This is a genomic window from Devosia salina (assembly GCF_019504385.1).
GTDB classification, from domain to species: Bacteria; Pseudomonadota; Alphaproteobacteria; order Rhizobiales; family Devosiaceae; genus Devosia; species Devosia salina.
In genome coordinates this window covers 290,001-347,671 of record NZ_CP080590.1, presented here as the reverse complement: position 1 = coordinate 347,671, position 57,671 = coordinate 290,001, and the positions used below count along the sequence as shown (strand labels likewise).

At 60.4% G+C, this 57,671-nt stretch carries 49 protein-coding genes, 1 tRNA gene and 3 pseudogenes (1 of these 53 only partly in view); 32 read left to right on the top strand and 21 right to left on the bottom strand.

Features of this window, described 5'->3' with window-relative positions:
* Window positions 1-1,706, bottom strand: partial view of a heparinase II/III domain-containing protein gene (locus K1X15_RS01685; RefSeq protein ID WP_220305776.1) — the 5' portion only. Its footprint begins 121 nt before the window's first position; the window shows 1,706 of its 1,827 coding nt (coding positions 1-1,706); it begins with the start codon at window positions 1,704-1,706; the stop codon falls past the left edge of the window.
* A gap of 783 nt (window positions 1,707-2,489) precedes the next feature.
* Here K1X15_RS01685 and K1X15_RS01680 point away from each other — a divergent pair.
* Window positions 2,490-3,026 (top strand): EF-hand domain-containing protein, encoded by a 537-nt coding sequence (locus K1X15_RS01680; RefSeq protein ID WP_220305775.1) that lies wholly within the window; start codon window positions 2,490-2,492, stop codon window positions 3,024-3,026.
* A gap of 106 nt (window positions 3,027-3,132) precedes the next feature.
* Here K1X15_RS01680 and K1X15_RS01675 read toward each other — a convergent pair whose 3' ends face one another.
* The gene (locus tag K1X15_RS01675; protein WP_220305774.1) at window positions 3,133-3,903 is read right to left on the bottom strand and encodes a hypothetical protein; all 771 of its coding nucleotides are present in this window, start codon (window positions 3,901-3,903) and stop codon (window positions 3,133-3,135) included.
* Window positions 3,904-4,151: 248 nt separating this feature from the next.
* Window positions 4,152-5,159, bottom strand: a complete 1,008-nt coding sequence (locus K1X15_RS01670; RefSeq protein ID WP_220305773.1) for a LacI family DNA-binding transcriptional regulator — start codon at window positions 5,157-5,159, stop codon at window positions 4,152-4,154.
* 187 nt (window positions 5,160-5,346) lie between these two features.
* Between K1X15_RS01670 and K1X15_RS01665 the strand changes: the two genes are divergently transcribed.
* The 8 genes from K1X15_RS01665 to K1X15_RS01630 all read left to right on the top strand — a co-directional run bounded on the left by K1X15_RS01665 (window position 5,347) and on the right by K1X15_RS01630 (window position 12,448).
* Window positions 5,347-5,420, top strand: a tRNA-Gly gene (locus tag K1X15_RS01665).
* A gap of 137 nt (window positions 5,421-5,557) precedes the next feature.
* Window positions 5,558-6,928 carry a tyrosine-type recombinase/integrase gene (locus K1X15_RS01660; protein ID WP_240549624.1) on the top strand — a complete coding sequence of 457 codons (1,371 nt, stop codon included), beginning with the start codon at window positions 5,558-5,560 and terminating at the stop codon, window positions 6,926-6,928.
* Window positions 6,929-7,029: 101 nt separating this feature from the next.
* Window positions 7,030-7,311 (top strand): hypothetical protein, encoded by a 282-nt coding sequence (locus K1X15_RS01655; protein ID WP_220305772.1) that lies wholly within the window; start codon window positions 7,030-7,032, stop codon window positions 7,309-7,311.
* A 10-nt stretch (window positions 7,312-7,321) separates the two neighbouring features.
* Window positions 7,322-10,513, top strand: coding sequence for an Eco57I restriction-modification methylase domain-containing protein (locus K1X15_RS01650; RefSeq protein WP_220305771.1), 3,192 nt, complete (start codon window positions 7,322-7,324; stop codon window positions 10,511-10,513).
* Window positions 10,514-10,522: 9 nt separating this feature from the next.
* Window positions 10,523-10,876 (top strand): type II toxin-antitoxin system RelE/ParE family toxin, encoded by a 354-nt coding sequence (locus K1X15_RS01645; protein WP_309207458.1) that lies wholly within the window; start codon window positions 10,523-10,525, stop codon window positions 10,874-10,876.
* Window positions 10,873-11,160, top strand: coding sequence for a helix-turn-helix domain-containing protein (locus tag K1X15_RS01640; protein WP_220305770.1), 288 nt, complete (start codon window positions 10,873-10,875; stop codon window positions 11,158-11,160). Before K1X15_RS01645 ends, K1X15_RS01640 begins: the two co-directional genes overlap by 4 nt.
* On the top strand, window positions 11,157-11,912 hold the full coding sequence (locus K1X15_RS01635; protein WP_220305769.1) for a hypothetical protein: 756 nt from the start codon (window positions 11,157-11,159) through the stop codon (window positions 11,910-11,912). Before K1X15_RS01640 ends, K1X15_RS01635 begins: the two co-directional genes overlap by 4 nt.
* Entirely contained in the window at window positions 11,912-12,448 is a 537-nt protein-coding gene (locus K1X15_RS01630; protein ID WP_220305768.1) for a type II toxin-antitoxin system VapC family toxin, read from the top strand. The genes K1X15_RS01635 and K1X15_RS01630 overlap by 1 nt, the downstream gene beginning before the upstream one ends.
* Window positions 12,449-12,469: 21 nt before the next feature.
* Here K1X15_RS01630 and K1X15_RS01625 read toward each other — a convergent pair whose 3' ends face one another.
* Complete coding sequence (locus K1X15_RS01625) at window positions 12,470-12,928, bottom strand: winged helix-turn-helix domain-containing protein (RefSeq protein WP_240549718.1); 459 nt, start codon at window positions 12,926-12,928, stop codon at window positions 12,470-12,472.
* Between the two features lie 382 nt (window positions 12,929-13,310).
* Between K1X15_RS01625 and K1X15_RS01620 the strand changes: the two genes are divergently transcribed.
* Entirely contained in the window at window positions 13,311-14,003 is a 693-nt protein-coding gene (locus tag K1X15_RS01620; protein WP_220305766.1) for an ArdC family protein, read from the top strand.
* Window positions 14,004-14,190: 187 nt separating this feature from the next.
* Here K1X15_RS01620 and chrA read toward each other — a convergent pair whose 3' ends face one another.
* Complete coding sequence (chrA, locus tag K1X15_RS01615) at window positions 14,191-15,558, bottom strand: chromate efflux transporter (protein ID WP_036744230.1); 1,368 nt, start codon at window positions 15,556-15,558, stop codon at window positions 14,191-14,193.
* Window positions 15,558-16,379: a chromate resistance protein ChrB domain-containing protein gene (locus tag K1X15_RS01610; RefSeq protein ID WP_036744223.1), complete on the bottom strand. Its 822-nt coding sequence runs from the start codon at window positions 16,377-16,379 to the stop codon at window positions 15,558-15,560. Before K1X15_RS01610 ends, chrA begins: the two co-directional genes overlap by 1 nt.
* 252 nt (window positions 16,380-16,631) lie before the next feature.
* On the opposite strand from K1X15_RS01610, the gene K1X15_RS01605 reads away from it, so the two are divergent.
* The 4 genes and pseudogenes from K1X15_RS01605 to K1X15_RS01590 form a co-directional block, all read left to right on the top strand.
* Complete coding sequence (locus tag K1X15_RS01605) at window positions 16,632-17,849, top strand: tyrosine-type recombinase/integrase (protein WP_036744225.1); 1,218 nt, start codon at window positions 16,632-16,634, stop codon at window positions 17,847-17,849.
* Window positions 17,846-18,787, top strand: a complete 942-nt coding sequence (locus tag K1X15_RS01600) for a tyrosine-type recombinase/integrase (protein WP_036744226.1) — start codon at window positions 17,846-17,848, stop codon at window positions 18,785-18,787. The genes K1X15_RS01605 and K1X15_RS01600 overlap by 4 nt, the downstream gene beginning before the upstream one ends.
* Complete coding sequence (locus tag K1X15_RS01595; protein WP_036744228.1) at window positions 18,784-19,776, top strand: tyrosine-type recombinase/integrase; 993 nt, start codon at window positions 18,784-18,786, stop codon at window positions 19,774-19,776. Before K1X15_RS01600 ends, K1X15_RS01595 begins: the two co-directional genes overlap by 4 nt.
* Window positions 19,777-19,889: 113 nt before the next feature.
* Window positions 19,890-20,159: pseudogene (locus K1X15_RS01590) on the top strand (zincin-like metallopeptidase domain-containing protein); the annotation flags it as partial.
* A gap of 137 nt (window positions 20,160-20,296) precedes the next feature.
* On the opposite strand, the gene K1X15_RS01585 reads toward K1X15_RS01590, so the two are convergent.
* Together K1X15_RS01585 and K1X15_RS01580 are read right to left on the bottom strand one after the other, a co-directional pair.
* Window positions 20,297-21,034, bottom strand: a complete 738-nt coding sequence (locus K1X15_RS01585; protein WP_220305765.1) for a hypothetical protein — start codon at window positions 21,032-21,034, stop codon at window positions 20,297-20,299.
* Window positions 21,031-21,315, bottom strand: a complete 285-nt coding sequence (locus K1X15_RS01580; RefSeq protein ID WP_220305764.1) for a hypothetical protein — start codon at window positions 21,313-21,315, stop codon at window positions 21,031-21,033. Before K1X15_RS01580 ends, K1X15_RS01585 begins: the two co-directional genes overlap by 4 nt.
* 154 nt (window positions 21,316-21,469) lie before the next feature.
* Between K1X15_RS01580 and K1X15_RS01575 the strand changes: the two genes are divergently transcribed.
* The gene (locus K1X15_RS01575; protein ID WP_220305763.1) at window positions 21,470-22,129 is read left to right on the top strand and encodes a hypothetical protein; all 660 of its coding nucleotides are present in this window, start codon (window positions 21,470-21,472) and stop codon (window positions 22,127-22,129) included.
* On the opposite strand, the gene mobF is transcribed toward K1X15_RS01575, so the two are convergent.
* From mobF to K1X15_RS01555, 4 genes are all read right to left on the bottom strand, one after another.
* A complete protein-coding gene (gene mobF / locus K1X15_RS01570) occupies window positions 22,055-24,718 on the bottom strand; it encodes a MobF family relaxase (protein WP_220305762.1) in 2,664 nt (887 codons plus the stop codon). The genes K1X15_RS01575 and mobF overlap by 75 nt on opposite strands.
* 133 nt (window positions 24,719-24,851) lie before the next feature.
* Entirely contained in the window at window positions 24,852-26,609 is a 1,758-nt protein-coding gene (locus K1X15_RS01565; protein WP_220305761.1) for a type IV secretion system DNA-binding domain-containing protein, read from the bottom strand.
* Window positions 26,602-27,192 carry a hypothetical protein gene (locus K1X15_RS01560; protein WP_220305760.1) on the bottom strand — a complete coding sequence of 197 codons (591 nt, stop codon included), beginning with the start codon at window positions 27,190-27,192 and terminating at the stop codon, window positions 26,602-26,604. Before K1X15_RS01560 ends, K1X15_RS01565 begins: the two co-directional genes overlap by 8 nt.
* On the bottom strand, window positions 27,185-28,060 hold the full coding sequence (locus tag K1X15_RS01555) for a P-loop NTPase family protein (RefSeq protein WP_220305759.1): 876 nt from the start codon (window positions 28,058-28,060) through the stop codon (window positions 27,185-27,187). The genes K1X15_RS01560 and K1X15_RS01555 overlap by 8 nt, the downstream gene beginning before the upstream one ends.
* 859 nt (window positions 28,061-28,919) lie before the next feature.
* On the opposite strand from K1X15_RS01555, the gene K1X15_RS01550 reads away from it, so the two are divergent.
* A complete protein-coding gene (locus K1X15_RS01550; protein ID WP_220305758.1) occupies window positions 28,920-29,240 on the top strand; it encodes a DUF736 domain-containing protein in 321 nt (106 codons plus the stop codon).
* Window positions 29,241-29,302: 62 nt separating this feature from the next.
* Here the strand turns inward: K1X15_RS01550 and K1X15_RS01545 are convergent, their stop codons facing one another.
* Window positions 29,303-30,967: a hypothetical protein gene (locus K1X15_RS01545; RefSeq protein WP_220305757.1), complete on the bottom strand. Its 1,665-nt coding sequence runs from the start codon at window positions 30,965-30,967 to the stop codon at window positions 29,303-29,305.
* Between the two features lie 29 nt (window positions 30,968-30,996).
* Between K1X15_RS01545 and K1X15_RS01540 the strand changes: the two genes are divergently transcribed.
* Entirely contained in the window at window positions 30,997-31,209 is a 213-nt protein-coding gene (locus tag K1X15_RS01540) for a hypothetical protein (RefSeq protein WP_220305756.1), read from the top strand.
* A gap of 232 nt (window positions 31,210-31,441) precedes the next feature.
* Here K1X15_RS01540 and K1X15_RS01535 read toward each other — a convergent pair whose 3' ends face one another.
* A complete protein-coding gene (locus tag K1X15_RS01535) occupies window positions 31,442-33,067 on the bottom strand; it encodes a DUF3987 domain-containing protein (protein ID WP_220305755.1) in 1,626 nt (541 codons plus the stop codon).
* A gap of 848 nt (window positions 33,068-33,915) precedes the next feature.
* Here K1X15_RS01535 and K1X15_RS01530 point away from each other — a divergent pair.
* The 3 genes and pseudogenes from K1X15_RS01530 to K1X15_RS01520 all read left to right on the top strand — a co-directional run bounded on the left by K1X15_RS01530 (window position 33,916) and on the right by K1X15_RS01520 (window position 36,939).
* A pseudogene (locus K1X15_RS01530) lies at window positions 33,916-34,697 on the top strand (IS5 family transposase).
* A gap of 296 nt (window positions 34,698-34,993) precedes the next feature.
* On the top strand, window positions 34,994-36,034 hold the full coding sequence (locus K1X15_RS21685; protein WP_421952992.1) for an aldehyde dehydrogenase family protein: 1,041 nt from the start codon (window positions 34,994-34,996) through the stop codon (window positions 36,032-36,034).
* On the top strand, window positions 36,031-36,939 hold the full coding sequence (locus tag K1X15_RS01520; RefSeq protein WP_220305754.1) for an EamA family transporter: 909 nt from the start codon (window positions 36,031-36,033) through the stop codon (window positions 36,937-36,939). Before K1X15_RS21685 ends, K1X15_RS01520 begins: the two co-directional genes overlap by 4 nt.
* A 336-nt stretch (window positions 36,940-37,275) precedes the next feature.
* On the opposite strand, the gene K1X15_RS01515 is transcribed toward K1X15_RS01520, so the two are convergent.
* A complete protein-coding gene (locus K1X15_RS01515; RefSeq protein ID WP_220305753.1) occupies window positions 37,276-37,428 on the bottom strand; it encodes a hypothetical protein in 153 nt (50 codons plus the stop codon).
* Window positions 37,429-37,556: 128 nt separating this feature from the next.
* Window positions 37,557-37,661, bottom strand: a pseudogene (locus K1X15_RS21175) (ATP-binding protein); the annotation flags it as partial.
* On the opposite strand from K1X15_RS21175, the gene K1X15_RS01510 reads away from it, so the two are divergent.
* From K1X15_RS01510 to K1X15_RS01500, 3 genes are all read left to right on the top strand, one after another.
* Entirely contained in the window at window positions 37,638-38,231 is a 594-nt protein-coding gene (locus K1X15_RS01510; RefSeq protein ID WP_220305752.1) for an alpha/beta fold hydrolase, read from the top strand. The pseudogene K1X15_RS21175 and the gene K1X15_RS01510 overlap by 24 nt on opposite strands.
* Before the next feature lie 52 nt (window positions 38,232-38,283).
* Entirely contained in the window at window positions 38,284-39,825 is a 1,542-nt protein-coding gene (locus K1X15_RS01505; protein ID WP_220305751.1) for an MFS transporter, read from the top strand.
* A gap of 262 nt (window positions 39,826-40,087) precedes the next feature.
* Window positions 40,088-40,738, top strand: coding sequence for a fumarylacetoacetate hydrolase family protein (locus K1X15_RS01500; RefSeq protein ID WP_220307389.1), 651 nt, complete (start codon window positions 40,088-40,090; stop codon window positions 40,736-40,738).
* 88 nt (window positions 40,739-40,826) lie between these two features.
* Here K1X15_RS01500 and K1X15_RS01495 read toward each other — a convergent pair whose 3' ends face one another.
* From K1X15_RS01495 to K1X15_RS01480, 4 genes are all read right to left on the bottom strand, one after another.
* Window positions 40,827-42,245, bottom strand: a complete 1,419-nt coding sequence (locus K1X15_RS01495) for a hypothetical protein (protein WP_240549621.1) — start codon at window positions 42,243-42,245, stop codon at window positions 40,827-40,829.
* Window positions 42,246-42,743: 498 nt separating this feature from the next.
* Window positions 42,744-44,651: a TRAP transporter permease gene (locus tag K1X15_RS01490; RefSeq protein ID WP_220305750.1), complete on the bottom strand. Its 1,908-nt coding sequence runs from the start codon at window positions 44,649-44,651 to the stop codon at window positions 42,744-42,746.
* A 35-nt stretch (window positions 44,652-44,686) separates the two neighbouring features.
* Window positions 44,687-45,682, bottom strand: coding sequence for a TAXI family TRAP transporter solute-binding subunit (locus K1X15_RS01485; RefSeq protein WP_220305749.1), 996 nt, complete (start codon window positions 45,680-45,682; stop codon window positions 44,687-44,689).
* An 878-nt stretch (window positions 45,683-46,560) separates the two neighbouring features.
* On the bottom strand, window positions 46,561-47,841 hold the full coding sequence (locus K1X15_RS01480) for a Rieske 2Fe-2S domain-containing protein (protein WP_220305748.1): 1,281 nt from the start codon (window positions 47,839-47,841) through the stop codon (window positions 46,561-46,563).
* A 194-nt stretch (window positions 47,842-48,035) separates the two neighbouring features.
* Between K1X15_RS01480 and K1X15_RS01475 the strand changes: the two genes are divergently transcribed.
* From K1X15_RS01475 to K1X15_RS01460, 4 genes are read left to right on the top strand one after another with little or no spacing between them, the layout of a single operon-like run.
* Window positions 48,036-48,914, top strand: a complete 879-nt coding sequence (locus K1X15_RS01475) for a PDR/VanB family oxidoreductase (protein WP_240549620.1) — start codon at window positions 48,036-48,038, stop codon at window positions 48,912-48,914.
* Between the two features lie 34 nt (window positions 48,915-48,948).
* On the top strand, window positions 48,949-50,094 hold the full coding sequence (locus tag K1X15_RS01470) for a Gfo/Idh/MocA family protein (protein WP_276315319.1): 1,146 nt from the start codon (window positions 48,949-48,951) through the stop codon (window positions 50,092-50,094).
* A gap of 17 nt (window positions 50,095-50,111) precedes the next feature.
* Window positions 50,112-51,104, top strand: coding sequence for an ABC transporter substrate-binding protein (locus K1X15_RS01465; RefSeq protein ID WP_220305746.1), 993 nt, complete (start codon window positions 50,112-50,114; stop codon window positions 51,102-51,104).
* Window positions 51,105-51,119: 15 nt separating this feature from the next.
* The gene (locus K1X15_RS01460; RefSeq protein WP_220305745.1) at window positions 51,120-51,557 is read left to right on the top strand and encodes a hypothetical protein; all 438 of its coding nucleotides are present in this window, start codon (window positions 51,120-51,122) and stop codon (window positions 51,555-51,557) included.
* A 33-nt stretch (window positions 51,558-51,590) separates the two neighbouring features.
* On the opposite strand, the gene K1X15_RS01455 is transcribed toward K1X15_RS01460, so the two are convergent.
* Entirely contained in the window at window positions 51,591-52,070 is a 480-nt protein-coding gene (locus K1X15_RS01455; protein ID WP_220305744.1) for a MarR family winged helix-turn-helix transcriptional regulator, read from the bottom strand.
* A 268-nt stretch (window positions 52,071-52,338) separates the two neighbouring features.
* Between K1X15_RS01455 and K1X15_RS01450 the strand changes: the two genes are divergently transcribed.
* The 5 genes from K1X15_RS01450 (at window position 52,339) to K1X15_RS01430 (ending at window position 57,649) form a co-directional block, all read left to right on the top strand.
* Window positions 52,339-53,492 (top strand): IS3 family transposase gene (locus tag K1X15_RS01450; RefSeq protein ID WP_220303547.1). Its coding sequence is split into 2 segments (ribosomal slippage): window positions 52,339-52,611 and window positions 52,614-53,492, totalling 1,152 coding nucleotides; the frame shifts between segments, so codons are not numbered across the junction.
* Between the two features lie 557 nt (window positions 53,493-54,049).
* The gene (locus K1X15_RS01445; protein WP_220305743.1) at window positions 54,050-54,823 is read left to right on the top strand and encodes an ABC transporter permease; all 774 of its coding nucleotides are present in this window, start codon (window positions 54,050-54,052) and stop codon (window positions 54,821-54,823) included.
* Between the two features lie 26 nt (window positions 54,824-54,849).
* Window positions 54,850-55,878, top strand: coding sequence for an ABC transporter substrate-binding protein (locus K1X15_RS01440; protein WP_220305742.1), 1,029 nt, complete (start codon window positions 54,850-54,852; stop codon window positions 55,876-55,878).
* The gene (locus K1X15_RS01435; RefSeq protein WP_220305741.1) at window positions 55,875-56,738 is read left to right on the top strand and encodes an ABC transporter ATP-binding protein; all 864 of its coding nucleotides are present in this window, start codon (window positions 55,875-55,877) and stop codon (window positions 56,736-56,738) included. Before K1X15_RS01440 ends, K1X15_RS01435 begins: the two co-directional genes overlap by 4 nt.
* A 53-nt stretch (window positions 56,739-56,791) precedes the next feature.
* Window positions 56,792-57,649 carry an HNH endonuclease gene (locus K1X15_RS01430; protein ID WP_220305740.1) on the top strand — a complete coding sequence of 286 codons (858 nt, stop codon included), beginning with the start codon at window positions 56,792-56,794 and terminating at the stop codon, window positions 57,647-57,649.
* Window positions 57,650-57,671 lie beyond the last annotated feature (22 nt).

Below are 57,671 nucleotides of genomic sequence, written 5' to 3'. Positions count from 1 at the left end.
TCGAAGGCGACATCCAGGCTGGCCGCGTCGTAGCGAACCATGAGACCGGCCCCGTCCTCGCCGATGCGGACCGTGCCATTTCCGGCCTCTGCCGCCATGGGCGTCACCAGAACGGACTGGAACAGACCCTCACCGTTGGCGAATGCATAGCTGTCCTCAAGGAGGACGCGGCCGCCGGGCATGGTGCGATCGAGCGTCAAACTCCGGGTCAGGGATGCAATCCCCGCCGCGGCGGGATAGGCGGCGGCCATTTCCAGTTCGAGCCGGTCAGCGTCCTCGCCATGGTCGTGCGTCAGGACTTGGGCGCCATGCTCGCGCCCTTCGGCCTGCTCGAAGCCGTTGATCAGCGGCACCGAGTGGCCGCGCGAAGATGCAAACAGGTTCTGATAGCGCTCCGGCCCAAAGTAGCTCTTGGAATAGCGTCCGCGTCCGGGATCTGTCAGGACCACCTTGCCGCCTGCAACCACCATGAACGAGCCAATGTCGTTCTGGTTGTGCATTTCGTCATTGTGCCCGCCCTTGGCGGCAAGGCGCAGCGATTGCGGGTCCTGAGGATCGAGCCGGCTGATCATCCAGGCCATCTCCTCGTACCAGTCATGCGGACCGGATTGGATGGCCGGTGCCGTTTCGGGCAGTGGCCAGGCATATTGGCGCAAGGGCCAGCAGAACTGGTTGAAGCTTTCGACCGCAAAGTCATTGGCCATGCCCAGGCCCAGGAGGCCCGGTAAGTTCATGTGGCTTGCCAGATGCGTGAGCAGGCCCGGATGAAAGACTGGATTGGCATCGGAATCCGAAAAACTGACCCAGACACCGGGCGCCATCTGCGTCCGCAGCGGGAACTGGGCGATATCGCGCAGGAATGGACCATCCAGCAGGTCGATCGCCCCGCCGCTGCGCTGATGCAGCAGATGAGCGAGAGCGACATAATTGCCAAAGCCATAGGTCCAGTAGTCCGGCCCCTCGCTGGAGCCGCCCTGGCCATCGAAAGTCTCGAGATAGTCGGCAAGGCTATGCAGGCCGCGTGTCACGATGCGGGCCAGCCGGGCCAGATCGGTCTCGAGATAGAGCGCGGCTCCAACGACCCCGGCCACACAGACAGCGGTCCAGTTGTTGACTTGCTTCTGCGGCGTGGTGTGCAGCCACCAGTGGTCATCGCGGTTAAGAAAGGCCCCGATGGCCCTGCGTTCGACTTCCGCGCGAATGCGCAGGCGCAGGTTGGGCGAAAGGCGGTCGCCGATCAGATAATCCATTTCGGCCAGGTCCAGCGCGGTCATCGCCGCGGCCAGATCGAGCGTCGGATGGTCCGGGCGATCGAGGTTGCGCGCATGGGCCGGCCAGGCCCAGTTGATTTCCTCCAACCTTGCCCAGGCGACATCCTCGAGCGCCGAAAGGAAACGCCCCTCCCCTTCGAGCCATTCGGCCAGGGTCAGGCGATAGAGCATGTTGCGGCGGGCGCGCTGGGCATCTTCATAGCCCTCGCGGCGTCCGGTTTCCCGAAACTCATGGTAGAGCGAGGCCGGCAATTGCGGAATTGGCGCATCCACATCCCGGAGGGCGGCGTCCACCAGTTGGCGCAGCACCGCTTCTCCGAGGCCGCGCCGGAGCGCAGCCCATTCGGCGGTGCCGGTCTTGGGAAAGGGCGCGAATTCGGGCGCTGCGGCCAGCACCATGCCGACATGCCTGACATTCCAGCGCCGTAAGTCCACGCACTCGCTCCCTCGGTCGTTTCGGGGCCGACGGCCTGGTGAGCAGGTCTTTGGGTCGGCCGCAACGCACCGCAAAGCTACGCATGCTTTTGCGCAATTTCAAGTATTTTGCGCATATCACGCAAATAATGCAATATTGCGAGATTTGCATCGAAAAGTCAGCCGCCTAGGAAGCGCAGGGCCGCGGGAAAGGCCAGGTTTTCAACATGGCGGCCGAAAAAAATTGTTCCGGTGGACGGCTCACCTGTGAGCCGGAGCCGGAGCGAGACCCAAGGAACGCGCCACTTCTGACAGGTGTCCGAACCGGCAATATTCCCGCCGCGGGGCGACGGAAGCAGCGGCCACGTGTAGGGGCTCACGCGATCCTGCCCCCTCCCCTCGGGGCGGGGATGGGAGGGATGGGGATCGCGAGCTTGACGCTCAATAGCGGCAGTCGGCAGGACGCCTCGTTCCCCGCAATGGACAAGGAGACGCGTTCCTGACGGCCGGCGACACGCGCCGGTTCCTGGCGGTCGGCAAGACGCCTCGTTCCCAGCGATGGGCACGGAGATCCGTTCCTGGCGGCCGGTGAGACGCCGCGTTCCTGACAATCGGTAGGGCGCGACGTACCTGCCGTTCGGGCCGCAGTCGCGATTTCCGCCCGACTGAACCGCCTGGACAAGGCGTTTATCCCGCCGCGACGGCGCATAGCACCATGACTCCGGAAATTGACGGCCATCAACGCGATAGCCGCGGCGATCGCCCACAAGGCCAGGACAATCTGCAATCAGAAGGAAGTCTGAAATGAAACGCGTTCTTGCAATTGGCTCCGCCGTGCTGATGGTGTCTGCGCTGGGGGGCACGGTAGCCTTTGCCCAGGCCGGCTTTGGCTTCGGCCCCGGCTACGGCATGATGCCCGGCTATGGTCCAGCGATGATGGCTGGCCCCGGCTATGGCTATGGGCAGGGGATGATGGGACAGCCGGGCCGCGGGCGTTTCACGCTGATTGATATCAACGAGGACGGCATCGTCAGCGATGAGGAAGCCGCCTCTGCGGCCGATGAAGTCTTTACCGCCATGGACGCAGACGACGATGGTTTTGTGACCCTGGAGGAATACATGACGGTCCGGATGGGGCAGCAACTGGGCTACAATCCTGAACGCCAGGAAACGATGCAGCAGGCAAAGCAGGATCGCTTCGCCGGCATGGACGCGGATGGGGACGGCAAAGTGGCCAAGGCGGAATTCCTCAACGCCGCCCAGGCTCACCATCGCGCCGCAGACGCGGACGGTGATGGCAAGGTATCGCCCTGGGAACACCGGCGCCAGAACTGGAATTGAGTTCGAAAAGAGAGCTCTGCTCTGACACAGTCTCGCCGCTTATCGAGCGTGCTGCAAAAAAGTGGACCGGGGCATAGCCCCGGTCCGGAAGGCACCGCCTCCGCGATCAGCCGTGCGCGGTAGCGACGTCGATGCGGACCGCTTCCGCCGCGGCGGCAATGTATTGGATGTCAGCCTCGCTCAGGTTGACGGCCCCGACGATGACGGCCAGCGCCAGGACAGTGTCGTAGCTCACCGGGAGCGTCTTGTCCGAAGCGGTGCCGATCAGAATGGCGGCCAGTTCGAGATTTGATGCAGGATCCACGCCGGGCAAGCTGGTGTCGCCCTCCTGCCACAGCTCCTCAAGCAGAGCCAGGTTTTGCAGGGGTGAATCGATGATGGCAAATCCCTCGTCGCTCCAGTGCGCCAGAACATAGTCACCGAAATCGCCGGCAGTCATTTCATAGAGTGGGACGAGGTCCGGGCTGAAGGTGGCGACCACTTCGGCAAGGGCCTGATCCAGAACCTGATCCGGGCTGCGGATGACGCTGAGGCGACCCAGATCGACCGCGGGAATGCCTTCCTGGGCCCAGGCCGGCTTACCGCCCCGGTCCTCCCCGGACGGTTGGCCGGCGCGTGGACCCTGGGCATCGGAATCTTCGCTGGGGCCTCCTTGACCCTGGCCCTGGTCCGAGGCGCCCTGGCCCTGACCGGCATTGTCGCTGCCCCCCGGACCACCCTGGCCGGCGCTATCGTTCCCCCCGGGACCACCCTGACCCTGACCGGCGCCACCGCCGTCCTGGGCAAATGTCGGGGCGGACACCAGGGATGTCGTGCCGAGTAAGGCCAAGGATAGGGCGACGGCTCCAAACAGCCGACGCTGAGTGCTATTGAACATTGTCTCGCTCCATTCAGACTGTCCGACGGTCGGAAACCGTCTTCTGATGTTCTTCATCTAGCTGTCTGGAGGCGATGAGATTTGACGGCAGTCAAACCAGGTTCGTCTATGCGCGCAGGCGTTCAGCGAGCCGGCCCTCCCGGCCCCGGTGCGGACGGCGCGCGATCAGCAATGGCGCAAGCGGCGTGCAGCTTCGTCTGGCCGGTGGGCGCGACGGCCCGCCTTGGCATGGTGTCGCTGCGCGGCGGTCAACCGATCCGGTGCACCGTTTCGCCATGAACCAGGGTGAGGCCGATTTCGAGCTGCTGCACGGCCTCCTCGCCATCGAGCCGGGTGGCCAGCAGGCGCACCACGCCCCGGCCCAGCGCTTCGCGATTGACCCGCACCGTGGAGAGGCGCGGGCTGGCCATGCCAGCAATGGGCAGGTCATCAAACCCCATGATGGAAAAGCCCGGCTGCATGGGCGAGTCCTGACCCAGCAGCGCTTCCACCATGGTCACGGCGATGCCGTCGTTCCAGCAAAAGACCGCGCTTACATCATATTCGCCCGCCAGCAGGGCGGCGAGCAGATCCTTGCTGGAATGCTCATTGGAGATCACCACGGTCCCCTGCGTGCCCGGATTGGCCGCGATAGCCGCTTCGAAGCCGCGTCGCCGCTGCAGGATGGTGGGCCGGTGGCGGTAGGTATAGTGCAGGATCTTGCGGTGGCCGGCGTCAATCAGGTGCTGGGTTGCCTGATAGGCACCGTAGAAATTGGCCGGCGACACGGAGTTGAACCGCATCCGGGGATCGCTGCCATTGGCGAGCACCAGGGCCACCTGGTTTTCCTCGGCCCATTGGGCAATGGCCTCGTCCGGATCGATACCGGCCAGAATGACGCCATTTGCACCGGTCTTGGAGACCTGGCGGCGAATGAAATCGAGCGTCACCATGTCTTCATTGACCAGGCGCACGTCCAGCACCAGCCCGACCTGTTCGGCCTGCACCCGCATGCCCTCGACAATGTCGTAGTAAAAGCTGGCAAGGCTTCCCACGGCGCTGTTGAGCGGCACCAGGGCCAGGGCCCGCTTGTCCAACCTGCCCGCGGCCTGCGGATGCTTGCTCTTGTAGCCCAGCAGCCGCGCCATGCGCTGCACATCGGCCCGCACCGCATCGCTGATGCCTATCTCATTGGCCAGCGCCCGCGACACCGTGGACACGGAGACACCCAGTTTCTCGGCGATGTCGGCCTGGCTGGCGCGCTTGCCCGATGCCATTGCGGTTCCTCCGTACCCCTTCTACGCAATATTTGCGTTTCTTGAGCAAATCAAGGGCCTAAATCCGCCCTGCCCGACCTCCAGGACCCCTTTGATGAATGGAATGCGACAACCCACCCCCAACCTCGACAGGCGCCCATCAGGCGGCTTGACGCTCGCGGAGATTTCCAGCATCTAGGGGAGCGTTGCGGGTGTAGCTCAATGGTAGAGCAGAAGCTTCCCAAGCTTACGACGAGGGTTCGATTCCCTTCACCCGCTCCATTTTCCCAGCTTTGCAAAATTGCTATGTCGCTGTAACGGCCAAGGAATTCGGTGTACACAGCCAACTTTGGGTTGTCTTGCCCGGAAATTCGTGACACATTTTGATCCTATAACGTGATACATTGGAGAGGAATGGCGTGCCCAGGGGTTCTCAACTCGACCGTTTTTTGCAGCGCCGCGGGGACCGCTGGCAGTATGTTCGGCGCGTTCCCGCCATGGTGGCTGAGCAGGATGAGCGGGCTCCAGTTATCCGTAGTTCGCTCAAGACCCACGACTTGGCGGTCGCCCGCGTCATGCGCGATGCCTTGGAAAAGGCGGACAACGACCTGTGGGCATCGTTTCTGTGCGATGAGGAAGAGTCAGCGGCTCTGAAGCGCCACAAGGCCGCCGTGCGTCGGGCAGCGGCGCTCGGCTTTGCTTATCGTCCTGCAGGCGAGCTCGAAGCCAAGGCAAGCTGGCAGGAGTTGGCCGAGCGGATGGAGGCAATTCTTGATACGCGGACATCCCATGCAGTCGAAACGGCGGTGCTGGGTGGAGAGCCAACGCCCAGCGTGACGCTGACCCAAGCGCTTAAAGTCTATATCAACGATATTGCTGCATCTCAGCTGGTGACGAAGTCGCCGCAGCAAAGGCGGAAATGGCGGGTCATTCCCGAGCGGGCTGTGCGCAACTTTGTCGAGATCGTCGGGGACAAGCCGATTTCGCACATCACCCGCGACGACGCGCACAAATTCTATCGCTATTGGCTGGCGCGCATCGCTCCAGCCGACAAAGGCAAGAAGCCAACCCATACTGCATCATCGGGCAACCGGCAGATTGGTGAGCTGCGAAAGATCTATCGCGAGTATCATGCCTTCATGGGCGCGGAGAACAAGCTCAACCCATTCGCAGGACTAAGTTTTGAGGAGCGCAAGAAAGCCAAGCGGCCTCCTTTCCCGACCGCCTGGATCCGGGACAAGATTCTGAAAGCCGACGCTCTCAAAGGCTTGAACGAGGAGGCGCGGGCCATCCTTTTGGTCACCATCGAAACGGGGGCGCGGCCGAGCGAGACCTGTAATCTCGATGCCAGCAACATCCACCTTGATGGCCCAGTGCCCTACATTAGCTTTGTGGAGCGCGATGATCCGGAGGCGCCACGTGAATTGAAGACCGCAGCCTCCATTCGCGAGATTCCGCTGGTCGGCGCTGCTTTGTTGGCATTTCAAATGTATCCAAGCGGTTTTCCCCGCTATCGGGAGAAGGAAGAAGCTGCCTGCGCTGCAATCAATAAGTATCTGCGCGAGAACGGCCTCGTCCCAACGTCAAAACACACCCTCTACAGCATCCGTCACTCGTTTGAAGACCGGATGAAAGAAGCCGGTATTGACGGGGAAATGCGCGAAATCTTTTTTGGCCATCGTCGTTCACGCCAGGAATATGGGTCAGGGGGCGCTCTGGAGTGGCGTCGGTCACTTCTCGAGCGGATGGTTTTACCGTTCGAACCCTCGATTTTGTCGCGCTCGATCTAGGCGCCGACTCCCTGGAACACGCCGTTGCTGACATGGGCTATGTTGTCAGCTTCCCCAAAGCTATGCTTTCAAGAGGTGATTCACCCATCAGGAGGGACATAGTGGCAATTCGTGCTGAAACCGCGCTGGCGCGGCCGGGCTGCCTGGGGCACTACATCCGGGCGCTGGCGCTCGATCGACTAGATCTGTCCGTGACCCTGGCGGCCGAGGCGATTGGGTTCATCCGCGCCGCATTTTCGGCTTTTCTGAATGGCCGCGCGTCGCCCAGCTCATGTACATACAGTGCGATTGTGATATTGCCCAAGCTCGCGCGCGCGAAGGCGAGATCTTGGTGCCTCGCTATCAGCCCGGGCCGGAACAAACCACAGCCAAGGCTGTTGTGATCGGAAGCGCATGCATCTCTTCAATCCCAAAACGCTCGATCGCCATATTGCTTACCCGGACAGTCTTCCTGCCAGTCACGAGGCCCTGCTGAAAGAGTGGAGTGAGCTCATCCGCTCGGGCCGTATCACCGGATTGAAGGAGACGGCCCTTCACGGCGACTTCAAGGCCAAGATTGTGGAGGGTGTGCTTGGCTATGTCAGCGCCGTCGTGTCCCCTGACCACACGGTGACTTCAGAACAGTCGATCCTGAGCGGTTCTGTCGATCTGGCCCTTGGTCATTTTGGGCCGCAGCGTTCCCAGATCCTTGCACCTTTCGAGCTCAAGGGAGCGCGTACCAAGGATCTCGATGCCATTATGCCTGGCCGGGCAAAGAGTCCGGTGCAGCAGGCGTGGGAGTACGCCACAAACGCGCCCGGTGTGAAATGGGTCGTCGTGTCGAACTATGTTGAGCTCAGGCTCTACGGCTTCGGCGAAGGCACGCAAGCCTATGAGCACTTCGAGCTCGCCAAGCTGACTGAGCCGGCTCACTATGCTCGATTTATGCTTCTGCTCGGGGCGGAGAACCTGCTGAGCGGCCAAACGGCCGCGCTGCTCAAGGAGAGCCGCCGCGAAGACCAGGACATTACCGACGCGCTTTATTCGGACTACAAATCCTTGCGCGGCGACCTCATCGCGGCAGTGCGCCAGGAACTACCATCTCTCGACGGTCTGAGCGCGATCGCAGCGGCGCAGACCATCCTAGACCGCATCCTCTTTACGGCCTTTGCCGAGGACACAGGGCTCCTGCCACGCCACATTCTCGAAAAGGCATTCGAGCATTCCGATCCTTTCAATCCTCGCCCAATCTGGGATAATTTCAAAGGGCTCTTCACCTCAATCGACAAGGGCAATCATCAGCTGAATGTCCCGCCGTACAATGGGGGACTGTTTGCCCCTGATCCCATCGTCGATCAGCTCAACATCCCCGACGCGGTTTGCGAGAAATTCAAAGATATCGGCGGCTACGACTTCAGCTCGGAAGTCTCGGTCACCGTTCTGGGGCACATCTTTGAGCAATCGATCGCCGATGTGGAACGTCTCCAAGCCGAAGCACGCGGTGATGAGGTCGAAGCTGAAAAGAAAACAGGAACGAGTGGTCGCCGCAAGCGCGACGGTGTCGTCTACACTCCAGACTACATTGCTCGCTTCATCGTCGAGCAAACGCTCGGCACGCACCTGGAAGAGATCTTTGCCTGCATCGTCAGGCAATTTGCGCAGAAGGGATCGAGCCTTGCTGATTACGAGGCGATCAAGTGGAAGCGTAAGAGCGCGCAACTGGAAGCATGGCAGGCCTATCGGGACCGGCTGAAGTCGCTGCGCATCGTCGATCCAGCCTGCGGGTCGGGCGTTTTTCTGGTGATGGCCTTCGACTACATGAAGGCCGAGCTCTTGCGCGTGAATGAGAAGATCAAGGAGCTGGCGCCCAGGGCTGAGCATATGGGCGATCTTCTCAATTACGTCCCCGACAGTGAGATCCTCACCAGCAATTTGTTCGGCGTCGATGTGAACGCCGAAAGCATCGAGATCGCGAAGCTTTCGCTTTGGGTGAAAACGGCTCGTCGCGGCAAGCCGCTTGACAGTCTTGGTGGCAATCTGAAGGTGGGCGACAGCCTGATCGAAGATTCCAATTTCGCCTATCTCTCGCACGGGTTTACCTGGGCGAGCGCCTTTCCCCAAATCATGGCCGAAGGTGGCTTCGATATCGTGCTCGGCAATCCGCCCTATGTGCGGATGGAGCACCTTAAGCTGATGAAGCCTTACCTAGAAAAACGGTTCGAGGTGGTGTCGGATCGGGCGGATCTCTACTGCTACTTTTTCGAGCGCGGGCTCAACCTGCTGAAGCCTGGAGGTCGGCTTGGATACATCTCGTCATCGTCTTTCTTCAAAACGGGCTCTGGTAGGCCGCTACGCGATTTTCTGCGCCAGAAGGCAACGATTGAAACCGTAGTTTATTTTGGCGATCTGCAAGTTTTTGAGGGGGTGACCACCTATCCCGCCATCCTCACCATGCGGCGCGAGGCCCCTTTAAAAGATCACACGCTTCGTTTTTGGACGGTCGACACGCTACCAGAATCTAACTTTCGTGCGAATTTTGAGAAAGGGGCGGCCACTTATCCGCAGTCTTCACTTTCCTCTGGGTCGTGGTCTCTGGAAGAGGCTGGGCTGCAGTCGCTGCGGCGCAAGATCCGGACAGGGCGGGAGCGATTGGGTGATGTTTACGGTGATCCGTATGCTGGCATAAAAACTGGGCGTAACGAGGCGTTTGTCATCGACCGCACAGAAAGAAACCGGCTTGTCGCCGCCGATCCGAACTCTGCGGACCTCATTAAGCCCATTATTTTTGGCAATGAGTTGGAGCAGTGGCACGTAGCGTCGGCTGAACGCTTCATTATATACATCCCGAAGTCAACCATCGATGTCCTAAAATACCCCGCAATCCTAGAGCGACTCTCCCAATTCAAGTCTAGACTGGAACAGCGGGCTGCTAAGCAGGAATGGTTTGAGCTGCAGCAGGCGCAAGCAGCGTTTGAATCTACTTATGCAGGCACGAAAGTTGTGTACCGGGACATCGCCAACCGTCCTAGCTTTTCCGTTGATAGCGGAAGCTACATCGACATGACGTGTTTTTGCTTGAAAGGCGCCTCCCACTATGAGGCCGCTTTACTCGGCTCCAACGTACTTTGGTTTGCACTCACGAGCGAAACAACAATAGCTAGGGGCGGATACTTCCGGATGAAGAGCCAATATCTGAGGTCGCTTCCTATTCCACTTGCTTCTGAATCTCAGAAAAACGAAATCGCCGCGATCGCTGAGTCCTGTCAAGCGGCAGCGGAAAGACGCCACGTCCTGCAGCGTGCCCCAACACGACGTATACCGGATATCGCTCCTATTGGAGCGTTCACGAATCTTTCAAACAAGCTCAAGAAGTGGTGGCTTTTGCCGGATTTCGCTGCATTCCGGTCTGAGGTCAAGAGGTGTCTGAAGGCAGATATCCCCCTGTCCGAGCGTAGCGACTGGGAAGACTGGATCGCCCGAGACAAGGCAGAAATTGCGCGCCTTTCGTCCGAGATCCAGGCCAATGAGCGCCGTATCAACGAGCTGGTGTATGGACTTTTCGATTTGACTGGTGAGGAGATCGAGCTGTTGGAGTCTAGCATCTGATGAGCACCCTTGCATTATTACGTCAGATTTGATATATTGATTTCATGGAAGATTGAAATCCTGAGTGACACGGTGCGGGCGGAGCTTGAAGCTTTGCCGGCTGACCAGATTGCCCGCTTCCTGCGGATCGGTGAGCTGATCCAGTCTTTGGGGCTGGAGCGCGTTCGCGAGCCCCACGTGAAGCACCTGGAAGGGCCGCTTTGGGAAATCAGGATGAAGGGCAGGGACGGCATATCCCGCGCTCTGTATGTCGTTGCCAGACCAAAGCGCGTAGTGGTGGTCAGGATCTTCGTGAAGAAATCCCAAAAGACCCCACGCCGCGAAATCGAGCTCGCCCTGAAGCGAGCGAAGGATGTGAGATGACAAGCTTGAACGAGCTGAAAAAGGATCTGCTGAAGCGTGCCGATGTGCGCGCTGAATATGAATCTCTCGCCGAGGAGTTCTCGATCGCGGAGGCGCTGATCCGTGCGCGGAGCGAGGCAGACTTGACGCAGACGGAACTGGCCGAGCGGATGCATACCTCGCAGTCCTATATCGCCAAGCTCGAAAGTGGACGGGTCAGTCCCTCGATGAAGGCGCTACAACGCTATGCTGCTGCGACGGGTTCGCGGCTGAAGATTAGCCTGGAGCGAGCGGTGAGCCCATGAAGGCGGACGAAAAAACACTCACGCTCTACATCAAAGCTTATTCGCCAAAAACCATTCCCATGGGGCGTCTGGCGAAGTACATGCAGGCATTTGCTGCCATGCTGGGCAACGAACATGGGGTTCATTTTGACCAGCTCAAGCCGGGCAGCACGCAGCTTGTCAGTCGCATTGATCGCGAAGAAATCCCTAAAGTGGATGAGCAGCTTGAGCGTGTCCGTCGTAGGGAAGCTGGCCAAGACGCTCTGAAGGCGTGGAACGAAATCGACCGGCTTCTCGCCGATGACAATGCCACCGGCTATGTCTACGAGGGTGAAAGTCCCACGGCCCAGATCATTGAGTTTCCGGGTGTCAAACGGCCAAAGCCGGTCAAATACGGGCCTTTCACGCAGGAGGGGTCGATTGATGGTATTCTGATCAGCGTGACGGGTGCTGACCAGACAATCCACCTTCAGCTACAGAATGGCGAGTTGAAGTATACCGGCATTGAAACAGACCGAGAAACAGCGCGCCGACTCGGGCATCACCTGTTCGAGCCAATCCGACTCCATGGAAGCGGGAGATGGATGCGAGAAGAAGACGGCATCTGGACGCTGAAGCGTTTCCGAGTTGCCACCTTTGCTATCCTCAAGAATCACGACCTTGCGGAGGCTGTTGAAGATCTGCGGGCCGCGCAGGGCAGCCATTGGGCCGAAATGGACGATCCGATCGCGGCGCTTGATGAGTTGCGGGACGGCAAGGATGGCCTTCACTGATGGTGGTTTTCGATACCTCCGTTCTGTTGCTGCTCATCGAGCCAAAGGCAAAGCCCCCGATTGATCCAGCGACCGGTTTGCCGGTCGAAAACGCTGCTGCCCGCATAGAGCATCTTGTTTCTGTACTGTCCGACGCCAGTGAAAAGATCATCGTGCCAACGCCGGTGCTGAGTGAAATCCTGGTCCATTCGGGTGAGGCAACCAATCACTATCTTGATGCCCTGAATGGGCAGGCCGTCTTCCGCATTGCAAACTTTGATCAAAAGGCCGCCATCGAGGCAGCGTTAGCGATCGGCGACGCGCTTAGACGCGGAGGAATTCGTATCGATTCTGCTGATCCTGAGGTCACGCGCGGTAAGGTCAAATTCGACCGCCAGATCGTGGCCATCGCGAAAGCCGAAGGGGCGACAACCGTCTATTCTGACGACACCGATGTTGTGAGATATGCGGAGCAGGCTGGGTTGAGAGCCTACCGAACAGCCGACCTTGATCTGCCCCCCGAAGACCCGCAGACTGCCATGGACTTCGATAGCTAGGCTTCCTTGAAAGGCTCAGCTCTACTCTGATAGCCGTCTCGCCTCCCGCAAGCCGTCCTCGCTCAGCTCCCAGATTCCACGATCGGAATCGCTGCGCATCAGCCCTTCTTTCTTTAGGTCATTTCTTTCCCAGCACACAGCGTTCCACCACCGTGGATCGCCTGATGAGACTGGTGCGAGATCGGCCGCTCCAAGCATAGAGCGCACCTCCGGTTCCATCCGATCGCGGATATCCTTGCTGAATGCGGCCCCTCCTAAATCAAGAAGAACGCGCATCAGAGGATTGCGGAATTCGCGTTGCGGCGTCTTCTTGCCCCTGGGCTTGGGCGCTGCCCGGATTGGCTTAGGCGGCGTTTTGCCCAGCGTTTTGTCCAATGCATCCAAGGCGGTCCGGATCACATCATCGGGCGTATCTTCTAAGGGACGCGCATACCTCTTCAACCGGTCCCAGGTGGCGTCGGAAATTCGAACAACGGGCATCACAGTAGCACACCATCCTCTTTGCACTGATGCGATTAGTAGTACCTTGTAACTAGGTTCTAGTCAATAGTTTGGGAGGGGGCGCCGTCCTCGCGCTGAATCCGGACGCTTCAACATTTGCCGGATCATGCTGGGTGTGCTCGATTGCGCTGCATTCATCTTCATGGGCGTCGCTTTCTCTCTCCAGCTTTCCGTCTGACCGCCGCGTGTGTCGCGGCCTTCCTTCGTGGCTTTCCTGGCCGAACCCTCCGCCCTCGCAACGGCATGCGCCGTCTTTTCGCTTCGCCCGCCCCTTTCGGGGTGCAAGGGCCGTCTGGCTCAGCCTCTTCGGTCGCCATCAGGCCGCGCCGATCGCGGCTCCAGGCAACGAAAGGAGAGACCCATGCCACGCACCCAAAAATTCGATGTCCATCAGGAGATCACCAACCGCATCGTCGATGCGATCGAGACCGCCGAAGACTTCCGGCTCCCATGGATCAAAAGCACGGCCGGCAGCTTTGCCCGCCCCGTCAACATCGCTTCGAAGAACCCCTACAATGGCGTCAACATCGTCAGCCTCTGGGTCGCAGCGTTTGTTGCTGAATACCCGTCCAACATCTGGGGCACGTATCGGCAATGGCAGGACAAGGGCTGCCAGGTCCGCCGCGGCGAGAAATCCGCGCTCGTGGTCTTTCATAAGACTCTGTCGGTTGAAGAGACCAACCAGGAGACCGGCGAAACCCAAGTCGGTGAGCGGTTCATTGCCCGGGCCAGCTCCGTGTTCAACGCAGCACAGGTTGAGGGCTTTGAATGTGCGCCAGAGACACTTCCAGACGGACCGCTATTCGATCCGATCGAGAAGGCAGAGCAGTTCGTTGCCGCCACCGGTGCAGTCATCGACGAGGGTGGCGAACATGCATGCTACATTCCCGGCTATGACCTGATCCGAATGCCGGATCGCAAGCGCTTTGTGGGCACAAATACAAGTGGGGCACGCGAGGCCTTTTACGCGACGCTTTGCCATGAGCTTGTACATTATGCCGGAAGTGGGATTATGCCGACTTCGCAAGCGCTCTGCTGTAATTGCAGGCCATAGTCCTCTTTGCGCTCGGCATAAACCGACGCCCAAACGAAACTCAAGGGAGCTGAGGAATTCGGTTAGGGGTTAGCGTGCCCACGATCCGATTGTCCGGGTGGGGCTTTGACGAAATGCGGCGTTGTCCCCTTATCAATCTCGTCATGGGCCCTTTGGCTCTCACTTGGATCGCGAGAGCGGATCACCGTTATGCAATGTTGGCCACCCCAAGAACCAGACCAGCCGCTGCGCACCCGGCGAGAACCGTCACTGGGCCGAGCTTGAAGCGGAAAACCGCGACAAGCGCGGCAAGGACCAACGCCGCAGCAGACAGGTTCATTGTGGACCAGACGGGCACATCGAGATCGAGGCCGAAAGACGTGATCGTCTGCACCTCATCGAAAACAACATGCAGACCGAACCAGACCGCAAGATTCATGATCACCCCCACGACGGCGGCCGTGATCGCCGTCAGGGCTGCTGTCAGCACTTTGTTGTCGCGCAAGCGCTCGATGAACGGGGCACCTAGGAATATCCAGAGGAAGCAGGGTGTGAACGTAACCCATGTCGTCAGCAGCCCGCCCAGCGTTCCCGCCATCAACGGCGACAGTCCGCCCGCATCGCGGAAGGCTCCCATGAAGCCCACGAACTGCGTCACCATGATTAGGGGCCCGGGCGTAGTCTCGGCCATGCCGAGCCCGTCCAGCATCTCGCCGGGGGCGAGCCAGCCGTAGTTCTGAACTGCCTCCTGCGCGACATAGGCAAGGACCGCATAAGCGCCACCGAAGGTCACCACGGCCATGACGCTGAAAAAGCCTGCGATCTGGGCAAAAACGTTGGCCGGACCGAAGACGGCGAACAGCAGGGCGACCGGGACCAACCAGAGCACGAGGAACGCTGCCGAGACGCGAAACGCCCACCCTCGGTTGACCTGCGTGTGAGCCGGCGATTCTTCGCCGAGGAGGGTGTCGGCGTCATCGACCTGGACCTTGCCCACCTTGCCGTGTCCGCCGCCACCATGAAATGCAGGCAGACCCGCACGGGCGCCGAAGAACCCGATCAAGCCAGCAATCAGGATGATGAGCGGGAAAGGGATGGCGAAGCCAAAGATCGCTACGAAGGCGGCGGCGGCGATGGTGACCATCGCCCCGTTCTTCAGTGCACGCGAGCCGATCCGGATGACCGCCTGCACCACGATGGCCAGCACCGCGGCCTTGAGCCCGAAGAACAAAGCTTCGACTGGCCCGACATTGCCGTAAAGCGCATAGACCCAGCTGAGTGCCATGATCGCCACGACGCCCGGCAGCACGAAGAGGACGCCCGCGATGATGCCGCCGAGGGTGCGATGCATCAGCCAGCCGATATAGACGGCGAGTTGCATGGCTTCCGGCCCCGGCAGCAGCATGCAGTAGTTGAGCGCATGAAGGAACCGCTTCTCACCCAGCCAGCGCTGTTCTTCGACGAGGATGCGATGCATGAGCGCGATCTGTCCTGCGGGGCCGCCAAAGCTCAGCAGGCCAATGCGGGCCCAGATGCGGGTGGCCGCACCAAGGGTTGGATATGCGCGGTCCTGCATCATTCTGCCTTCGGCTTGTTAGTGGGCCAGTTATGGGTCTCGTCGGTCGCGTCCCGTGCCCATCGATAAAAGGCGTCATAGAGGAGCATCCCGGCCTCTAGTTGTTCCAGATCGTCGGAATACATCCGCGACAGGCCGAGCGAAGCGGCAAGCAGACCGGCGGCTTCGGGTGCGAGGTCCATCCGAGCGGTATCGGCTCCGCGAACGATGGCGGCCAGGCGGTCGAGGGCGGGAATGCCTAGGCCGAACTCGGCCAGCATCACATCGAAGGTGCAGAGCTCGCCCCGATGGCTCCAGAACACGCCCTCGATGTCGAAGGGCGCGGCATTGTAGCGCTCGGCGACGCCCACCACTTCGGCGGGGGCAACGAACAGGATGATCGCACGGGGATCGAGAAAGCGCCGGATCAACCAAGGACAGGCGATGCGGTCGATTTTGGGGCGGGAGCGGGTGACCCAAATGGTACGGCCCTGCGCATCGCGCGCCGGCAACTTGCCTGGATCGATCAACGGGAGTCCGGCCGCTCGCCAAGCATCGAACCCGCCCTCGAGATATTCCGAGGAGCAGCCTTCGGCGCGAAGCCAGGCAGCCGTGCCCTGGCTGCGCCGGTGGCCGGCCTGACAGACGGCAATGGACGGCTGCCCACCGAGTTGTGACGCGAGCGCGGCGAGCGCCTGGTCATCGATCCGGGCGGCGCCAGGGAGCAACCGTGGATCGGTCGCGAAATCCTCCTCGGACCGCACGTCGAGCAAGAGCGGCGCTCGAGGGGTTCCGATGATGCGGGTGAGTTTATCGAACGAAATGGCATTGGGCGCAGGCATGTGCGTTCCTCCGTGGCCGGGGTTGAACAGGAACGCGATCTTCGGCTGGCGCCTCGTGGGGAGCTCGCAATCCCCATAATTTTAGATACGAAAGTCCGGGCAGCCACGTCAAGAACTCTATATGCGGGTCAGCGTTGAAGAGGTGACGTCGAAATATTGTCTTGGCCGCACGTGCCCTCAGATGAAGATCGACTGGTCACAAAGCGGGGATTTGGCGCGAAGTTCATTGCTCCACCAACATGGAGCACAGAAATGGAAAAATCCGATCATACATGCCTTGATCAGTATCTCGCATCATTCGAAGAAAGCCTTGCGTCCAGAAACTACAAACCGGATACGCTGAAAAATTATCGTTATTTGCTTCGACGCTTCGGTCGCTTGCTCGATGACGAGGCCATTGCACCGTCGGCGTTGACGCCAGATCTTGCTGTTGAATTGGGATGTCGATTGCCAGCGACACCGCAGAGCCAGATCAAGGTTCCCAATCTTGCCAGGCTGTTCGTCGCGCATCTGATTGAAATCGGCGTGGCGACACGACCGCCGCTGACACCTGCGCAGGCCGAGCGCGCAGAGCTGCTGAGCAACTTCGAAACCTATCTTCTGCGGCAACGCGGTCTCAGCCCGCGTACGATCTATCACGTGCTCCGGTTCGCGGATCGCTTTCTCGACCATCGCTTCGGCGACAATGTGCTCGACCTGCCGGCGCTGAACGTGCGGGATGTCGTGGCGTTCATGGAGCACCTTCTCTCACGCAAGCGCCCGTTCCGCGACAAGACGCCGGCCACGCATCTGCGCAGCTTCTTCCAGTATCTGTTCGCCCAGGGCCTCACGACGACCAACCTCTCGCTCTGCGTCCCCAGAGTCCACAAACCTTGGGGCGCGAGGCTCCCTCGTTATCTGTCGCCTGATGAGGTGGAGGCCGTCGTCGCGTCGGTGCGCACCAATCCGCGGCGTGGTGCCCGCGACTACGCCATGCTGTTGCTGATGGCTCGTCTCGGCCTGCGTGCGCCGGAGATTATCGCGATCCAGTTGGATGACATCGACTGGCGCGCCGGCGAACTGATGGTTCGTGGAAAAGGGCAGCAACATGACCGGTTGCCAATCCCGCCGGACGTCGGCGAAGCCATCATTCGGTATTTACAGGAGGAGCGAACTTCAGCGACCACGCGCATGTTGTTCGTGACGCATCGAGCGCCCAACCGTCCGTTCAAGGACAGCCAGGTCATCAACACGATATTGAAGGAGGCGTTCGCGGCGACGGGCGTGAAGCCCCCGACACCCTATGTGGGATCGCATGTTCTGCGCCACAGCCTGGCGACGAACATGGTTCGCGCCGGTGCGTCATTGGAAGAGATCGGCGATCTGCTGCGGCATCGATCGCGGGCGACGACGATGATCTACGCCAAGCTCGATACGGACGGGCTGCGCTCCATTGCCCAGCCTTGGCCTGTTGCGGAGGTGGCACGATGAGCTTCCTTGCCGAAATGGACTGCTATCTGACCGTCAGACGACAGCTCGGCACTGCAATGACCACGGATGGACGGATATTACGCCGCTTCGTCACCTTCGCCGACAGCGACGGCGCGCTGCACGTCAGCGCCAACCTGATCATGCGCTGGCTCGAAAGCCTTCCCTCTGCAAGTCCCGGAACACGGGCAACACGCTTCAGGGTGGCCCGCCAGTTCGCCGAGTGGCTGCATGGACAGGATCCCAGGCACGAGGCCCCGCCCCGGGGATTGGTGCCCGGTCGCGTTCAACGTGTGCATCCATATATTTATAGTGACGCCGAAATCGTTGCGATCATCGAGCATGCGCGATCGCTGCCATCGACCTACGGGATGCGCGGCCTGACGTGCTCGACGCTGTTCGGTCTGATCGCCGTGACGGGGCTCCGCATCAGCGAAGCTCTCGGTCTCGATCCTGCCGATCTCGATGTCGAATCCGGTGTGCTTCATGTCCGGCAGGGCAAGCTCGGCAAGGAGCGGTTGCTGCCGCTGGACCCGAGCGTCGTGGAACGGCTGGAAAGCTATAGTCGCGAGCGGGACCGGCTGCTCGGGCGCAGGCCGGAAGCGTTCTTCGTGACCTGTGAGGGGCGTCGTCTTGGCGACTGCGGTGCGCGCTACAACTTCGCACATGTATGCCAGAAGATCGGGCTGCGAGAGCGGCAGCTTTATCTTCGGCACGGCCGTGGCCCGCGCATCCATGATCTTCGTCACACCTTCGCGGTGCAGACCATGCTGAGTTGGTATCGGTCGGGCAAAGACGTCGGTCGCGAGATGATCAAGCTTACGACATGGCTCGGTCATGCAAACACCGCCCACACATACTGGTATCTGGAAGCGGTCCCGGAACTGCTGGAACTGGCCTCCGCTCGAATAACAGGCGCGGCGGCGGAGGAAGGTCGATGAAGGCGACCAACTTCCCCACGCTGATCCAGCGCTTCTTCACTGACCGGCTCTGCACGCAAATGGAAGCGAGCCGCCACACCGTCGCTGGCTACCGGGACACATTCCGGCTGCTGGTCCGATATGCAAGTTCACGATGTGGAAAGCCGCCCACAAAGCTCACGATCGAAGATCTCGATGCCGATCTCGTCGCCGACTTCCTGACCCATATGGAAACGGCGCGCGGCAACACGGCCCGCACCCGCAATACGCGTCTTGCAGCCATCCGGTCATTCTTCCGATACGTCGCATTGACCGACCCGGGTTGGTTGCTTCATTGCCAGCGCATTCTCTCCATGCCGAACAAGCGATATGTGAAGCGCAGCGTCACATTCCTCGACGCTGATGAGATAGCGGCGCTGCTGGCCGCGCCGGATCGAACGACCTGGGTCGGGCGGCGAGATCACGTCCTGCTGGTGCTTGCACTCCAGACCGGGCTAAGGGCGTCCGAACTGGTCAACCTGCGCTGCAAAGACGTGGTTCTCGGCACCGGCGCTCACATCCGCTGCATCGGCAAGGGGCGAAAAGAACGAAGCACACCCCTTCGTCGCGATACGGCGAAACTGATCCAGGTCTGGGTAGGCGAACGCCGCGACAGCGACGGGCCATTGTTCCCGTCAATCCGAGGCGAGCAACTCAGCCGGGATGCTTTGGAGCATCTGGTGCGGAAGCATTGCCTGACGGCATCACGAGCTTGCCCGAGCCTCGCCGGCAAGCGAGTCACGCCACACACGCTGCGCCACAGCACTGCGATGGAACTGCTGCACCATGGCGTCGACCAGTCTGTAATCGCCCTCTGGCTCGGGCATGAATCCGTGGAGACCACTCAAATCTATATCCACGCCGACATGCGGCTGAAGGAAAAAGCGCTCGCTCAGGTCGCCAACCCGGAAACGCATCCGGGGCGGTATCGTCCTAACGACGAGTTGCTCGCCTTCCTGGAATCGCTCTGAATATGCCGAACCGCTGCATGGCCGAACCTCGGCAAACCAGCCACCGCACTCGGCCATGCGGCATAATCCCACTTCCGGCATAATGGGCCTTATGCCGATATCGGCATAAGGTCCACTGGTCAGGCGCAAAATCCAGACTCGATCGGGATCTTTCAGGTCGCTTTGGCAAGGAAGCCTATGCTGCCGAAGAGCTGATTGCCGAACTTGGTGCAGCATTTCTGTGTGCCGATCTGGGACTGACGCCCACGCCCCGCGCCGATCATGCCAGTTATATCAAATGCTGGCTGGCCATTCTCAAAAACGACAAGAAGGCGATCTTTTCGGCTGCCGCCAAGGCATCCCAGGCTGCAAACTGGCTCTTGGTGCATGGCCAGGCGGGATAACCCCTTGCATCACAGTCGGGCACCCTGCGCCATTCCATTCCCGGGCTCTTGCCTCTGGAATGGTTAGGCTGCAGGACAGTCAACAACATTGCCAAGGTCATTGCATATGCAATCTTGCACCGTATTCCATTTTGCCCTCATCGGTCGACACGAGAACGACCCCGGTCGCCGCCAAGGAGATACTGCGGAATCGCTGGAACGACGGATCGCAGCGATCCCTGGGCGCATTGGGCTTGCAGCATGTCGGGGTCAATATTGGCAATATCGGTCCATTGGTTGCGATACCAGAACTCTATGTGCTGTGAAGGGATGCTGACGTGCTCTCCCGAGGCAAGCGCGACAACGTGGGCCAGTCCGAAAGGGGTAAGCTGGGGATTGAGGTCGGGAATTATAGTGCCTAAGGGCAAGTGCGAGCGGTGTACGCGTGAGATCACCGGGATATGTTTCAGTTCGTACGACTTTAGCTCACCGGTAACATTTCGGGCATGATCCATTTCCATGTAGGAAAAGTCCCGGATATGGGTGAGCTGGAATTCACGCACCAGATTGTGATTGTCCCAGAAATAGATGGCGCGAAGGCTCGACCCGGTGCGCGTCATGCGATCGAGCTTTTCCATGATCGCATCGATATACGCTTTGTTGGCGTCACGGTGACGCAAAATATTGTCCAGCGGGATTCTGTATCCATGACCGTCAGCCTTAATGCGGTCCGGAAGCCAGTCTCCAAAGCTATGAAGGTAGTCGACTCGATAAACATAGCGCTCATCGGCACAGTACCTTCTCGGGCGAAACCGTTCGTAATCGAGGGGCGAAACTTTCGGCGGCATGTCTACAAGCGGAAATGGACATCTTGGCAGGGCAAAGGTGAGGGTCATTCGCTGTCTCCGGTTATGTCTTGTGGGTTGGTTTGTCGTGTGTTTGCTGATCCGGCCCGCAACCTTGCCCTAAGTTTGGCGAGCACTTCCTCATCCGCCTTGGCCTCGGCGAGCTCCCTTTCGAGCCGGCGCACGATGGGGACAAAGGCTGCGGCATTTCTGCCGGCCCGTTCCACGACCAGTGCAAGGCGGTCAAGATATCGTTCGCAATGGTCAACATCACGGGGGATGGTTTTGGTCGGCGGATTGTTGGGCCTAAGCTTTGCGTCATCAGCGCTCATGGCTGAGACCTAGCGCGGCTCGCGCTGCAGATATCTGGCAGGCTTTGTGGGCACCCTGATCTGGCACCTGAACATGCTCGAGAGCACACGGGCGGAGATAGTCGGGGGTGGAAGCCCGCGTCCCTGAGCGGCTCAGGATCTGGGCGAGTAGGACGTGGCGCTCTCCGTCCTGGACCGGCCGCTCCCGATCGGTGAGCAAACGGGCCGCTTTTGCGCCGGTATCGGGCTCTGTGGCATCAAAAAAGACCTCGAGCCCATGCCTGTGACGGCAGGCCACGACAAGGATGTCGTGGCGGTCCATGGATGTATCAGAGATCAGAAAAGACTGGTCGGTCGTAAGGCCCTGAGACCCGCAACTGGTGGTCGCGCATGCGTGGGCAAGCTGGGCGCGACCCTCCACTTTGGCACGCACAATCAGCGTTCCGGTCAGATCGGTCGTGACATCGAGCACGCGCCCGGCCGTGCCATGGATGACCCCGAGTTCATCCTTGCGCGCGAGATATCGGATGTGATCACCCGCCGCGAGAGCGAGCTGATGGGTTTGACCGAGGGGGATACGGCATCTGACCGGCACAGGTCAGACTGGCCAAGCTCGTTTTTGGCGCACAGTGATTCGCGGGCGCAGGCACTGATCGCTTGGACTTTGGCGTTGGTCTTGGCCATCATCAGGGTTGAGCGGTCCGCGTGGGCGGACCGTTCGACCATAGGCGATACTGACTTGCGGCGCTTCACGTTTGCCTCAGTCAAGGCTGATCTCCCTGACCTGCACGCGCTTTCTGGCGTCATCCTGTTGCGCTTGCTCCCGCGACGCTGACAGGAGGGGAAGCGGAACCTGCGGCTCCATCTGCGGCGCGAAATCCTGGGTGGTGCGCTTGAGTCGTGCCCGCGCCAGTTGCGTCGCCAGAAAGTCCAGACGCTCATCGAACTCTTTCGCCTCACCTCGTCTGCGCTCGCTGAGTGGCAGGCTGGCCTTCAGACTGGTTTCGACCGCCCTACGATCGATGACGAGCTGGGTCTGGGCACGGGCCCGGCTGGCGGACACATAGATGTCGTGGCGATCCATGCCTGGCGTCACCCAGACGACAGCCTGGTCGACGGTGGTTCCCTGGGCGAGATGGATGGTGCTGGCATAGGCGTGGGCAAGCTTTGCGCGTCCCTGTTCGTCGGCGATTTCGTCAGGCGAGAATCGGACGCGGCCATTCTGGGTCGCAACGGTCAATTCGACGCGCGTTCCGCTACGAATAGATTCGATCCGGCCTTCCGTACCGTTGACGATCTCACCGCCGTCCAGCGTTGCGCGCGTGAGGAAGCGCACACGATCCCCCTGGGCCAGCGGCAGGGTTACTTCCTGATGCGATGCGCTCACAGCTGGCAGGAGCAACTCGGCTCCGACGATCTGGCCCCGGTCGCGTAGACGCCTGCGCACTTCAGTCGATATCGCTCGGACCTGCGCGTTGCTCTTGGCAATGATCAGTGCAGAACCGTTTCCCGCGCCGACCCTGGTCTGCTCCCAGGCATCGACGAGGGCTTTGACGGTGGCGGCAGCACCATCGGCTTCGAGGACTAGTCCTCGTTCGCGATATGCCGCAAGCGCCTCGCGCGCGCGGCCCTTGCCAAAATGAGTGATGGCATCGCGAGCCCATTGCTCGTGTTGGCGAACGATCTCATCGACTTTCGAACCCGACATTGCGTTGGCGACGAGCCGCAAGCCAGAACCGGCGCCCACGCTCTGCAACTGGTCGCGATCCCCCACCAGGATCAGACGGCTGCTGCTATCGCCGTTTGCCTGCGCCTCGCTAAAGGCTCTGAGCAGGGCGTGCATCTGACGGCTCGAGAGCAGACCGGCCTCGTCAACGATGAGGACCGTACCGGCGGTGATGAAGTCGCCACCGGTCCGGGCGACGGCGAGCCAGGAGTCGATGGCACGGGCTTTGATCGCAAGATCATTGCGTAGGGCATTGGCGACTCGCCAGGCCGTGGCGCCGGCGATGACGCGATGGCCTGTTTCCTGAAGAGCCTCGGTCACTGCCTCGAGCAATTTGGTCTTGCCAGACCCCGGTGCCCCCTCGATGATATGGATGACCTGCGCGGTAAGGGTTGCCCGTGCGGCCGCTGCCTGTTCGTCATTGAGTCCATGCTCGGTCACCAGCTCGTCGACGCGTCCGGCATCAAGCGCTGCGCCTGGTATGGCAGTCAGCTCGCGCACCATCTGGCCGATCTCGCGTTCGATCCGGAGCATTTCGGGGGTGGTCAGGATTTCCTGGCCGAACCGGTCACGGTCAAGCACGACATATTCCCCCTCAGCGATCATTCGATCGACTTCGGCAGCCACATGACGTGGGTCCTCACCAGTGCCAACGTAAGCCGACGCTACTGCGGCATGCAGATTCCGCCGTTCGAACGTTGACTCGTGCTCCGTCAATGCTCCGGCAATCTGAGCAAGGCGGTCCGCAAGGCTTTCCTTGTGTTCCGGCTGAGCGAGGCTCGTCGCGATCAAAGTAGTTGCGTCATATCCCTGTTCGGTAACGCGGTCGCGCCAGCCAACATGCCGATCCTCGGCCTGATGCTGCTGCTTGATCTTGCGCGATTTGCGTGCGACTGAGGCCGCGACCGAGGGCGCATCCATGCTCTGCATGCCGATGGCAGCAAGTTCGTCCGCAATCTCATTCCGGCGCGCCGAGAAATATTTAATGAGATCGGCGGGAACGCCGCGGATTTCGAAAAGGCCGTTCTTGCCTGTTAGCTCGATCTTGAAACCAAGTCGCATGAGCTCGAACGCCAACACGGCATGATACTGAGCACCCATGGCCATTTTCCAGGCAAACAGCGCCGTTCCGTCGAGGGCTCCAAAGCCCCCATTCTGACGCGGGCCGGCGTTAATGATCACGGTATGCGTATGAAGGTTTGGGTCCTCAAAAACCCGTCCGTCCGTGTGTTCGGCTGGACGTGATTCGCCATGCTGGAAGCTGGCGACCGTTAAGCGGGTTTTTTCCCGGTGGACACCGTTGCGTCCGAACCGGCAAAAGGCAGCGTATTTTTCGGCGATTTCGATCGCTTGAGCGACTGCCTTGGCCTGGGCGTCTTCCAGCCTGGCGCGAAAGTCATCATCGGCCATCGCCCACAAGAGGGCGAAACTCTTGGGCGCCGAGAACGTCGCATCGTATCCGCCGATGCGGCGACGGGGGCCGCCGACGCCGACGGTGGACAGGAGGGCTGAACCGTCCGGACGCAAGCCGGCATGCAAGAGCTCAAAAGGCTTGGACTCAACAATGCTGCCGACCGAAAGCAAAAGTCCCCCGGCGGTGAGAATCCACCGGCCTGCCGGTTCCCGCCCACCGACGTAGTATTCAGTTGTCTCGGTGTAATATTGGGCGGAGGTGCCCGCCGCGATTGTTGCAACCATTTCGCCTGCTCCCTTTCACAGGCGAAACTAGAGGGACTGAAATCCTGGCTTCCGGGCACCCCCTCCACTTAACGGCGCAGCCGCAAACCAAAATCCCCGGCCACACCTCAAATAAGCTGCATCGCTCCTCACGCTAAAGGCCAGGCCAATCGCTGAATTTCCATTCCACAACATAGACATCGTCGAGCCCAATGACCGCAGCGCGGATCGATTTGCCGCCTCGCCAGTCAATTGTCAGCCCCAGCGTTCTGGTCATCTGACTGGCGGAAAACGCCGCGACCTGATGAAGCGTCTGTGTCTCATCCTTTCCTGACCTGATTGCATAGGTTGCGCTTCCCACCATCGAGGTGGAGATGCGCTCGGCGCTCTTGCCCGGTCGTACCTTGCAGACAATGACTTTGCCAAAATTCTCGGTCAGGGCTTCGGCCGCTGCAGGCGACATTTTTTCTTCCAGCTGTGCCTGGCTTTGTGCACTTGCTACCACTCTTATGCCGCGGGACCGTCCAAGCGACGCCAGATCCGAAACATCCTTGGCCGCGGTACCGATGCGCGGGAGTTCGTCAGCAAATATCCATATGCCGTGATCGATGTTATCTTCGAGATGGCGGCTCAGCAGATCGCTCGAGACCGCTCGTACCATGGCGGCAAGAAGGCGTCCGGAAAGCTCGCGGTTTCCCAGATCGTGGCGTAGGATAAGGACGCGGCGTCCCTTGCCCGTAATCCAGGCTCTCAGTGACACTCTTGGCCAGCCTTCGGCTTCCAGATCGGCGCAGGTCTGAACGAGATCATCAATATGTGAAACCATATTGAAGAGCGTCGAGAGTGCCATCGACGACGGCTCGCCATCGCGACCGCGCAGCATTTCGGCAACTTGTCGCATGGTCGGCGCGAGTTCGGCGGCAATTTCTTCAACCGGGCGAGAAATGGACTGTCTAATTTCGGTCCACCCCCAGCTTCTGCCCCGGGACTGGACCAGCTTGACGAGTAAGGCGGCGAGCAGCAGCCGTGAAGCAGCAGACCAAACGGGATCCTTGGACGCCGGAATTAGCAGGGCAGCGACGCGCGATGCAGTCATGCGGCTCGTAACATCCCCGCCGATAGCCCAGATGCCGCCACCGGGTTCCATGCCCACGACATTAGCCACTGTTTTGCCGAAAAGACGCACCATTCGATCGATGAGGTTGCCTTTGACATCGACGCAGAGGAGCCGGTCACCGCGCTCGATCGCCTGCCGCATCAGCCCTTCCTCGATTACGCTCTTGCCCGATCCCGGCAGTCCCAGGATGAACATCGATTCATGCTCCGCCCGCCGGGGCAGGAAAAGGCCCGGCGCCAATTTCACACCACGACCGGCCTCAGCGACAAGTCTGCGCAAATGATTGGAGGCGCCTGCGACGGCATCACTGAACCAGCGCACCTGCGGGCCGTCGACCCAGGTCGCGCGGCGGCGATAGGGCGCCCGGTTCACCACATGGCGGAATACCAAGATTGCAGCCGCCAAGCTCGCCGCTGCCGTGCCCGACAAGCGGAGCGAAATATCGGCCAGCAAATCCCATTCAACAAGTCGAGCGGGCAAAGCCAGAACAAAGCTGATCGGATAGGCGAGCCATAGCATACCATTGAACGGCAGCATTATCAGACGCTCGACAGGATTGGCGGCGTCTGCAAGTTTGGGAGTCGCATCCATGGCGGCAAGACCGATGATGGACAACAAGCCTTCATGGCCGAGGACCATTATAGAGGCAGCTGTCGAGTTCCAGCCATAGACCGGCAGGACACCGAATAAAAAAGCGGCGACAATCAGGCCTATGAGGACAGAAGCGCCAAACGCGGCTCGACGGCCCGGCCAAACGTCGGGCACCGGCGTGAGGTCGTGATCTTTGTTACTCATTACTGCCTCCCGAACGGCTAATACGAACGAGCGTGCCCCTAGGCAGGGGTTCGTAGGGGAAAAGAGTTGGGTTGGCGGCGGCAAGCACCGCCGGCGGCATGTCCACGAGCACGGCAACCTGATCAATGCCAAGACCATCGGTCCGAACTTCAAAGCTGCAGCCATCGCTCCAGCGATCAAGACGCTGGCAAAGGCCCATCTGCTCAGATGAGAAGAGGCCAACGTGATAAAGACCCCAACGGACGGGACGTTCGACGGCCACAGCGGTCACGGTCAGGGCGACGATGCAAATCACAGCCTCGATCAGCAATTGGATGAGCGAGGGAATGCGTTTGGTCCTGTTCGAACTGGATGACGCGGGGGGCGTGATCTGGCCAGACGCAGCGCCGACGGTTTCGTTCGCCTGCCCCATCGCCGCCGCGCGCAGCTCGCGACCGATTCGCTTCAGCGTCGAAGCTGGCAATTTGGCGATCTCTTCTGGCGACAATCTTGACACGTTCCGGCGCAGGAAGAGACGCGCGGCCTTGCCGCGCGCTCCGTTCCGGGCGATCCGCCCCATCAATTTGGCAGGGATGCTAGCCATTGGACCTCTCCACGTCGAAGCCGACAATCTGACCCAGACGCGGCCAGACGTATCCGAGGAAGTCTGAGACGTCCGCCTGAACCGCCACAGCCATGGCGCGCGACAAACCGAGGCGCGTCATCAGTTCTTCGTCGGTCGCCATGACCGCATCGATGAATGTCATCCCGGCGGATTCGAAGAGCGGCCAGGCGCCTTCCGCCACTGCCGGCAACTGCAGATGGCGCCGGCCCTTCATGGCAGGCTGGATGCGCTCGGCGAAGGTCTTGTGGGCGGGGCTCGTCGTCGTAAAGCGGAAATTGCCGCCATATGCATTAAGGACAGGTACGATCTCGGCCGCGGGATGGACCTGAATCAGGTCATCGATCATCGCCGCAGTCTGCGTCATCGCGCTGTTGTCCGCCGTCGTTACCGCCAGCGCCACCACTTTCACGCCCTTGTCGGCCAAATGACGGTCGAAGCGGGCGCGGGCGACGAAATGGAGCAGTGCACTTGTGTTATGGCCGGCGCCGACATCAACCACCAGCACACCGTTGCTGGCAACGATCTCCTCAATCTTATGGTCCAGCGGTTCGAAAACACGCACGGACGCAAGCAGGTCCGCGCGAAGGTCTTCCGCCGATGGCGCCGCGATCGTGGTCGTCAGCTCCGGATAGAGAGCCGGAAGTGTGGGCGCGCGATCGATCTGAACGATCGAAACATTACGTCCGGCGGCCAAGCAGCCGTCGATCGCCAGGCGACCGACCGTTGACTTGCCGATTCCGCCCTTCGGGCCCAAGCAATAGGCGACGGTCGGAACTTCGACGGCAGATGCCGTCTGGCCCTGGGTCGGAGAGACCGGCGGCTTGCCGGTGGTATTCTTGCTGCTCATGATTTGCTCCTTGAGCGTTGATGACGCCCACGAGAAAAGCACGCTGAAAAATGTCTCTTCCGGGCACCCCCCCGAGTTAAACGTCAGGGGTGTTCGGGTCAGGAGTTTTTGTTCCAAATTTTGCGGCAGAACGCTGCGGAATCAGGGGATTGCATGTGTCGCGCCAGATTGTCTTCTGGGGCATTGCGGGGGACCCGGCGCGCCCCGCGCGGGAAGCTCCCTGCCAAAACTGACAAAATTACCAAAAATATCGCGAACGCCGTCAGTGTCAGATATGCCTAGGCAATTAGGCAATGGCAGGCAAACGGTGTTTTCCCGGCGGCTCGCAAATTATCCGATACGACCAGCTGCTGTTGCTACTGGCACCCTGATGTCGCCCCATATCGGCGATGTTCCCCATGCCCGAAATAGGATGGATCCGATGTCCCCAAATTGATCCAACCCGTTCAAGCCTGCATTTTAGGTGTCCTGGCCTTGCGACTACTTCCGTCAAATCGTCGGAGCCCAAAATTCCGGTTGCGTGCAATCGCTTGCCAAAAACCTCGGTGGCGATTTTGAAAGCCGGGGGAGCCCCATACATTATCCTTGTTCTACCGCCGACCCGGCTGAATGTGTCCTCTTTCTGGCCTGATCTGGACTCGAATCGGCTTCGCCTCGACCGTCTTGCCGCAACTGCGCCGCCCGACTTTCTTCCCCTGACGGCCTATGCCGCCATTCCTCGCGAGGCAAGAAAGACGGTCCTCGCTGTCCTCCGTTTCACTCCGGTCGCCAAAGCGATGCGTCGCCGGTCGTTCGTGTCCCCAAGATCGCCATCGAGGCCGCAATCAGGCGGTCCGAAACCAGACCAAGGAGATTTCAAATGGCAACCATCGGTACCTTCAAAAAGACTAACTCCGAGTTCGTCGGTGAGATCGCTACGCTGAACCTTCAGGCCAAGAACGTAAAAATTGTTCCCGAGACCACCTCGACCAACAACGATGCCCCCTCGCACCGCCTCTTTGCGGGCCGCGTCGAGATCGGGGCAGCGTGGACGAAAAAGTCCAACGAGGGCCGAAGCTACCTTTCAGCCAAGATCGACGATCCGAGCTTCGCCGCCCCGATTTTCGCAAATCTCTTCGATGATGAAACCGGCGCTACCGCCAGCCTCGTCTGGTCTCGCCCGAACCGCAAGCCCAGCTAGATCAACTCAGGGCCGCTCCGTCGGGGCGGCCCGAAGATCCGGCCAACGCCAATAGCACGCCTTTATCCAGCGTCCTCGTTCACAATAGCGCTCACTGTCTTCCAGAGCAGCCAAGCGTCTCCCGATGTATCGAGCGCTGTGAGAACAGCCTCAATGACTGCGTCGTGGCGCTGAGCCCCCCAAGCCATTATCGCCGGATAATGCTGCAACTTCATTTGATATCGTTCGAGTTCGCTCGGAACATCGGGCACGCCGTTCGGCAATCCTCCAGATCGTCGCTTGATGTCGGACTTGTAAACAACGCCCTCATCAAATCGAGCACCGAGTTCGCGATACCAGTCGAGCGTCGGATTGGCGATCTTCTCGAGCATTTCATTTCTTAATGGGCCGTAATTGCCACCGCGGTCGAGCAACTGCTCATGATAGGCAAAGAACATTTCGGTGAGAGCACGCAATTTCACCGAATTGTCGCGAAGTCTCCAAAGTTGTTCCAGCGTGCGGCGGCGCCCTTCGTTGAGGCGACCGGTGGTGTCTCTAATGTCTTCGGAAATTCGCATAACGGGCGAGCCGCGATCGAGGTAATGCGCCTGTAATGGCCCTGGAAGATCTTCATCTGCGTCGTCTGGATCAACCAGATGGGCTTCTGGAATATCAATGCCATGCGCACGCAACCGACCTTGGAGTATGCCGAACACCCGGCGCGCATGCTGAGCACCCTCCAGAACCAGGTCTACGGCCTCCTGCTTCAAATCGCCCTTTATGTCGTCGGGCATGAGGATATCGGGCAAGCTTTCGCCATTTCGGGTCGGTGCGAGTACCTCGAACAGCGCAATGCCAAATTCTGCAAATGGATTGGGCTTGGTCCAGCTGGCAATCGTTTCATGGGACTGATTGTTTCTGTTTCGATCCGTCATGGCAAACTCGATCTCGAGAAAGCGGGCAGCGCGGCGTGCAGTGACCGCGAGGTTCTTACGGGCACCTTCTTGGCCTGCCAGCAAATTTCTCACAGATCGCAAGCTCTGAAACACTCCACCCATAAAAGGTTCGGCATTCTCGATTGCTTTACGCGGCTGATCGTCCAGGTGCCAGGTGACCGGATCGGTGCGGAGAACGGCAGGAGCTCCAAACTTACTCGCAAAAGCAAATTTCCGCTTGAGCTTTCGTGCATTGGATTTTCCGTCATCGGTCAGATGGGAAGGATCGTGAAAACCGAATACCGTTTCGTCATGCTCCTCAGGCACGCCCTCATTCAGATCAACGTTCGTGCCGCCCAAAGGGCGGAACTTCAGGTCCTTGCGTTGTCGACCGTCCGGTGGCTCGACATGTGAGACAAGAACCGGGCCGAGTGCGCCCTTTTGTGCGAGAGCGTTTATGACATCGCTCGTAATTGGACGGTCGCGGAGTTTTGGCTGCTTGCTGCCGGGCACCATATCCCAGCCGAGGATTTCGCCAATTCGCTCTAACTGCTCGATCACACCAAAGCGACCGCGCGGTCGCGAACCAAGTTTGGCGTTCTCAGCCTTGGCCGCGGGCTCAAGCGCAAGATTCCAGTCAATCGCTGACGCGATGTAGGTGGCGAGCAGATCCGAGCTTTGCGAAAGACCCATCGTGCGCCGATGCTGGCCCATTCCCTCAAAGACCGCTGTCGCGTATTGAGCGAAGTGCTCTGCCTCGCCTCTCGCGAGGGGCGTGTTTTGAATGAGATCAGAAATATCTGTGGCATCCATGGCGCGTCCTTTTTGGCAATTTTATCGACATGGGTTTCTATTCTTCGTATTCGGCCGATGGGCTTTTATTGAATTTGCGTGCTTCTCTGAGCCTGTCTGCCAGCCTGCCAGAAGTCGACATGTGCGTGACCGTGCTATTTCCAGACCGCGCAGGCATTGGAAGCGGCTTCGGAGAAGCGCTAGGCAAGGCCTGTGAGCGGGTCGGCTTCACCTTGTTTCGGCGATACACCGCATTGACCTGACGCCAAGACAGTGGGGCCCCGTCCTTCTTGGTAATTCCCGCACGCGCAAGCGCCGCTGCAATAGATGGCCACGTGACACCCTGCGCTACGAGGCTGTCAAAGGCATCCAGGCGTTGCCGAACGACCCGTTCGAAGGGAACGTCACCCGGCCAGTCAACGAGAAGTTCGTCGTATCGTCCTGCCATAATTGCACCTTTGGTATACGAGGGGGGCGGTGCCGCCCCTCTCAAACTTACTTCCGCGCCATCGCCAGAAGGGCGGGGTGGACGATCCAGTCGCTCGAGGGCCGACCGCGCCCGGGGCGCTGCGGAGCCGGCCTTAACACTCCGCGCTGTTCGAGTTCTTCGATCGCCTCTCGCACGGCCAGCGCCTGGGTCACCGGCGAGCCGCGACCACGCATGATATCCGCACGAGCGTTGACCATCGGCTTTCCGCTACGCGCGAGAAAACGCGCCAGGGCGGCCGCGTCCGAAGGTTTCGTATCGCTGGCGGCGAATACGCGTTCCGCCATAGGCAGGATATAGGTGTCGACGATCGCGATAGCGCTCGTCATGGCGTCGGCACTCACCACATCCGGTAGGCCGGACTTCCCTTCCATCACATGCGTCGCGATCTGCAGGATACCCGCCAGGCGGAGCGCATACTGTCGCCCACGCCCCAATGCCGAGGAAAACAACTCGCTGCTGAACATCTGGTCAGTTGTCCACTTCTTGGCGGCCATCTCCAAGGGCGCCCGAGCATCGGCCGCAAGCGGCACCGCGGCCGAATACCCATGTTCGTTGGCCGCGGGCTGGATACCCTGCAAAGCTGAGAGGACGCCCGCCAAGTCGTCGATCGGACCCGGATTATCTCCGAGTGCCGCAGAGGGCACAACATCGGGATGGACCCAGAAGAAGCGCGCGGCAAAGCCATCATCGCCGTGTCGCATGAGATACGACAAGCGGCCCGGCTGCACAGCTCCCAGCACGCTTAGCAGCAGCTCCGGGATCAGCTTCCGACCTTCCGACTTTGTACTCACGACGACGGGATTTCCATCGAAGCCCTGCAGAAAAAGTCCACGCGACCTGGCCGGCTGGCTCGATGACAGATAACCGATCGCGCCCGAGAGCTCATGAGTGACCAGCATGCGCCCGGACCGGTCGGCGCTCAACTCCTCGATCAATCCCGGCCCGGTCGTTTCGGTCAGCAAGAGCCTCCCACCCCGTGGTCCCTCTCGGTAATCTTCAGGCGCTTCGAACTCCACGGCCAAACGTTCCGCAACCTTCGCACGGATTTTTACGTTGAGGCGATCGAGAGCCGCGTGGCTTGCGGCCATGGCCGCACCGCTCACGCTTGCTGTCAGATCACCGTCCAACGCGCGCAAGCGCGTCTCGACCATGCCGATCGCCTGACTCTTGCCCGTCGAAGGCGCTCCGACCAAGGCAACGTAAATGGCCAAGGGCTCAAGAGTGCCATCGAAAAGCTGAACGCGAGCACGGTTGCCAATGGCTCCGGACAAGGCCGCCAGAATGGCGAAGGCGACGAAGTCCACGACCAGGCGCCGCGCCAGCGCCAGCTTGGCAACGAGCTCTGCCAAGGGCTCGGGCAGTTTCTCGATCGGAAACACGGGAGCCGGCGCGGCGCGGCTAGGATCAAGGAAGCTCCAGTCGATTTCGACCGCCCAGCCGTCCGAGTCGACACTTTCAACTTTATTGTCGTTCATTTCCGCGATCGCAAACGGACTGATGGGCGCCTGCGCCACGGCCGGCACCGGAGACGGTGCGTCAGTCGACTGCTGCGGCAGATCGTTCTCGATCGTCGAGCTCAATTCCGTATCGGCCGCCGCTTTGCTGGCCGACTTCTTGATGGTCTTACGCATGATACATTCTTTCTCCACGCCATCCGTGGTCGAGAGCACTGGCCCAGCGCGATTCGTCGGGCCTGTCCTCTTCGTATCCGCGCAAACAATCCCGCCTCCGGGTACCCCCCCTACTTAAGCTCGTGCCGAAGGCATTTCCGGGGTTTTTCTTCTTTCTTGGACTGTAGCCGGCTGCGTCATCCCGCTCATGGCCTGCTGACAGAATTGACAAAATTGACAAAATGGAGCGCGAGCATCTCACTTTAGTCGATGTCGTCTCGGTACAGAAAGATGCCGGCCCGCATTGGGCAATTTGACAAAATTGCCAAAACTTTGGTGGGAAGCAGTAACTTCAGATGGACCAGTCAACGAATGTCAACAAAGGTAAACGTTGACGAAAGTTGATTTTTGTTGACCTCACACCTTTGCACCTGCAGGTGCCACACCTTTTGCTCTGGTTTGACTGAACATTACAGCATTTGGTCGCTGCGGTCATCTGTCCGGCCCTTTGTGTTGCAGCGTTCGATTTCTGCATGGCCTTGATGGCAGTTCGCTGATCCGGTCTCAATCACTGTGGCCTGCTCGAGGCGCATGCACAGATACGGGCTCTCCGGATCATCGGTGTCGACCCCTCGCCATTACGTCTGACGTGACGGATACCGAAGGCGACCTGCGAAGGTGTGACACGGCCCACCATGCGGTTCGGCAAATTTGTCATGTTGGCAAAAGCCGAAATGTGAACCCGGCTGCAGAGCGCCTCTCAACGGCAGCACAGCTCTCGCTGAGTGACTACAATTAGGTCCTGTTGACAAAAGGGATTCCCAAATCGCCGCGTGACTGATTCAAGGCTTCCTTTCATGGAGGCATTTTTGGCTCGTGGCGATCTGACGGATAATGAGTGGGCACTGGTGGGGGCGCTGTTGCCGTCCGAGCGCGGTCGATGGTCTCGACCCGCCCAGGACAACCGCCGCTTTCTGAATGGCATGCTTTATGTGTTGCGTGTCGGCTGCCCTTGGCGCGACATGCATGAGCGCTATGGCAAGTGGAACTCGGTCTATGTTCGGTTCCGGCGCTGGGCCGAACAAGGCGTCTGGGATGCCTTGCTGGAAACGCTGGTCGAACTCGGGCTCACCGACGACTGGCAGCACATGATCGACAGCACCACAGTGCGCGGCCACTCTCAGGCAGCGAGCGCAAAAGGGGGACTCATAAGGAGGGTTTTGGTCGAAGCCGCGGCGGCTTTACGAGCAAAATCCACGCCCGCGCAGACGGTCAGGGACGCCCTCTTGGCTTTATCCTCACAGGCGGCGAGACCTCCGACTACAAAGCGGTCGGTGACCTGATCGCCTTGCCGGTTGCCAAGCCCAGGCTCATGCTGGCTGACAAGGGCTATGACAGCGACGACGTCCGCGCCAGCCTGCTACTCAAGGGGATACTGCCGGTCATCCCGCCAAAGGCCAACCGCAAGCAGGCCATCACCTGCGACTTCCGGGCATACAAGGACCGCAACCGCGTCGAGCGCATGTTCAACAAGCTCAAGCAGTTCCGGCGTATCGCAACCAGATACGACAAGACCGCCGTCTCTTTCCTGGGCTTCCTGGCTCTCGCCGCTGCGAAGTTATGGATGCCGACTTATGTCAACAGGGCCTAGGCTACCGCGTTCGCACACAACGTGCGAGAACATATGCGAACACTTGCGTCGCCGGAAACGGTTCTGTTATTCCCCACTGCTCGAACTACTGCTTCAGCGGTCTAACTCGGAGACGCCAAACCACCAGATGTGCGAGGCAAGCAGCGCCACGCTCCTTCAAGAATTGCAGATACTTCGCAGCCTAATCATTTCTTCGCATAACGATTGGAACGGGTGGGAATGCGCAATGTTATCGACAACGGAAGGCTGACACTCTAGGGATAGGTTAAGGAGCTGGGCGGAGCGCATCATGCAAGGTGGTCGGCAAGAGACGTCGTGAGAAGTTCTGGACCAAATTCTGCCGGAGCATCGATCCTTCTTCTATGGAGCGACTGGCATTCGCCACTCCACAGTTCGTCCATCGATACGTTCGACCCCGGCCGCGGCATCGTGCTGGCCGCCTCGCCGAGGCCAGGAATGCGGACGTCGACCGTGCGGTCGCCGCGGCCAAGGCGGGATTTCCGGTCTGGCGCGACGTCGCTCCCCTGGAACGCGCACGCATTCTCAAGGAGGTCGCGCGACTGCTTAGGGCGAATGCGCGCGACCTTGCCACGATCGACGTCGCAAACTGCGGCAATCCGGTGACGGAGATGATCGCCGACGCCAATATCGTCGCAGCGCAACTCGAATTCTTCGCCGGTCTTGTGACCGAGATTAAAGGCGCGTCGATCCCGATGGGACCGCACGCGGTGAATTTCTCCATGCGTCAGCCGCTCGGCCTCATCGCGCGGATCATCGCCTTCAATCATCCTTTTATGTTCTGCACAGGCAAGATCGCCGCGCCGGTGGCTGCCGGCAATTCGGTGATCATGAAGTCGCCGGCGGAGTCAAGCCGGGCATCCCGACACGGCCAGGCGACCGACGACGACCGCCTGGCCGGCGGTTATTACCTCGAGCCCACAATCTTCGCCGACGTGACGCCGTCGATGCGGATCGCGCGCCAGGAAATATTCGGCCCCGACCTCGGCGTGCGACGTTGGGACGACGAAGCGGTGATGACCGAGCAGGTCAACGCGCTGGAATACGGCCTTACCTGCTCGATATGGCGCGCGCGAAATCAGCAAGGTGCACCGCACCGCGATGCGCGTAGAGGCTGGCTTCGTCGGGATCAACGAGGTCGCGAAGCATTTTCTCGGCGCCGCTTTCGGCGGCGTCAAGAATATGGGCATCGGCCGCGAGGAATGTCTGGACGAACTGACCACCTTTACCGTGGAGAAGAACATCCACATCGGCCTGAACGGACAACGAGAACCATGACGGCAGCTTGCCGCGACCATCCGTCGGAGAGCCCGTCGTGATCGGCGAACTGATGGCGCTCTTTTCCGCTTGCGCCTTCGCTGTGGGAAGCGTCGCCATCGCGAGAGCCGATCCGGCCGCGAGCGGGGAAGGTGGCGTGCTATTGTCGGTGCTGCTCACTGGCCTACTTTCGGCGTTGGTATGGCTGGTCGTCGGCCTGCCGCTCGAAACGGTGGCGAACGCACCAGGTATGGCGATGGTGTGGTTCTTCGCCTCGGGCATTCTCGCCACTGTCTGGGGCAGGCAGACGCTCTACAAGGCGATCCAGAATGCCGGCGTAATCCGCGTCTCGACCGTTCGCCGCCTGACGCCCTTCCTTTCGACCCTTCTCGGCTGGCTCATCCTGGATGAGACGATTGGTGGGCTGACGGGGGCGGGAATTGCCTTGCTGGCCGTCAGTTTCGCCCTGCTGGTCATCGAACGGCGCGACAGGAGCATGGCGGAAGAGACGGGCGCGAACGCGCCGCCCGACATCCCGCGCGGCTACATGTTTGGCATCATCTGCGCCGCATCCTACGCAGCTAGCTACATCGGCCGGAAATTCGGCCTCATGGCGCTGCCTGACGCATATCTCGGCGCGTTCGTCGGTTCGGTCGCCGCGCTCGGCTACTACGTCGCCGGCTGCGCCGTCAGCCCTTACTACCGCAAGGTTGTGGTCGACGCCTTGCGGCGGCCCGATCCCTGGCAGTTGCTCGCCGCCCTGTGCATCTCCGTCGGGCAGATCACCCAATTCATCGCGCTGACCTATACCGGCGTGACGCAGGTCGCCGTGATCAACTCGGTCGAGATCTATATCGCCGCCTACCTCGCCGTCGTCGTCTTCAAGACCGAGCGCATGCCGGCCCCCGGCATTCTTCTTGCGACCCTGCTGGCAACGGTCGGCGTGGTGATGGTCGCGGTCGGATAAGCAACTGTGTTGTTCAGTTTGTGTTTGGGGGCCATTGGGTTTGGTTTTTGATGATGGCATTGAGCCAGGTCATGAGCTTGTTGATCAGAGCGACAGGATGACCTTTCCGCGTGCGGCGAGCCTGTGTTTCATGGCGGCGAGACTTGGGTTGAAGCTGGCGCCGCTGAGGACGGCCATGTGGGCGACGTTGCGCACTGCGGAGCGTCCGCCCCCCGATCGTGCTGCGACCCTTGAATGCGCAGCTTTGCCGATCATAGGTGGCGACCCCGACAAGGGCGGCGATCTGGCCATGGGAGAGGCGGCCCAGTTCGGGCAGATGGGCCAAAAGTGTCCAGCTTAGGACGGGCCGACGCGGGGCACCGAGCGCAGGCGGCGGTCGATGTCGGCCATCTCGGGATCGGCGGCGACTATTTCGGCTAGGCGCGTTTCGAGCAGAACCACATCAGCTTTGATCGTGTTGATGCGTCGCGCGGCCATAAAGACCAGCATGGGTGTCAACGGCGGAGCAAAAACCGGCCATTGGGCGGCGCAAAACCAGGCCACTGGCGCTGCTGCGAGCGGGGAACGTCGGGAGGGCGTAGCCCGACCAGAGTTTTCCGCTCGCAGCGTCGGCGATCTTATTGGTGAGGGTTGGCGGTTTTTCGTGCCCGGCTTTGCGCGAGGCGATAGTTGTCGCCGTTCATCTCGAGGATGCTGACGTGGTGGGACAGTCGCAGGGCGCCTGGATCTCGGCCTTCATCGCCGTCACGCGCCCCGATCTGGTCAAGGGTCTGGTGCTGGTCGACAGCGCAAGTCTCACGCTTCCCGAGGGCGGCCTGAACCACGCGAATGTCGCGCAGCGCCATCACGAGATTTTCCTGCCCAACACCATGTTTCTCGAGGGCCTGAAACCGGATGCGGAAAGCGTGGTCCGACTGCTCCACACCATGGTTCACGACATGGCCAGTGTTCCGGACGATTTCATCGCCTACGGTATCGGCAGGGCGAAACACTGGCTTCCCATATGGGAAGATCCCTGGCGGGCATTCTGGGCCGACGGCGGTGTGAGAAACAGGCAGCAATATCTGCTTGATGGCGTCCATCTTCGCGAACACCTGCACAAGCTCAAATCCGCCCCGCTCATCATCTGGGGCAAGGACACGGTGAAGGGCATGCAGTCGGGAATCGACCTGTTCTCCTCATTGCCCGACTCGGAACTGCACATCTTCGACAAGGCCAATCACTTCCTGTGGATCGACCAGCCGGAGCGGTTCAATCGATCTGTCGGCTCGTTCCTGATCTCGCGCACCTGATCGCCGAGCCGGTCTCATCTCGCATCCAACCTCACGCGAAAGGACCTGACGGATGTCAGCTGCCACACCTTCCGAGACGGCAAGTCCCCGCCAGCCGATCCGACTGATCATTTTTTCGGCGGCCTGCGTCCTGCTGCTCGCGTCTCTCAGCCAGACGAGCATTGCCACGGCCATTCCCGTTATCGTCGCCGATCTGGGGTCCGTCGAAAGCGTCACCTGGATCATGACGGTCTATCTGCTCGCCTCCACGGTCGGCGCGCCGATTTCGGGCAAGCTGGCCGATCTTTACGGGAGCAAGCCCGTTCTTCAGGCCTGTATTCTCGTCTTTCTTGCCGGCGCGGGAATCGGCGGTCTGGCCAGCAGCATGGGGGTGCTGATCTTCGGGCGCTTCATCCAGGGTCTGGGAGGCGGGGGGCTGATCGTCGTTGCCATGACCGTAGTGGCCGATGTTCTGCGCGAACGCGATCGTGGCAAGGCACAGGGAGTTGTGGGTGCCGTCCTGGGATTTTCGACCGTCTTCGGCCCTCTTTTGGGCGGTTTTCTGACCGAGCAGTTTTCCTGGCACTGGGTGCTTTTCATCAACCTGCCGTTCGGCGTCCTGGCGTTCACCGGCATCACTTTCCTGCTGCCCAAGGGCGGCAATCACGGCCGGCAGAAAATTGACTATCCCGGGGCCATTCTGCTCGCCATCACGCTGACCGGCATCGTTCTCTTCGCGAGCCTTGGCGGCACGGCCATTCCCTGGGCATCCTGGCCGAGCGTTGCGCTGGGCGTGGTCTGCGGCTTGGGCTTTCTGGGGTTCATGTTCATCGAATCCCGGACCATTCAGCCGATTCTGCCTCTCGGCCTGTTTCGCATCAACAATTTCGTGGTGTCCAATGCCGTGCGCTTCATCATCGGCATGTCGATGTTTGGCATGATAACGTTCATCCCGCTCTACCTACAGGTCGTCAAAGGTTACAGCCCGACCGTTTCCGGCCTGCTGTTGCTGCCCCTGATGTTCGGATTCGTCGGCGGGTCCATCCTGTCCGGCATCTTCATGAGCCGGACGGGCCGCTACAGAATAGTGCCCATCCTGTCCATGCCCCTGCTGGCGGTCGGCGCGCTTCTGCTCGCAACCATCACCCCGGACACGAATGTGTGGATCCTGGGCCTCTATCTTTTGACGGTGGGCATCTGGATCGGCCCGGTCAACAGCATCGGCGTCGCCGCGATCCAGAATGCCGTTCCCGCGGGGGCGCTCGGCGTCGCGACGGCGAGCTCCCAGATGTTCCGCATGATCGGCGGTTCCGTCGGGGTCTCCATCTTCGGCGCGATTTTTGCCGCCGGGCTGTCGAGCCGGCTCCCCGGCGGCCTGCTGAACGATACGGGAAACACGGGTTTGCGCGCAATGTCGCCCCAGCTCATCTCCGAGCTTCCTCCGTCCTTGCGGGATACGGTCCTGGATGCGTTCACCGGTGCTCTCCATCCCATCTTTCTCTGTACGGCCGTTGCTGCCGTGCTGGCCTTTTGCCTGTCCATCATCCTCAAGGAAATCCCGCTCCCGGTCGATCGCCGGCGTGATCCAGACGCATATAATGGAAACGTGAAATGAAGATTCTCAGGTTCAACGACGATCAGATCGGTGTGCTCAATGCAAAAGCGGAAGTGGTCGATGTCAGCGATCTCGTCCCCATGCGCAGCGTCCGCGGTCCGCAGGGCGCTCTCGACTTCCTGATCGCGAATTTTCAGGAGCTGAAACCGGAAATCGAGAATCTGCTCGCCAGGGCGCCCGGCCAGACCCTTTCCGACGTGAAACTTCTTGCGCCGCTTCATCACCCCTCGAAAGGTCTCTCGGCGTTCGCGAACTACGTGACATTCTCGGGTTCACGAAGGACCGCCTGCCGAACGAGTTCTTCCACAAGAGCAACGATCTGGTTGGGTCGGGTGGAAGGACCACATTGCCGGACATTGACGACGTCGTGGTCTTCCACGCTGAAGCGGAGCTTGCCTTCGTTATCGGCAGCGAGGTCCAGGATGTCTCTGCCGGAGATGCAATGGGCAAGGTTTTCGGATTCGTTCCGTTCTTCGACATCTCGGCGCGAGGATTGCATCGCAGGGGACAGTTCATCCCCAAGGGTCAGCGCGGATTTGCGCTGTGCGGACCCTGGATCACGACCGCTGACGAAATTCACGACCCGCACGAGCTTCGGGTGCGCTCGTGGCTGAACGGCGTGATCGCCCAGGATTTCTCGACGAATACCATGGCAAATCGAATCCCCGAGCAGATCGAATGGCTCTCCCGGTTCACCACGCTTCACGCCGGGGACCTCGTCACGACCGGCACCAACCATGAAGGGCTCAAGCCCATAAACGTGGGAGACAGCCTCGAGATCGAAATTGAGGGGCTGGGGCGCGCACGGTTCGGGGTCGACGGCAGCAGCCCCCACAAAACCGCGGCGTTCGTTCCGGGGCAGACAAGCGTGAAGCCGCTGGAAAAAGGAATGCTGATCAGCCGGGTCGATTGAGGCCCGTGGCGTCTACGGCGCGAATATCGATAAATCGCGCCGTGGGGAAATGGATGCGGGGAAATGCCCCGCATCGTTCTCCGGAGGCTTATTCTCCAGCTATCCAGGTACGATTGTACTCTTCAACGCGCCACCCGTCTTCCTCCATGAAGCGGGCTTCGCCAAGATCGAGCTCGGCAGCGACGGCATTCAGGGCCTCCGGCGACGTGTCCGGCCACTCGCCCGTTTCCAGCCGCTCCATCATGACCTCGACAAGAGCGGTGGTTTCGGACGCCTCGAAGCCGCAATGGTCGGTGAACTTGAGCAGCGACTGACGGTAGAGATCGGTCGTGCCCTTCTCTTCCACGAGCGCTTGATAGCCCTGCATCAGGCTATAGGGAATCGAGTTGTCGCCCAGGCTGTGCACGCGGATCGTAGGCACCTGCAGGTCCCCGTCCGCTGTTCTTCCGGGCTGGCTCCAGTAATCGAGCGCATAGTCGGACGCTGCGATGCGGGGCGCGGAATTGATGCGCTCGATGTCCTCGCCGATATCGAGGCCCGCCTCGGCATAAAGATGTTCGACAAGCTCCTTCATGATCGGCGATGCCGTATCGTAGAAGGCTGCGTAATCGATGCCCTCATTGCCTGAAAGCTGCTGGCCCGAGGCGGCATTCTCGAACATCACGCGCGATTGGCCGCCGACGGTGCCGGTAAGCCGCAATGCCGAAGGCACCAGTTGATCGGACAGTGCTTCGGAGGTGAGCGGATCGGGGAACGGCTGATCCGCAGCCTCCCAGGGGGACCATTGGCCGATCGCGAAGGCAAGGGCGAGGCGCGCCCGTCCCTCGGGAGTCTCTCCCAATGTCTCCACCGCGCTGCGCCATGAGGCCTGGATGTCGCCGATCGTCCTGCCGTCGGAGCCGGCGCCGTTCGGCATGTTGACGATGCGAAGGTCGCTCGCGGAGCCCAGGCCGGCTTCCTCATACGCGTCCGCGAGGAGCGTCTGCATGGCAAACCAGCCATCGAGGTAGCTGTTCATGATCCACACCGGTATATGCGCCGACAGAACGACCGCACCGTCTATGCGATCGGAGAAATCCTCGGCGGCGGCGAGACTGACGAATCCGGCTCCTGAGCAGCCGAACGCCAGCACCCACTCGGGATCGTACTGCTCCTCGAAAATCGTTTGAACGGCTTCGAGGTTATGTATTTCCCGCTGCGGATCATACTGCCACGGGCGCATGGGATGGCGCGCCAGACCCGCGAAGGCATAACCTCTGCTCAGCAGATCCGTAAAGCGCTCCGTCTGCGAATTCGCCGCATAGTCGAGATCGCGCAGGAGCACGCCGTTCCAGTCGGTGGGCACGCTGATCAGCCAGGCCGTGCCGTCGGGCAGGGTGCCGCTTATCTCTTCGATTTTCTGTGCTTGCGCCACTGGACTGGCGGCAAGCATTGCCAGCAACGCGAACGCCGCGGTGCCGCTCTTCAGATATTTGCGATAGCTCTTCTCAAGCGTGTCAAAGGTCACCTTATCTTCCTCCTGAACGAGCCAAACGCCCCGCCGGAGGGGTAAAACGTTTAGCTTCCTAACAAATCAAGACTACTTTTCAAAAGATAGTCTGTCAATGACAGTTCTCGTTCTGTATTTTTGAATGGGGGGAGTTCGTGTATAAATATATGTAGGAATCTTCATAGTATTTTGCAAAAATATATGGTTCCGGATGAGAGAATTACATCCTCTTTTCCAGATTGCATGCCGTGTCATGCGATGGCGGGGCCAGGGTTGCCTTGATATCCCCGGTTGTTGGGTGTCAATAATCGAAGCCTAAAACAGGCGTCGTTATAGCTTTTTCCGATCCATCATTCAGCGGTCCGTGCATACTGGGCTTCGAGGGCGAGGCGATGATGCCAAACTGTCCGGGGAACGCCTCGTCCCAATGCGTCCCCTGGTGGAACGGGAGCGGAGGCCGCAACGGGGTCTCCCGAAATACGGCCTCGCCAATGCGCAATCCTTCCGCTGCGGACCTTAGCGTTGTGAAATCGTGCGCTCCTGGTGCGCGGGATCTGTGGCCAGTTTCCCTGTCCGTCGCCATATGCCCAGCGCGATCGCGAGAACGGTCACCGGTATGGAAAGGAAAAGGTAGGGAGAGAGCGCCGCCGCAGCGGCCGCCAGAATCACCACCCGCACAATTGGCTTCAATTCGACTTCCAGAGCAAGCGCCAGAAGAGTCGTGGCCACGATGCCGCCCAACGCGGCAACACCGATTTCCAAGGCACTGCCCTGGGCCAGCAAGGCTTCGTTCCATACGAAGAAGAACGGGAGAATGAACCCGATGGCGGCCAGCTTCACCGACGTGACGGCAATCTTCATTGGGTCTTCATCCGCGATTGCGGATGCGGTGTATGCTGCCACCGCGATAGGCGGCGTCAGGGCGGAGAGCAGGGCGAAGTAGAGCAGGAACATGTTGGAGGCCAGCAGGGGCAGCCCGACGACCGTGAACGCCGGACCGACGAGCACGGCCGCAAGAATATAGGCGCTGGGCGTGGGCATCCCCAGTCCCAGAAGAATCGCGATGCCGGCGGCGAGCAACAGGACGACGAAGGGGCCCGAACCCGACAGCATCAGGACAAGGCTCGACGTCTTGAGGGCAAGGCCGGTCATCGTCAGCCCGCCAATGATCAATCCCGCTGCGGCGCAGGCGCCGGCCACCGGCAACATGCGGATGGTCGCCTCGCCCAGCCCCTCCAGCATCTTGCGCGGCGTCATCCGGGTCCGCTTGGTCAGCAGGGACGCGACAACCAGGGCAACCGTGCCGTAAACGGCGACGTAGGTGGGCGTATAGCCCATCAGCAGGGCTACGGTGATCACCACGAGCGGTATGACGAACACCCATCCCGTCTTCAGGGTCTCCTGCACCGGGTCGACGTCCTTGACGCCTTGCAGTCCCTGGCGAACGGCACGGAAATGCACCTGCAAATAGACGCCGATATAATAAAGGATCGCCGGAATCAGCGCCGCGAGCACGACGTTCCGATAATCGATGCCGGTATACTCGGCCAGGATGAATGCGGCCGATCCCATGACGGGCGGCATGGCGGCTCCACCCGTCGAGGCCGCGACCTCGACAGCGCCCGCGAAACGCGGGGAGTATCCGAGCCGCTTCATGATCGGAATGGTGATGGATCCCGTGGTCGCCACATCCGAAGTCGGACTGCCCGAGATCATTCCGTACATGCCGGACGATATGACGGCGATCTTGGCCGGGCCTCCGGGCGAGCGGCCCGTGAGCGCCGCTGCGAGCTGGAACATGAATTCGGCGCCTCCCGCATGAGACAGGACCGAACCGAACATCACGAACAAGAAGACGTAGCTGGCTGCCACCTGGATGGGTACGCCGAATACGCCGTCGGTGGTGTACATCAGAACGTCGACAAAGGAACCGAAGTCGATGAACCCATGGCCGAGCGGGGGCGGGATCAGGTGTCCCCAAAGGTTGTAGGCAAGGAAAATGAGCAGGACGATCGTAAGCCCGATGCCGGTTGTCCGCCTGGCCGCCTCGATGGTCAGGGCAAGCAGGAGCGTGCCGAAGAAGAGCTGGTCGCCGGGCAGTGGCCGGAGGAGCGTGATATGATTGGCCAGGTCAGCCCTGATCGTAAAGAAGTAGATGCCGCACGCGACGCTCGCACCGCTCAGGACCCAATCGGCAATGCCGATCCGGTCCGTTGATGTCGAGGTCGGACCGACCGTCAAAAACAGCAGGGCATAAATGCCGCAGACGAACAGAATGCCGATCAGCAGCGCATCGGGCAGCGCAAAGATGTTGGCATATACAACGCCGACGGCAAAAATCGCGGCAGCAACGGTCAAGGTTTGACGCGGCACGCCGTCGAAAGATCGACGGCGGCCGGTTCCGACGAGTTTGGCCAAGGCCATTTACCCACTCCTCCGGTTGTTCTTGGAAACGGAAACTATTCGATCAGGCCCGCTTCCTGGTATGCCCGCAGGGCGCCATCGTGGTGCGGCACTGCGGTCTCCCGAGTGAGCAGCGTGGTGTCCAGGTCGGCCATTGCCGGATGGACCGAGCGTATTGAGTCGAGATTGTCGATCAGCGCCTTGGTCAGCGTGTAGGCATCTTCCTCGCTCATCTCCGCGCTGGCGATCAGAACGGCACCCAGAGCCAGGGTCTCGATGGCTTCGGGCTGGTTCTCATAGGAATCGGCGGGAATCGTGAACTCGGCGATCGAGAATTCCTCGGCGATCTGCGCCCTGACATCGGCCGGAATGCTCAGCAGTTTGATGTCGAGTGCGTTCTCGATTTCCCGGATGGAGCTGTGACCGACGAAAACACCGTTCGCGTAGAGATCGACACGACCGTTCTGGAGCAGGCCGGCCTGCTCGGACGAACCGGCCTGAACGACTGCTCCGCCCCATTGGGCGATCGCTTCGTCGTCGGCGCCCGCCGCCGCCATGATGGCAGACGCAATCTGGCCGGTGATATTGCCGGCTCTGTTTACTGTCATACGCACCGGAACCTGCGCGGCAGCAAAATCGTCCACGGAATCGACTTCATGCTCTTCGGCAAAGCTGCGCGTCGTGACGAACTGCATGGGTGCCCAGTCGTAAAGGTAGCCGATCGTGCGTAGATTTTCGATCGGCGCACTGAAGGGCTCGCCACCCTGTGCCGCGATAGCAAGCTCGGCGTCGTGGATAAGTCCGATTTCGGCCCTTCCTTCGCTGATCATTGCGGCATTGGCAAATCCGCCGCCGGTAGTCTGGTAGGTAATCGTCGAGTTTGGATCGTTTGCCTTCACGACGGCATCTAGACCCGCGCCAAGAAGCGTCCAAAGTCCTCCGGGGCTGGCGCCCGCGAGTGTGAGATTGAGCGACTGCGCAGTCGCCGGCAGCACCGGCGCCACGATAAAGGCGAGGGATAGTCCGGTCAGGGTAATTCGCGATAATGGCATCTGTTCCTCCCATTGGAAATCTGAGCTTTTGCAGAAATCTCGCTGCCGGATAGCTCCGCTCCGCGGCCGGCAGGATCAACGTTATGGTTAGTTTCCTAAGCAGTCAAGCGCGATGGTTTCAAAATCCGCCGCGGTCCGGCCGTGATGCGCCCCGGGGGGGTGTATAAGGCCAACGCAGCCAAGACTCATGGGTCTCGACACAGTCCTTGCCGGCTCCCGGAGCCGACAAGGAGAGAAGGGGGCGTCTCGCATTATTCGCCTGGAACCCATGTGCGATTGTAGGCCCCGACCTCCCGGTCGCCATTGATCGAACTCGATCAGGTCCTGGGCGGTGGCGGCCAGAGGCACCAGGCTGGACGCTGCCAGCAGCAGGCCCGTGAAGACATTCCACCGGCGCCGCGCTGTCGATTAATTGAAATTCAACATGGAACTTCCCTCCTCCGGAAGTGGTCTGTGACGATCAGATCGGCGTTCCCCCCTCGCGCCAATTTAATTAGTTTGCTTACTTAGTTATATGTGTCAAGCCACCCGTTGGCCGAATTCCGAGGCAAGGGAACTCTGGGCGATCGCCTTCATGGAGCTGTTCTGGATTGGCAGAATCGGCCTCGTCCATCTTTCGCTCCTGCGGCCTTCGCTTTTGCCTAACTTCGGCCCGGGGTTCCGCATGAACCGGGATTGTGAGGGGAAGCGGTCCGCTTCCATCGGGCTGTGCGCGAGGAAACGAGAAATGTGGCGGGAAGGGCGGTTGCGTTCCTGTCGTGGCGGGAGGAGAGCTGCCGGCTTGCAGATATGTCGTTACAAATCGCAAGGCTGCGACATGCCAGCAGACCTTTCGGCCGCGCGGGCCGAAAGGTCTTTTTGAGGCAGGGATGGGCGGCTTATTCGGCCGCGACCATTTCATTATGATTGACGAGAGTGCGCCAATCAGTCGTTTTGGGGAACACGCCCTCGCGCGACATGATCCGCGAATGCGGCAGCCGGGGCTCTTCAGTGCCGATGGCCTTGCCGCCTTCGGCGACCTTCCGCGCAGCATCGACCATCAGACGACGGAACTCGACGATGGCGAGATCGGATGCCCCGAGGATATCGTTGGTGCGATCGACGATCGGCCCCATGGAAACCCACATGACGATGTCCTGATTGGGAATGCCCAGAACGCCGGTGAAGTTGCCCTGCTTCATCAGCTCGCGATCCTGGAGGAAGTTGTTCTCCAGCGTGCGGCGCGAGCGCCATTTCTCGTCCAGATCGACTCCCTTCTCCGCATGGTTGAACTTGCGCCACTCCTCGGTGGTGGGGCATGCCGTGCCACCCCACGCGATGAAGTGGAAATGCGTGGTCTCGTCGTCGACAGGGACGATGACGCTGGCGACATTGTAGGAGCTGTTGGGCGGAATCAGCGAGTAATATGGCGCAATGAACTCGGTGATGCGCAGGTAGTCATGCGTGGCTGCATTCTTGATCGGCTTGCGGATCGCCGCGTAGTGGAACCCGTAGCTCGTCGTCTGCGTCTGCATGCGCGGCGACTTGTCCGTCGAGGGGCGATACCACGACTTGTCGTCGGCTGCGGCGCCCTCGACCCTGGCCGGCACCATATCGGAGGAGTGCAGGCTCGAGGAATGCGCGCTGTCGATCTGGCCTTCGTGAATCTGCGCCCAGTTCGCAGGAACACGAATCTTCAGGATTGCCAAAGGCGTATCCACGGTAGGAGCAAAGGCGGGCGGGTCGAATTCAGGAACATCTTCCTTGTCGCCGAACCAGGCCCAGACGAATCCGCCCCATTCCTTGACGGGATAGGCGCGGTGGCTCACCTTGTTGAGGAGGGGACTGCCTTCCGGCTCCGACGACATGGCGATGACCTTGCCGTCCACATCCATTTTCCAGCCGTGATAGAGGCAGCGCAAACCGCACTCCTCATTGCGTCCGAATACGAGCGAGGCACGCCGGTGCGGACACAGCTCATCGAGAAGCCCCACGCGGCCATTGGTGTCGCGAAAGGCGACGTACCTCTCCCCGAGTGCCTCGACCAGCAACGGGGTGCCATCCGGCTCGGCGACCTCCTCGATAAGGCAGACCGGTGTCCAGTGCTGGCGCATCAGGCGTCCCATCGGGGCGTTGTTCGATACCCGACACAAAAGATCGTTTTCTTCGGGAGTAAGCATCGTCTCCATCCCTCATTAAGTTAGGAAGCTAAGAGTTTAGTGCATCTCAGTTGCGAAGTCTAGGCATTGACAGAAATTAGTTAGGTAGCTAAGGAACGGAAAAAGGCAAGCTGGATGGTTTTCCCGTGATTATAACCGACGACGATCTTATCACGATGACCGTGAGTTCGCGCCGCGAACTGACGCCGAGTATCGTGGAGTTCGTGCTCAAGCCGGAGGAGGGGATCAGCCTGCCCCAATACGGTCCGGGCGCGCACATAACGGTGGAGACCCCATCGGGGGCAATGCGCCGCTATTCCCTCGTCGGCGGCGAGGCGAACACCTATACGATCGCGGTCAAACGGGAGCCGGAATCGCGCGGCGGCTCCCAATCCATGCATGATGAGGTTGCTGAAGGGAGCAAGCTCCGGGTCGCTCCCCCCGAGAACGAGTTTTCTCTCGGTCCCGCGCCCGACTATCTCCTGATCGCCGGAGGCATCGGCGTTACGCCGATCTATGCAATGGCCAAGCGTCTCAAGGAGCAGGACAAGCCGTTCCGGATAATCTATGTGAGCCGCAGCCCGCAGGATGCCGCCTATCTGGCCGAAATGCGCGAAGCCTTCGGGGACCGGATGATCGTCCATCACGACGAGGGCGATCCCGAGCGAATCTACGATTTCTGGGATCATTTCGAGACACCTCAGCCGACACATGTCTATTGCTGCGGGCCGAAGCCGCTCATGGAGGAGATCAAGGCGATTTCGGGCCATTGGCCCGAGGGACGTGTCCATTTCGAGGATTTCAAACCCGTCGACATCGTCCGCCCCGACGACGTGGCTTTCGATGTGGAATTGGCCAAGTCGGGCAAGACGGTGCACGTTCCTGCCGATCGTTCCATACTCGAGGCCGTACGCGACGCCGGTGTGCGGACCGTCAGCTCCTGCGAAAGCGGAACCTGCGGCTCATGCAAGACCCGCCTTCTTGCCGGTGATGTTGACCATCGCGACATGGTGCTCATGGATGAGGAGAAGGACAAAGCAATCATGATCTGCGTGTCCCGGGCAAACAGCGGGAATCTTGTCGTTGACCTCTGATTCCCCAGCAATTTCGAACCCCATCCGACTGGGCGTGCTAGGGCTGGGGCGGGCGTTCATGCTCATGCTGCCTGCCTTTCGCTCGGATCCCCGTATCCGCCTCGTGGCCGCCTGTGCGCCGCGAGAAGCCTCGCGGCGTGCTTTTCAGGCGGAATTCGGTGGCCGCGTCTACGAGAATGTGGAGGGGCTCTGCGCCGATCCCGAGGTGGAAGTGGTGTACATCGCCACACCGCACCAGATGCATGCTGACCATGCGGTAGCGGTCGCCGCGGCCGGCAAACATATCCTGCTAGACAAGCCGTTGGCCGTGGAGATGGCGGACGGACGGCGCATCGTCGAGGCGGCCGAGAAAGCGGGCGTCGACGTGATCGTCGGCCCCAGCCACAGCTTTGATCGTCCCGTGCAACAGGCGGGGGAACTGATCCGCAGCGGCGAACTTGGCCGGATTCGCATGATTCAAGCTTTTAACTACACCGATTTCCTCTATCGGCCGCGGCGGCCGGAAGAATTGCGCACAAGCGAAGGCGGGGGCGTCATTTTCAGCCAAGGCGTACATCAGATCGATGTCGTGAGGTTCCTCGCCGGAGGCGTGGGGACCCGGCTGGCGGCGATGACCGGCGCCTGGGACCCCGATCGTCCCACCGAAGGCGCATACAGCGCTTTGATGAGCTTTCAAAACGGGTGCTTCGCGACCTTCACATATTCGGGTTACGCGCATTTCGACAGCGACATCTGGATGGACGGGATCGGAGAGCTCGGGCAACGGAAATCGCCCCAGGGCTATGGCGCGGCGCGCAGGACGCTGGCGACGGTGCTCGATGCGCAGCAGGAAGCTGCGCTCAAGACGACCCGTACATACGGTGCCGGCGACGCACCCAAGCCGGCGGACCAGTATGAACATTTCGGACCGATCGTTGTGCTGTGCGATCGCGGGGACATTCGCCTGGTTCCCTCTGGATTGCACGTTTATGGCGACTTTGAACAGAAATTCGTGCCCGCGCCGACGTTCGAGACAGCGCGCACCGAAGTCATCGATGCGCTGGTCCAGACCGTCCGGCACGGACATCCGGCCGTACAGTCCGCCAGATGGGGTCTGGCGAGCCTTGAAGCTTGCCACGCCATCATCCGTTCCGCAGAGACAGGGACTTTCGTCGACCTCGTCGAGCAGGTGCCCGTATAACAATGAGGGGAGAATAAATGAGCAATCTCAATCTATCGCTTGCCATGGGTGATTACGACCGGACCCGGCCGATCTATGACGGCCGGGTGAAGATCGACGGGGTCGATCCGGTCTGCATGCTGCTTTCGCCCGAGGAGATGTTCTTCAGGGCATTCCGGCACCAGGCGTTCGACATCAGCGAGCTTTCGCTCTCTTCCTATTCGATCTCGGTCGCACGCGGAGAGCCCCATTATGTTGCGGTTCCCATATTCCTCTCGCGTGCGTTCCGCCACACGTCCATATACATCCGCACCGACAAGGGCATTTCCACGCCGGCGGACCTTCGCGGACGCCGTATCGGAATCGCGGAATACCAGCTATCGGCCAATGTCTGGGTGCGTGGAATTCTCAAGGACGAGTACGGCCTCGGCGCCGAGGACATCGTCTGGGTCCGCGGCGGCATGAATACGGCGGGGCGTCCCGAAAAGATCAAGGTCGACCTGCCGCCGAACGTGAAGGTCGAGGAAGCCCCTCAGGGCGCCACGCTGAACGCCATGCTTGCCGCTGGCGAGATAGACGGGTTCATAGGGCCGCGCGCGCCTCTGTGCTACGACGAGGAACACCCGCATGTGGGGCGCCTGTTCACCGACTCGATCGGCGCGGCCGAGGACTATTTCAGGCGCACCGCCATCTTCCCCATCATGCACGTTCTGGGTGTGCGGCGCCGTCTGGCAGACGAGCATCCGTGGCTGCCGGGAGCACTGCTGAAGGCTTTCACCCGCTCGAAGGCGATGTCGGATGCTGCGCTGGCGGATACTTCTGCAACGAAGGTCACCATGCCGTTCGTCGAAGACAATCTTCGTCGCGCTCGCAACCTGATGGGCAACGATATATGGTCCTACGGCGTCGATCAGAACAGAAAGGTCCTCGAGACGTTTCTCGGCTATCACTATGAGCAGGGGCTCTCTCCCCGAAAGGTCGATGTGAACGAGCTCTTTCACCCTGCGACCCTAGAAAGCTTCAGTCTCTGAACCATGACGAAATTTGTGCCAGGCGACATAGTCGAAGTCGAAACACCGCGTGGACATGCCTATGTCCAGGTTACCCACAATCATCCCTCCTACCCCGAGGTGGTGCGGGCTCTTGCCGGACCATACGAACAGGGCGCGGATGCGGCCACCCTTGCCAGGCTCGATACGCGCTTTATCGCCATGATCCCCTTGGCCGCAGCCGTCGACATGGGATCCGTTTCTGCGCGCCTGATGGGCAACGCTCCCGTACCGGACGCGCTGAAGGCTTTCCCCAAGTTCAAGATGTCGATACTCGACAAACATGAGGGCAAGCGGGAGAACGTGGCCTATTGGTGGTTCTGGGATGGCGATACGCTCAGCTACGACGTCGATCCTGGGCCTGAAATCGAGGATATACCCCCGCGTGAGGTCATGTCGATCGAGGAATTTGTGAGGACAATCAGTCCGCCGTAAGCTTCGGGAGCGGTGGAGGCCAAGAGTGGGATGTTAACCCAGATGGACGTCTTCGTCGAGGTGCTTCAAAATATTATTTTGAATTGATTTCAAATATTGAAGCAAGAGACCACGTTCATTGATGGAGAAATCTTCAACAGATGCATCTACGACCTCCTTCGCAAGTGGCATAAGGATATTTTCCAACTCGCGTCCGCGACCGGTCAAAAAGACATTTATTTTTCGTCGGTCCTCGTCGTTTCGCTTTCTCTGAACTAATCCAGAAGCTTCCATCGTTCTGATTGCGCTCAATGTCGTCGGCTCCATAGTGCCGACCAAAAGGGACAATTCTCGCTGAGTTTGCCCGTCCTTGTGCCACAAGGCGCGTAGAAAATACCACATGCCGGGTGTTACCCCATACGGCGCAATCTTCTGGTGGAGGAGCCGCTGTATAAGCCGATGAGTAAGGCGAGCTTGGTAGCCGACACTTTGCTCGAAAGGCAATTTGATGTTTTGAGGTGCTTTGCCAGCCACAGCGTTCTGGTCTTTCTGCTCATCAGTCGAGCCTTTGTCCCTCGGAGTTCCACTCTGAAAAGCGGTTGGAGTGGCTCGGCTTCCGCATTCATGAGCTATATTCGAGCCCACAACGCGTAATCTAGCTTTTGATTCGTTGCTCCAGTTCGAGTGACGTTAATAAATATCTCTTACTGGTAGGTTATCGCCCTGAGCTACTCCCCGAAAATGGGACGCTGACGTAAGCTAGGAATTGTTGTCTGCTGGTCTTCGACGATGGAGATCAGAGATGTCGAAACGCAAGCAGCATTCGCCCGAGTTCAAGGCGAAGGTCGCCCTGGAAGCATTGAAGGGCGAAGAGACGGTATCGGAATTGGCGAGCCGGTTCGGAATTCACCCCACGATGATCCACCAATGGAAACGGGCGTTGCTCGAAGGGGCATCGGGTGTGTTCGAGCGCGGCGGGCGCAAAAGGCCTGAGATTGACGATGAACAGGTCAAGGATCTGCATGCCAAGATCGGAGAGCTGGCCGTCGCCAACGATTTTTTGTCCAGAAAGCTCAAGCCTTGGGGCGGGAAGTGAGGCGAGGGATGATAGAACCTGATCACCCCGTGCTCTCAATTGGCAAACAGTGCACGCTGCTGTCGATCGCGCGCTCTTCGTTCTACTACACGCCGAAAGGCGAGACCGAGATCAACCTTGCCCTGATGCGCAGGATCGATGGGCAATTCCTGGAAACGCCCTTCTTCGGAGTCCGGCAGATGACCTGGCACCTGCGCAATGAAGGTCACGTGATAAACGAGAAGCGCGTGCGTCGGCTGATGCGGCTCATGGGCCTGATGCCGATTTATCAGAAGCCCAATACCTCGAGACCAGCCAAGGGGCACAAGATCTGGCCCTATCTTCTGAAGGGGTTGAGGGTGGAGCGCCCGAACCAGGCCTGGGCTGCGGATATCACGTATTTACCGATGCGCCGGGGCTTTCTCTACCTGGTGGCCATCATGGACTGGCACACCCGCAAGGTCTTGGCATGGCGCATCTCGAACACGCTGGAGGCAGACTTCTGCATCGAGGCGTTGAACGAGGCGGTCCACAAGTTCGGTCCGCCCGAGATCATGAACACCGATCAGGGGAGCCAGTTCACGTCCTTTGCCTGGACCGATCGGTTGCGACGAATGGGGGTGCGCATCTCCATGGATGGCAAGGGCCGGTTCCTCGACAACATCTTTGTCGAGCGGCTCTGGAGAACCCTCAAATACGAATGCGTCTACCTGCACGCCTGGGAGACCGGGTCACAGGCCCGCGCCGGCGTCCGCGAATGGGTGGACTTCTATAATAACCGACGCCCTCATTCCGCCCTTGGCGGAAAACCGCCTGCCGTGATCTATTGGCAGCGCATTGACCAAAACCAACCCGACCAGCAGGTGCAACGAGTAGCTTAATTTACGCCAAAAGCTGTCCAACGATTGGGGAGTAGCTCACACACTCGCGGCTCGGCTGGCTCACCCCAACCGAATACGCAACCACCTTTACCCCATGACGGGACCTGGCGCTGCGCTCAATGGCCAGCTCCACGCCAGCCCCCGTCTTCCACCAGGCTCAGCAGGGCCAAAACAACCCCCGGAGTCTACGTCACGCTGGATAAAAGATGGGGGCAACGTCATCTGGAACGCACCCTACAATGGTCCTCATCCCAATTTGACGAATAGCTTTTGTGATACAAAATGCGGAATATTGTGTTACACGTAGGTTGTGGAAAACGTATCATACTGTTTATTGTCCAAGCTTACGACGAGGGTTCGATTCCCTTCACCCGCTCCAATTCCTCAAATGGACATCCAGCGAGCCTCTGCAGCGCGCATGGTCCTGTCAGGCCGCCATGGCATTCGCGATCGATACACAATGGCGCTAGCGGGCATCGGGCAGAGCTGACCCGACGAACCTTGACCAGGCGAGCGGACAGGTGCAAGTGGCACCTGTCGTGACAGGGAGGCAAGGCATGGCTGGCAGGTTGGACGCGCGCCACGCCGCGCCGCTGCTGATTGCCGCAACGCGCCTGGGCCTGCTCGGCCTGCTGCTGGTGCTGTGGTGGCTGGCGGCACTCCACACAAGCCGGAACATCATCCCGACGCCGCTCGACACCGCCGTAGCGGCGACACGGCTGTGGTCCGAGGGGCGGCTGCAGGGGGCTCTGGTTGCAAGCCTGGGGACCTATCTCGGCGGCACACTGCTGGCTGCGTTGCTGGCCCTGCCTTTGGGCGCGCTGATGGGTGCCTTCGGCCTTCTGGGGCGAACGCTCGAAATCTACGTCTATGCATTGGCGGCAACGCCGCGCGTGGCCTTCATCCCGCTGGTCATTGTGCTCTTGGGCCTGGGTATCGAGGCCAAGCTCTTCATCGTTTTCCTCGGCGCCGTCATGCCCATGGTGATCAATACCTATGCCGGTGTGCGCCAGGCCGATATCGACCTGGTCGAAATGGCGCGCTCGGTGGGGGCCGGCAGGGCGCGCATCTTCCGGGCGATCATCTTGCCCGGCGCGGTTCCTTATATCCTGACCGGGTTGCGGATCGGCGCCACGATCGGCCTCATCAACACCGTGGTGGCCGAGCTCTACACCGCCGTTACCGGTCTGGGCGGCCTGCTGGCGCTTTATGGCAACAGCTTTCGGATGGCGGAATATTTCGTCATCGTCCTGACCCTTGCCGCCATTGGCGTGATCGTCACAGAACTATTGCGCCTCCTCGAAAACTATCTCACGCGCTGGTCACACTAGACCGGCCGAATGCGAAAGATTGCTGCATGTTCCGTCACGTAAAAGCCCATCTGGCGTCCCTGCTGCTGACCCTGGCGCTCGCGAGCGGGTGCGCGGCGCAATCGGATGCGCCTTTCCGCCTGATCGTGACCCATCTCGAACCGCCCCTGGTGCCCAATTCGGTGATGGATCTGGCCGTGGCCCTCGGCTATTTCGAGCGTGAAGGGGTCAATGTCGAGCTGGTGCGCGTGCAGCAGACGCCATCGGCGCTCGCGGCATTGCAGGCCGGCGAGGGCGAAATGGCCAATATCGGGGTGGACGCCCTGCTGCAGGCCATGGCCGCCGGCGCCGGTGATCTGCGCGCCGTGACCTCGCCCAACACGTCCCTGCCCTTCCTGATCGCGGCGCGCGCGGAGATCACGGACCTGACCGGGCTCGGTGGCGCGCGCTTCGGTGTCGGCCGCATCGGCAGCCTCGATCACACGCTGTCGCGCCTGGTGCTCGAGCGCCTCGGCGCCGATCTCGATGCCTCCGAAGTCATCAGCCTGGGCCAACCCAATATTCGCGCCCAGGCCTTGCTGGCCGGACAGATCGACGCCACCACCATGTCGATCGGCACCTGGGCCAGCCTGCCGGACCATAGCGGACTGCATATCCTGGTGGATCAGGACGCCTATTTCGCCGCCGCGCCGCTGGTCAACAAGGTCAATGCGGTTCCTGCTGCCGTGCTGGCGGAGCGGCCCGAGGATGTCGCCGCCGTCATCCGGGCCCTCATCCGCATCAGCCGCGACTTCGCCGCCGATCCGGCGCTCTGGGTCGACGCGATGAGCGCAGCACTGCCCGATACGGACCGGACCATGCTCGAAACGCTGGCACCCGCATTTGCGGCCAGTTGGAGCGTCAATGGGGGCCTCAGCGCCGACGCCCTCGACTATACCGCCAATTGGCTGTTCGACACCGAAGAGTTTGCCGGCCTGAGCACGCCGGCGCTGCTCGACTGGGTGGATTTCGCGCCGGTTGATGCGGCCCTCGCGGCCTTGGGCGTCGTCGATTCCATGGATTCGGCGGACCGATGAACCGAACAGCGGCCAGGCCGCAACCGAGCCCTGAAGCAGTCAACACCGGACGCTCCATCACATTCTCCGGGGTCAGCAAATCGTTTGCGTTGCGCGACGGCCTGCCGACAAGGGCAGTGGACGCGGTGGACCTGGTGGTGCCGGCGCAACAGTTTGTTGCCGTTGTCGGGCCGTCCGGTTGTGGCAAGACTACGCTGTTGCGGCTGGCCGATGGGCTGATCGCGCCGGACCAGGGCTCGGTCCGCATCGGGGCGGCGCCGCCTGTCCCCGGCCCGGGCATCGGCATGGTGTTCCAGACGGCCCGGCTGATCCCCTGGCGCAATGTCAGCGACAATGTCCGCTTCGCTCTTGAAGCGGCGGGGTGGCCCGCCACCGACCGCGACCGGCTGGTACAGGAACATCTCCGCCAGGTCGGACTGGAACGCTGGGCCGCGCACTATCCCGCACAATTGTCGGGGGGCATGCGGCAACGCGTGGCGCTCGCCCGGGCCCTTGCCGGGCAGCCCGATATTCTGCTGATGGACGAGCCGTTCGCCAATCTCGACGCGCAGACAAGGGAATTGATGCAGGAAGACCTGCTGGCCCTGTGCGCGGCGCGACGGCCCACTGTGCTCTTCGTCACCCATAGCGTCGACGAAGCGCTGTTGCTGGCCGACAGGGTGATCGTCATGGGCGGGGGCAAGCTGCTTGACGATGTCGAGGTGGCGCTGCCGCGACCACGATCGATTGCTGAGGCCACCCGCCTGCCGGCCTTCGCCGAACAGCGGGCACACCTCTGGTCGCAGATCCGCCATCTTGTCCTGGCCGATCCGGCATCTGCCTTCTTTGGCCGTCATAACGGGCCGGAGACTCGCGGTTAAGGCATTCTTCGGCGCCATCCCTACGTATTGGCCCCATTTGGGGGAAAATACGCATGCCTTTTGCCGTTCTCAATGTGCGGCCCAGCCGCCAGAAATCGTTCGACGTGGTTCGGATCGACAACCGGAACAAGGACCTGGCCATGAAGGCCATCGGCCGCAAGGTGCTGCTCTATGCGCCGCGGGACGAAGTGCGGCACGGCTATTTCGGCAAGGCCGAGGTCTCCGAGGTTCGACTCGATGCGATGCATCGGCGGTTCATGTTCCTCGACCTCTGTCAGATCGAGATCTTTGCCCACAGCATCCGCCTCGAACAGGTAGCCGAGCCGCTGGAAGCGCTGGCCTATCGGCCCGATGGCAGCATCGCGTTCAGCTATTTCTCCACCGGGATAAGGCGCCTTTCCGCGCCCGACCGGCGGGCCATCCTGCGCCTGGAGCGCACGCTCCTGCCGTTTGACGGCCTCGAAGCGCCTGCGCAGCCGGAACTGGTGGCCAGGCCCTCCGCGCCGTCGCCACTGCGTCGGATCAATCGCGCAATGGCCTTGCGTGACGCCCAGCTGCGCTGGCAGGTCCTCGAACATTACGGTCCCGCCTGCGCCATCTGCGGCAGCAATTTTGGCGATGTCGAACGGGGCCTCTATGAGGTCGAGGTATGCCACCTGCAGGCGCTCAGGTTTGGCGGGCCCGATGCGCTTAGCAATGTCATGCCCATGTGCAGGACGCATCACTGGGCCTTCGACGCCGGACTGTTCACCCTGGCCCAGCAGGGACAGATCCTGGTCAGCAATCGCATGGTGCCGGACCTGCGCACGCGCTTCAACGGCCGCAGCCGCGCCTGGCTCCCCGATGCCCAGTCGGCCCGTCCGGCGGCGGTGCATCTGCAGTTTCACCGCGACATGGTGTTCCAGCCCTAGGCGCTTTCCATGCCTGCTGACA

Coding starts and splice junctions, on each gene's coding strand:
- K1X15_RS01505 (WP_220305751.1), top strand. CDS start 38,284: ATGTCAGCTGCCACACCTTCCGAGACGGCAAGTCCCCGCCAGCCGATC.
- K1X15_RS01540 (WP_220305756.1), top strand. CDS start 30,997: ATGGGTTTCTATTCTTCGTATTCGGCCGATGGGCTTTTATTGAATTTG.
- mobF (WP_220305762.1), bottom strand. CDS start 24,718: ATGGTTGCAACAATCGCGGCGGGCACCTCCGCCCAATATTACACCGAG.
- K1X15_RS01675 (WP_220305774.1), bottom strand. CDS start 3,903: ATGTTCAATAGCACTCAGCGTCGGCTGTTTGGAGCCGTCGCCCTATCC.
- K1X15_RS01595 (WP_036744228.1), top strand. CDS start 18,784: ATGAAGGCGACCAACTTCCCCACGCTGATCCAGCGCTTCTTCACTGAC.
- K1X15_RS01630 (WP_220305768.1), top strand. CDS start 11,912: ATGGTGGTTTTCGATACCTCCGTTCTGTTGCTGCTCATCGAGCCAAAG.
- K1X15_RS01650 (WP_220305771.1), top strand. CDS start 7,322: ATGCATCTCTTCAATCCCAAAACGCTCGATCGCCATATTGCTTACCCG.
- K1X15_RS01445 (WP_220305743.1), top strand. CDS start 54,050: ATGGCTGGCAGGTTGGACGCGCGCCACGCCGCGCCGCTGCTGATTGCC.
- K1X15_RS01555 (WP_220305759.1), bottom strand. CDS start 28,060: ATGAGCAGCAAGAATACCACCGGCAAGCCGCCGGTCTCTCCGACCCAG.
- chrA (WP_036744230.1), bottom strand. CDS start 15,558: ATGCAGGACCGCGCATATCCAACCCTTGGTGCGGCCACCCGCATCTGG.
- K1X15_RS01565 (WP_220305761.1), bottom strand. CDS start 26,609: ATGAGTAACAAAGATCACGACCTCACGCCGGTGCCCGACGTTTGGCCG.
- K1X15_RS01560 (WP_220305760.1), bottom strand. CDS start 27,192: ATGGCTAGCATCCCTGCCAAATTGATGGGGCGGATCGCCCGGAACGGA.
- K1X15_RS01490 (WP_220305750.1), bottom strand. CDS start 44,651: ATGGCCTTGGCCAAACTCGTCGGAACCGGCCGCCGTCGATCTTTCGAC.
- K1X15_RS01610 (WP_036744223.1), bottom strand. CDS start 16,379: ATGCCTGCGCCCAATGCCATTTCGTTCGATAAACTCACCCGCATCATC.
- K1X15_RS01480 (WP_220305748.1), bottom strand. CDS start 47,841: ATGCTTACTCCCGAAGAAAACGATCTTTTGTGTCGGGTATCGAACAAC.
- K1X15_RS01550 (WP_220305758.1), top strand. CDS start 28,920: ATGGCAACCATCGGTACCTTCAAAAAGACTAACTCCGAGTTCGTCGGT.
- K1X15_RS01580 (WP_220305764.1), bottom strand. CDS start 21,315: ATGAGCGCTGATGACGCAAAGCTTAGGCCCAACAATCCGCCGACCAAA.
- K1X15_RS01515 (WP_220305753.1), bottom strand. CDS start 37,428: ATGCTGGTCTTTATGGCCGCGCGACGCATCAACACGATCAAAGCTGAT.
- K1X15_RS01670 (WP_220305773.1), bottom strand. CDS start 5,159: ATGGCATCGGGCAAGCGCGCCAGCCAGGCCGACATCGCCGAGAAACTG.
- K1X15_RS01440 (WP_220305742.1), top strand. CDS start 54,850: ATGTTCCGTCACGTAAAAGCCCATCTGGCGTCCCTGCTGCTGACCCTG.
- K1X15_RS01680 (WP_220305775.1), top strand. CDS start 2,490: ATGAAACGCGTTCTTGCAATTGGCTCCGCCGTGCTGATGGTGTCTGCG.
- K1X15_RS01625 (WP_240549718.1), bottom strand. CDS start 12,928: ATGCCCGTTGTTCGAATTTCCGACGCCACCTGGGACCGGTTGAAGAGG.
- K1X15_RS01485 (WP_220305749.1), bottom strand. CDS start 45,682: ATGCCATTATCGCGAATTACCCTGACCGGACTATCCCTCGCCTTTATC.
- K1X15_RS01435 (WP_220305741.1), top strand. CDS start 55,875: ATGAACCGAACAGCGGCCAGGCCGCAACCGAGCCCTGAAGCAGTCAAC.
- K1X15_RS01545 (WP_220305757.1), bottom strand. CDS start 30,967: ATGGATGCCACAGATATTTCTGATCTCATTCAAAACACGCCCCTCGCG.
- K1X15_RS01600 (WP_036744226.1), top strand. CDS start 17,846: ATGAGCTTCCTTGCCGAAATGGACTGCTATCTGACCGTCAGACGACAG.
- K1X15_RS01640 (WP_220305770.1), top strand. CDS start 10,873: ATGACAAGCTTGAACGAGCTGAAAAAGGATCTGCTGAAGCGTGCCGAT.
- K1X15_RS01585 (WP_220305765.1), bottom strand. CDS start 21,034: ATGACCCTCACCTTTGCCCTGCCAAGATGTCCATTTCCGCTTGTAGAC.
- K1X15_RS01635 (WP_220305769.1), top strand. CDS start 11,157: ATGAAGGCGGACGAAAAAACACTCACGCTCTACATCAAAGCTTATTCG.
- K1X15_RS01535 (WP_220305755.1), bottom strand. CDS start 33,067: ATGCGTAAGACCATCAAGAAGTCGGCCAGCAAAGCGGCGGCCGATACG.
- K1X15_RS01465 (WP_220305746.1), top strand. CDS start 50,112: ATGAGCAATCTCAATCTATCGCTTGCCATGGGTGATTACGACCGGACC.
- K1X15_RS01605 (WP_036744225.1), top strand. CDS start 16,632: ATGGAAAAATCCGATCATACATGCCTTGATCAGTATCTCGCATCATTC.
- K1X15_RS01620 (WP_220305766.1), top strand. CDS start 13,311: ATGCCACGCACCCAAAAATTCGATGTCCATCAGGAGATCACCAACCGC.
- K1X15_RS01430 (WP_220305740.1), top strand. CDS start 56,792: ATGCCTTTTGCCGTTCTCAATGTGCGGCCCAGCCGCCAGAAATCGTTC.